Origin of the sequence: Leifsonia sp. AG29 (assembly GCF_009765225.1) — a bacterium.
Lineage (GTDB): Bacteria > Actinomycetota > Actinomycetes > Actinomycetales > Microbacteriaceae > Leifsonia.
Window position 1 is genome coordinate 1,644,665 of the sequence record NZ_VMSF01000001.1, and the last position, 55,954, is coordinate 1,700,618.

A 55,954-nucleotide genomic window follows, 5' to 3' on the forward strand; every position below is an offset into this window, starting at 1 on the left:
TCGTGCTGGTGCTCCCGGCGTCGTCCGCCCTCTTCCTTCTGATCTTCGCGGCGATCATGCTGATCATCCTCGGGATCATCGCCATCGTCCGGGCGTTCACCTTCGGACGCGCAGCACTGGCGGCCTCCGCCCCGCAGACGGCCTGACGGCGCAGCGCCGCCTCAGGCGCGCCTCCCGACGGGGAGGTGCCTCCCCCACCACTCGAGGATGATCTCGAACCGCTCACGACGATGCCGCGGCCGGCCGCTCCGGCTCAGTTCGTGGTCCTCCCCGGGGAAGATCACGAGTTCCGAAGTCACGCCGTTCCGTTTAAGCGCCGCGTAATACCGCTCCGCCTGGCCCAGCGGGCACCGGAGATCGCTCGCGGAATGCAGCACGAGCGTGGGTGTACGCACCTGGCCCACCACGGCCTGCGGGCTCTGCGAACGCACCTGCTCCGGGTCGGTGCCGGTGTACTCGTCGCTGAAGAAGCTGCCGATGTCGCTCGTGCCGACGAACGCCTCGGGGTCCAGATAACCCCGCTCCACGATCGCTCCGGCGAAGCGGTGGTCATGCGCGATCGTCCACGCGGTCAAGTAGCCGCCGTACGAGCCTCCCATGATGCCGACGCGGGAGGCGTCGAGCCTCGCCTCCTGCGCGATGACCCCGTCGAGGAAGTCCAGGACGTCGTTCAGGTCGACCGTGCCCATGCGCTGTCTGATCACGCGCCCGTGCTCCTGGCCGTATCCCGCGGACCCCCGGGGATTCGGCAGCAGCACGGCGTAGCCCGCGCCCGCGTAGACCTGCGCCTCGTCGAACAGACCGTGCGTGTACGCGGCGAACGGACCCCCGTGGATGTCGAGCAGGACCGGATGCGGCCCCTCCCCCTCCGGAACGACCACCCAGCCGTGAACGGGGTAGCCGTCGCGGCCCGCCACAGTGACCTCGCGCGGCTCGATCACGCCCGCGCGTCGCAGCGGCGCCGAGAAGTCGGTGAGCCGCCGGAGGCCGCTCGAGGTCACCTCGCCCACATCTCCAGCGGTCCGGCTGTCTGCGAACGAGACGACGACGGTGGTCGCACCCCCGTCGCGAGCGACGACTGCCGCTCCGGTGACGACGGTCCTCTCGTCCGTCAGGGCGCGGTAGCCGCTCGAACGATCGACCTCGGCGAGCACGAGTGCGCCGCGGCGCCGGTCGCGCACGAGCACCGCGCCGTCGCGGAGCGAGACGATGTCCGACTCGGTGAGGTCGACGGACTCGGGATCGGTCAGGAGGCGCGGAACGCTTCCCGGGCTCTCCACGACGTAGAGGGAGGTGTTCCGCGCCACGAAGTCGCGGCCGCTCTCCCCCACGTCCTGGGCGAGGAAGTAGAGGGCTCCGTCACCACCGAATTCGACCGAGAGCACGCTGAACGATCCGTGCGGGCCCGTGATGTCGACTGCTTCTCCGGACCCGTCCACCGGAAGGAGGTGAACGCCGGAGCGCAGGTCAGCGTCGCGCGTGTCGTGCCGGGCGGACACGAACGCCAGGGTCGCTCCGTCCGGCGACACCGCGATCGAACCGTCGTCCCACTCCCCCCACGTGAGCTGCACCGGATCGGCCGCACGCGGCTTCTCGCCGGTGCTGCCGTCCGGGTTCGGAACCGGCGCCGGCTGGGGTTCGGCCCACACGTCGGGCACGGCGACGCGGTAGACGTGCGCCCGGCGATCGATCGTGTATCCGAGACCGTTCGACTGATATTTCAGTCCGTGGATGCGCCGAGCGGGCTCTGCAGCGGGATCGATACCCTCGACGGTGCCGTATCGGCCCTGCTCGGGCTCCCGGCTGACGAAGAGCAGGGAACGACCGTCCGGCGTCCACACGAACTCCGACACGCCGAGCTTGCGATCGGTCACCGCCACCGGTTCGCCGCCGACCGCGTCCATCACGTACAGCTGCGGCGGCGATTTCGGTGCCGCGCGCAGGAAAGCGAGCAGATGCCCGTCCGGAGAGAACGCCGGCGACGTGTCACGGAAACCCCGCGTCAGGCGGCGCGGCGCTGCGTGCCCGGTCAACGGGATCGTCCAGAGCTGGCCGACCGCGGCATCGGCGGCCAGGGAGGGATGCGTCACCGAGACGACCGCGCGGGACGCGCCCGGGTGCACGGTCGGTGCGGAGACGCTCGTCAGCAGGTCGAGATCGGTCGCCCTCACGATGCGGCCGTCACTCCGCGACCGGCGCGAAGCTGGAGACGTCGCCCACCAGCCGGGTGTGATCGGCCGGAACGGGGTCGACCACGGCGGCGGCGACCTCGGCGGCGAACTCGCTGACGTTGTAGAGCTTGCCGGCGGCCTCCTTGCGGGCGTCGATCGCTCCCGGGTTCAGCCGGTTGAGCAGCGTCGCCGTGATGGTGCCCTCGATCATGTCGCCCGACACGACCACGAACTCGATGCCCTTCTCGGTGAGGCTCGGGAGGAGCTCGCGCAGAGCGTCCTCGCCCGCGCGCTTGCTGAGGGCGACGGCCTCGTACTCCGGCATGGTCGGCGTGGTGCGGATGAAGTGCGCCTGGTGGCTCGTGACGAAGACGACCCGCGACCCGGATGCGAGGAGCGGCAGCGCTGCCGTGAGGACACCGACCTGGGCGTCGCGGTTGAGCTTCATCGCGTAGTCCTCGGCCATGCCGGACTCCATGCCGCCCGACGCGTTGAGCACGAGGACGTCGAGGCCGCCCCACTCCTGCTCGACCGTGCGGAACATGGCCTCCACGGACTCCTGGTCGGTGAGGTCGGCACCGACGACGAGCGCCTCGCCCCCGCGCTCGCGGATGGCGTCGGCGAGCTTGACGGCCCGCGCCTCCTTGTTGCGGTAATTGATCGCGACACGCGCCCCGGCCTCAGCAAGGTACTGGACGGTGTCGGCCCCGATTCCGCGCGACGAGCCCGTGACGAGGGCGCGCCTTCCGGCCAGGGACTGCGGGGCGAGAGGGTTGGACACGGGTTCTCCTCGGACTGTGGACAGCTGCTTTCTGAGACTACCAAGTGGGTTCCCGGCGCTGTCCCAAGCACCTGCTAGCGTCAGAGAAAGCAGTGAAAGAGGCACACCATGGACATCACATCCTTCGCATGGATCGTGTGGCTCGTCCTCATCCTCGTGTTCATCATCATCGAGATGCTCTCGCTCGATCTCGTCTTCCTGATGATGGCCATCGGCAGCCTGGGCGGCCTCGTCTCCGGCCTCGTCGGCGTTCCCTGGTGGGGCCAGCTGATCATCGCCGCCGCGCTGTCGGTGGTCCTGATCTTCTTCATCCGGCCTCCGCTTCTCCACGCCCTCAAGCGCGGCTCAGACCCGTACAAGAGCAACGTCGAACGCCTCATCGGCATGAGCGGAACGGTCGTCGAGACGGTCTCGCGCAGTTCGGGCCTCGTGAAGCTCCAGATCGGCGAGACCTGGACCGCCCGCCTGGTGCACGCCCACGACGCACCGCCCCAGCTCGTCCCCGGCGACCACGTCGTCGTCGTCTCGATCGAGGGTGCGACCGCCGTCGTCGCCCCGGCACCGGTCTCGGCCGGCACCGACGGCATCACCGAGAGGAGCGTTCCGTGAACAACGTCAGCCAGCTCATCGTGACGATCGTGGTGACCGCGATCGTCCTGGTGATCGCGATCTTCGTCCTGGTCACGCTCTTCCGGTCGGTCCGGATCATCCCCCAGGCCCGAGCCGGGGTGGTCGAACGACTCGGGAGGTACCACAAGACCCTCAACCCCGGGCTGAACGTCGTCGTGCCCTTCATCGACAAGGTCCGCCCGCTGCTCGACATGCGCGAGCAGGTCGTCTCGTTCCCGCCGCAGCCGGTGATCACCGAGGACAACCTCGTCGTCTCCATCGACACCGTCGTCTACTTCCAGGTGACGGACGCGCGGGCCGCGACGTACGAGATCGCCAATTACCTCGGCGCCGTCGAGCAGCTCACCACCACGACCCTCCGCAATGTGGTCGGCGGCCTCAACCTGGAGCAGGCCCTCACCAGCCGCGACAACATCAACGGCCAGCTGCGCATCGTCCTCGACGAGGCGACCGGCAAGTGGGGCATCCGCGTCTCGCGCGTCGAACTGAAGGCGATCGAGCCGCCCGCGTCCATCCAGGACTCCATGGAGAAGCAGATGCGCGCGGAGCGCGACCGGCGTGCCGTGATCCTCACCGCGGAGGGCAACAAGCAGTCCGAGATCCTCAACGCCGAGGGCCTGAGGCAAGCGGCGATCCTGAGGGCCGAGGGCGAGGCGAAGGCCGCCGTGCTCCGGGCCGAGGGCGAGGCGAAGGCGATCACGACGGTGTTCGGCGCGATCCACGAGGGCAACCCCGACAGCCTGCTGCTCGCCTACCAGTACCTGCAGACCCTGCCCAAGCTGGCGGACGGCGCATCGAACAAGCTCTGGATCATCCCGAGCGAACTCACGGAGGCCCTCAAAGGCATCGGCCAGGCGTTCGGAACCCGCGCCGGCGACGCCGGCCCCGTCACGCCGGGCGCGACCGACACCGTCGCCGTCCCCGCCGGCGACGGGCCCGCTCCGGCGTGACCTTCCTCTCGGGGCCGAAGCCGCGGATCATCGCGCATCGAGGCCTCGCTCTCGAGGCACCGGAGAACACGCTCCTCGCCTTCCTGAAGGCGCTGAGCGCGGGCGCTACGCACCTCGAGACGGATGTGCACGCCTCGGCGGATGGGGTCGCCGTGATCAGTCACGACCCCGACCTGTCCAGGACCGCAGGCCGCGAGGTCCGCGTGGGGCAGCTGACGATGACGGAGCTCCGCCGCGTCCAGCTGGGCCAGGGACAGGGGTTCGCGTCTCTCGCCGAGGCTCTGGAGGCCTTCCCTGAGGCCCGGTTCAACGTCGATGTGAAAGGCGACGACGCCGTCGAGCCGACCGTCCGCGCGATCCGCGAGGCGCGCGCCCCCGATCGGGTGCTCATCACCAGCTTCTCCTCGGCCCGAAGGCGGCGCGTCGTCCAAGCACTGCCCGGAGTCGCGACCTCGCCGGGCGTCTCCGAGTTCACGACCGCGCTGGCCGGCGCCAAGCTCGGTCTGGGCGCCGTCACGCGGCGGTCGCTCGCCGGATTCACGGCTGTCCAGGCGCCTCGGCGTCGAGGACCCGTGTCGATCGTCACCCGGCGCACGGTCCGGCGCTTCCAGGAGGCCGGCGTCGAGGTCCACGTCTGGACGATCAACGACCCGGCGGAGATGACCCAGCTGCTCGACCTGGGCGTGGACGGCATCGTCACCGACCGTTGCGACGTCCTCCACGCGCTCCTCGCGGAGCGACGAGCCTGATCCTTTCCGCCGCCGCCGTTCACTGTGAGCCCGCTGACAGTAGGGCGGCCCCGGAAAGAGAATCCCCAGCTTGACGGTTTATAACTGTGAGGATTCGCGCACAGAGGAGACCACACAATGGCAGATCGCAGTTTGCGCGGAATGAGGCTTGGCGCCCAGAGCCTACAAAGCGAAGAAGGCGTCGTCTACTCTCCGCGTTCCCATTACACCTACGCCTGCACCGTCTGCGGCAAGGAGACCGATATGGTCTTCTCCGCCGACGCCGAGGCCCCCGACACCTGGGAGTGCAAGCACTGCGGCCACGAGGCCCGGCTGCTCGTCGGCGACATCCCCGTCGAGGTCGACCACTCCGACGTCAAGACGCCGCGGTCGCACTGGGACATGCTGCTCGAGCGCCGCACCCGCGCCGAGCTCGAGGAACTCCTGGAGGAGCGCCTCCAGTACCTCCGGGCCCGCCGCGGCGCCGGAGAGCACAAGCACAGCGCCTGACGCTCCCGGGTTCTCCCGGACCCCGAAAGCCGCCCCGCCGATGGCGAGGGCGGCTTTCGCCTGTCCGGGCTCGATCCCGGACCGGTTCAGCGCAGTGCTCGGCGTGGTGCCGGAGACGGCTCACGCCGGGAGGCGGACGCGACCATCAGACCGAAGAGACCGAGTCCCATGACGAGGATCTCGATTCCGCGGCTGAGAAGAGTCGCAGGTGTCGTCGTGGTCCCGAGGGGCACCTCCGCGATCATGTGGCCCGGCCGGAACGGCGGTGTGCTCGCGATGGTCCGGCCGTCGGGCCCGATGATCTGGCTGCTTCCGACGGTGGAGATGTTGACGAGCGATCTCCCCGACTCGATGGCGCGCAGGCGGGCGATCGCGAGCTGCTGCTGGTTCTCGTCGGTCTCCCCGAAGTCCGCGTTGTTCGTCTGCGCGAGGATGATCTGGGCGCCGCCGTGCATCATGTCGGTCAGCAGTTGGTCGTCGACGATGTCGAAGCAGATCGAGATGCCCGCGCGCACACCGTCGACGGCGAAGACGTTGTCCCTCGTCCCCGGCGTGTAGTCGCGTCCGATGAGATCGATGAGGCTCGGTGCGAACGGACGCCAGAAGGCGCGATCCGGAACGTACTCCCCGAAAGGAACGGGATGCTTCTTGTCGTAGAAGTCGACGGCACCGCGCCCGGCCTTCCACAGCAATGACGTGTTGTAGTAGTCGCCACCGCGGTACGTGATCGTGCCGACCACGAAGGGCGCGCCCATCTTGCGGCTCAGCGCGTCGAGGATGGAGGCGTAGCTCGGCTCGCGGGTGGGGTCCGGAAGCGCCGACCCCTCCGGCCACACGACCATGTCCACCTTCTGATCGGTGATCTTCAGGGTCTCTGCGACCTGCGCGTTGAACACCGCGCCGACCGGCGCATTGTCGAAGTAGCCTGCCGGGCCGTTGCCCTGCACGGCCGCGATACGGGTGGAGCCGTGCGTCGTCGCCGGCCAGGCGGGAATCGCGAGGACGAGCGATACGGCGACGCCCGCGAGGAGCCACCGCTGCACGCCGGGAAGGTCAGCCGCGATGGCGAGCTCCACCGCGAACGCGACCAACCAGACCATCGCGAAGCCGACGCCCGAGATCCCCAGCCACGCGACCAGCGGGGCGAACGGGCTCGTCGACTGCGACTCCGCGACGCGGCCCCACGAGAAGCCGCCGTAGGGCCAGGTCCCCGTGACATACTCCCGGAGGATCCAGAGGCCGGCGACCACGACCGGGACCAGGCCCAGCCTCCCGAGGAGCGTGGGGAAGGCTCGCGGCACCCACCGGTAGGCGAGCGAGATCAGTACGCCTCCCGCTCCCCAGAACAGCGCTTCGAAGGTCGACAGGGCCACCCACGGCACCGGGCCGAGATAGAGCGCCGTCCAGGACACGTGAACGAGGTAGAAGGCCTCACCCGCGACGAAGCCGATGAGGAAGGCGGTGCCCGCGCGGCGTCCCCGCTGGGCCAGCAGCACCATGGCGATACCCAGGAAGGTGAGCGGCCACCAATCCTTGTCGGGGAAGCCCGCATCAAGGACCGGCCCGGCGGCGGCCGCCATCAGCAGCGCGAGCCACAGCGGGAGCGGGGCGAGGCGCGGTGGGGTCACGAAGGGAGAGCTTAAGGCATGCGGCTCAGCGGCCCGCTCAGGCAACGGACGAGTACGCCACGATCCCGCGCCGGATCGCGTCGAGAGCCTGGCGCGCGACCCGGCCGACGTTGCCCTGGGCGACCAGGGAGAGCTGATCGAGCAGGTCGATCGTCTGCTTGGCCCAGCGCACGAAGTCGCCCGCGGCCATGTCCGCCTCCGTGAGGACCGCGTTCAGCCCCGAGCCGCGCGCCCACAGGTGCATCGCCAGGGCGAGCGCCGTCGAGGGCGGCTCACTGCCCGGGAGGCGATGCTCGCGTTCGAGGTCGTCGAGACGCGCCCACAGGTCGGTGGTGCGGTCGAGGGCCGGGCGGAAGGCGCCGCGGGGCAGCGACCGCTCGTGCGCGAGCCCTTCGTCGCGGCGCGGCTCGAAGACGAGCGCGCACGCCATCGCCGCCAGGCTGGGGGCATCGAGGTCTTTCCAGACGTTCCGGCGCAGGCACTCGGCGACGAGCAGGTCCCGCTCGCCGTAGATCCGCTTGAGCGTGCGTCCGTGCACCGTCAGAGCGGTTTCACCGTCTTCCGAGGTCAGGTAGCCGAGTTCGAGAAGGACATCCGAGACGCGGTCGAAGACCTTGGCGACGGCCCCCGTGCGCGACTGGATCTGCGCGCTGAGGCGGTCCGTGTCGCGCTTGAGCTTGAAGAACCGCTCCGCCCACCGCGCGTGCTGCTCGCGATCCGGGCAGCGGTGGCAGGGGTGCTCCTTCATCCGCTTGCGGAGAGCGTTGAGCTGCCGCTGGCGGCGCTCCTTCTCGGCATTGGAGGCGTTGTCGACGCGTTTCCGCTCGAGATCGGTGAGTTCCCTGCGGATGCCCGCGTACTCGCGGAAGTCGCCCAGATGGCACGTCATGGCGTCGACGTAACCCGCGAGGGACTCCTCCTGCTGCTTCACCTTGCGCGCCAGATCGACGACCGCCCGGTCGGCCTGGAACTGGGCGAAGGACGATTCCAGGATCTCGCGAGTGCGCGCACGCCCGAACTGGTCGATGAGGTTGACCGCCATGTTGTACGTCGGCCGGAAGCTCGAGTTGAGCGGGTAGCTCCGCCGGGAGGCGAGGGCCGCGACCGACTGCGGATCGAGTCCGTCCTCCCACTGGATCACCGAATGGCCCTCGACGTCGATGCCGCGCCGGCCCGCCCGCCCGGTCAGCTGCGTGTACTCCCCCGGCGTGATCGGGACGCGCGCTTCGCCGTTGAACTTCTCGAGCTTCTCGAGCACGACCGTCCGGGCCGGCATGTTGATCCCCAGGGCGAGGGTCTCCGTCGCGAAGACCACCTTCACGAGCTTGCGCCGGAACAGCTCCTCCACCACCTCCTTGAAGGCCGGAAGCAGTCCGGCGTGGTGGGCCGCGACGCCTCGCTCGAGGCCTTCCAGCCACTCCCAGTAGCCGAGGACGGCGAGATCTTCGTCGAGAAGGGTGCGACAGCGCTCCTCGACGAGCGCGCGGATCTCCTCGCGCTCCCGGGCGTCGGTGAGCCGGACGCCGGACCGCAGGGTCTGCAGCACCGCCTGATCGCAACCGTTGCGGCTGAAGATGAAGAAGATGGCGGGCAGCAGGTTCCGCTCGCCGAGCAGGTGCACGATGTCGGCCCGGCTCATCCGGAACGAGTCGGGGCGCCCGCCCCGCGAGTGATACCTCCCGACGTCTTTCATCTGGCGACTGCTCAGCGTGCGCCCGCCGTAGCGAGCCATCTGGACGAGCTCCGGATTGACCCGGTTCGTCGCCGCGAGGCCCGAGGAGTCGAAGAGATCGATCAGCTTGGAGCGCATGAGGATGTGCTGCTCGAGCGGAACGGGGCGCTCCTCCGACACGATGACGTCGGTGTCGCCGCGGACGGCCTGGAGCCAGTCGCCGAACTCCTCCGCGTTCGAGACGGTGGCGCTCAGGGAGACCATCCGCACCTCCGATGGGAGGTGGATGATGACCTCCTCCCAGACGGCGCCGCGGAACCGGTCCGCGAGGTAGTGCACCTCGTCCATGACGACATACGCCAGATCGCTCAGGAGGTCGGAGTCGGCGTACAGCATGTTGCGCAGGACCTCGGTCGTCATCACGACGATCCGCGCGTGCGAGTTGATGTTGGTGTCGCCGGTGAGGAGGCCGACCGACTCCGGTCCGTACGCCTCCGCGAACTCCTGGAACTTCTGGTTGCTCAGCGCCTTCATCGGCGTCGTGTAGAACACCTTGGCGTTCGCCTCGCGCATCGCGAGGAAGACGGCGAATTCGGCCACGACGGTCTTCCCCGCTCCGGTCGGAGCGGCGACGAGCACGCTCCGACCGTTCTCGAGGCTGGCGCACGCCTCACGCTGGAACGGGTCGAGGTCGAACCGCTGCGCGGCCCGGAAGGTCGCGAGGAGGGGCTGTCGGGCGCTCTGCCGGGAGGCCGCGTAGCGCTCCGCCGGAGACAGCGTCTGGTCGGTCACCATCCCACCCTATGCCGCGACGGCCACGGCACCGACGGGCCCGCCTATGCCGCGAGTTCCGCTTCGAGGCGCGAGGCCGCCCGGGCCGCCCGCCGGTCGTGCAGCCACGCGACGCCGTAGGCCGCGAAGTACAGCGCGACCATAGGGATCGCCAGGAGGAACATCGAGAGCACGTCAGCCGCCGGCGTCGCGATGGCGGTGAACAGCGCGATGAGGATCAGGGCCCAGCGCCACGACGCGATGATCGACTTGGCGCTCAGCACGCCCACGAAGTTGAGCAGCACCAGGAACACCGGGAGGACGAAGGCGATCCCCACGGCGATCACGAGCTTCATGATGAAGTCGAAGTACGTCTTCGCCTGGATGATCGCGGAGTCCTGCTCGGGCGCGAAGCTCGTGAGGAGGCTGACGATGTGCGGCACGAGGAGCCAGCCGCAAACGCCCCCCGCGATGAACAGCGGGACCGCCGTGAAGAAGAAGCCGAACCCGTACTTCAGCTCCTTGCGCGTGAGCGCGGGGACGAAGAACGCCCAGATCTGGTAGAGCCAGACCGGACTGGAGATGATGGCGCCGATGGTGATCGCCATCTGCATCTTGAGGTCGAAGGCGCCCGTGATGCTGTCGTAATTGAGCATCGCCTCGCGGTTCTGCTGCTTCGCGATCTCGGTGATCGGGCCGCGCAGGGCGTCCATCACCGGGCCGGCGAGAAACCACCCGATGATCGAGCCGCCGAACAGAGCCAGCGCGGAACGGAAGAGGCGTTTGCGAAGCTCGATGAAGTGCTCTGTGAGCGACATCCGCCCTTCGCGGTTCTTGCCTCGCTTCGTCGAGGCCACCGGGTTACGGCTTCGGCTTGGATTCGGTCGCGGGGTCGGTCACGGCGGGGGCCGGTGCCGGGGTGACCGCGGTGTCGGCCGGGGTCGCGGGAGCCGTCGCGGACGTCTCGGGCGTCTCCTTGCCGTCCTTCTTCATCTCCTCGACCTCGCCCTTGAAGATCCGCATGGACTGGCCGATGCTCTTGGCGAGAGCGGGAAGCTTGGGCGCACCGAAGAGGAGCAGGATCACAGCGAGGATGATGAGCAGGTGCCATCCGGTCAGGCCTGCGAACATGAGATCAAGTCCTTCGAATCAGGTGGGCGTAGCGGTTCGGGTCCGCCTGGACCAGTAGTTTACCGCGTCTGACCCGGGCATCCCTGCGAGCTTGCCTTGCGACCGCGCGTTCCGCCAAGCGTTCCGAGCGCTGCTCGTGCAGCTCCGCGAGGTCGGCGAAGACCGCGGGATGGAACGGCTCCTCGCTGAGTTCGTCAGCGTGGCGGCCGAGCACCTCCGTCTTCGCGAGCAGGTCGGCCGCGTCGCGTCCGGCGGCGACAACTTTCCGGAACAGCCACCAGGCGAAGAAGGCGAGCATGCCCAGAAGGCCGAGCACGAGCACCGACCAGATCAGGAGCCAGGACCACCAGGGCATGCAGCGAGCCTACCCGGGAAGGACGTGATCAGCGGTAGCGGTCGGCGCCCGCGCGTGCCCAGTCCGCCACAACGCGCCGGGCCTCAGGCGGATCCAGGACGGTAAGGACTCCGGCCAGTCCCGCCACGAGTCGCTTCAGTCCGTGGAAGTGCGCCACCCGGACGCTCGTGCGCACCATTCCATCGTGCTCCGACCGAGCCGCACCCTCCGGGATGTAGTCCTCGATGAGCGGCACCGCCGAAGCGGCAACCTCCACCGACACGAGCTGGTCGTCGGGCGTGCCGGTGAAGAGCGTCTCGGGGAGCTTCACGTCGCCCGGGCGGTACGTGATCGCCTCCTGCGTGGCGACCAGCCCGTCGATGCGGTCCAGCCGGAAGGTCCGGATCGCGGTGCGGAGGTGATCCCAGCCGCGGAGGTACCAGTCCTGGTCGACCGACTCGATGCGGAGCGGGTCCACCCGGCGGCGCTCCTTCTCTCCGCGCGAGTTCCGGTAGTCGAATTCGACCTGGGTCCCGGCCACCACCGCGTCCCGGATCGTCGCAAGAGTCTCGTCGGTGTGCGACCGGGCCACCGCGAGCTGACTGGGCGCCGCGGACGCCCCGCGTGCCAGCTTGGCCATCAGCGACCCGATCACATCGCGATCGGCGTTCTCCGGCAGGGCGGTGAGGTACTGGAGGCCGGCGATGAGCGCGGCAGCCTCCCGCGCGGAGAAACGCGGGGAGTCGTCGATCGCGACCTGGTGCGTGAGCACGATCTGGTCGTTGTCCTCGAAGTCGTCCCAGGAGATGTCGAACAGGTCGCCCGGTTGGTACGCGTTGGTCTCCCCCGGCACGCCTGAGACGGCGATGAGCCGGACGGCGTCGCGCAACTGCTCCTGGTCGACGCCGAAGTGATCCGCCGCCTCGGCGACGCTCACCCGGTCGCGGTCCATGAGGTACGGCACGAGCGCGAGGAGGAAGGCGAGCTTGTCCTGAGCCTGCATCGGTTTGCGGCGCTCAGCCATCGGCACGCTCCTCCCGGGTGGCACGCGCGCCGGCGGCCGAGTCGTCGTGAGCCGACGCCACGCTGTCCAGCCGCTCTACGACCTTCCTGCGCACCTCGTCCGGCGAGAGGACGAGCACTTCGGGCCCGTAGGACGCGAGCTCGTCGGCCAGGATGTTCACGTCCGAGTAGTTGACCGTCAGCCGCGACGGCTCACCGTCCGCCCCCGCGGAGACCGCGTCGCCGTACCGCTTGCTGAGGCGGGTGGCCGCGTCCGTCCCAGCCGTGACCTCGATCTCGGCGACGTTGGCCCGCCAGATCCGCTCGAGCTCGTCGAGCGCGCGCTCGGCGAAGCCCTCTCCGTCGGCCTCGTAGTCGGCCGGATCGAACGGGCGCGAGGTCAGCTTGACCGGTCCGACGATGCGGGAGAGCAGGAAGGTCCGCGATTCCTCGACGCCCCGGTCGATGCCCTGGAGGTGCCACCGGCCCTCGTGCTGAACGAGCGCCAAGGGTGCCACAGTGCGCACCCGGGACGCGCTCTCACCGGGTTTCAGGTACGGGAACTGCACCAGCACGTGACGCTCCAGCGCCTGGCTCAGCGGCTCGAAAGCGCTCTCGCGGACGCGCAACCGCGGGGCGTACCCGACGACCGGGTCGTCCGCCTCCACGCCGAGCGACCGCAGCTTCATCAGCGCGCGCCGGGACTCGCCCGAGAGCGATCCCTCCCGCCACACGGTCGCCGCCAGGGCCAGCAGCGTGATCTCCGCGGGCGAGAACGAGATGTCCTCGGGAAGGTCGTATGCCCCTTTGGGAATGCGATAGCGCAGCAGCTGATTGTTGCCGGCCGCGTCCGGCGCCTCCACCGTCTCGAGCGGGACACCCAGGTCGCGGATGTCGTCCTTGTCGCGCTCGAACTGGCGCTCGAGGCTCGAGTTGTCGCCATGAGGCGCGTACCGCTGCCGATAGCCCTGAACGGTCGACAGGATCTCGTTCTTGGTCAGGCCGTTCTCCGTCGCCAGCAGCGCGAGGACGAGGCTGAACAGGCGCTCCTCGACCGGGACGCGCGACGGCGATGACGAGGATCGGGACACCCGTCCATCCTAGTGCGGGCTAGCGCACCCCGAGGATGTCGACGACCCACGCGGCGGCGGGGACCGACCCGCTCGCGGGCGTCTCGACGACCACCTGCGAGCCGACCTTCTTCCCGACGAGCTGCCCCAGCATCGCCTGCGGCAGCACCGAGCTGTTCTGGTTCTGGATGTTGCTCTGGCCGGTGCTCATGCTGGCGAGGTCAGGGCCGCCCGCACCCCAGCTGGTGGTGAGGACGTTCTTGTTGTCCCAGCCGACGGCGGTGTACTGGAGGACGACGATGCTGTCCTTCTTCACCGTCGCGCCATCCCCCTCCTTGAGGAGCTCGCTGCGCACCTTCTTCGGGGCCCCGCCCGAGGACGGGAGCGTGATCCCCGGCTGACCGCTGGGCGCCAGGACGACGGTCGGGAAGCCCGACACGGAGGGGCGGACGGCGCCGTTCGCGGCGGCGAGCGACGTGTTCACGACGTCGACGACGTAGATCTGGGCGGCTCCGGCCGCGCTCGACTGCGCACCCGCATCCTTCGGGGAGATCGCGATCGCGACCCGCGACCCGACCTTCGTGCATTGCACGCCGCGGCTGAGGACGCCGGCGACGCCCGACGCCTTGGTGTCGAGTGGAAGGACGCCGGACTGGTTGCCGTAGCCGCTGCCCGCGACGGCACCGGTGCTGCCGTCGATGAGGGTGTAGCCGAGTTCGACGAGCTGGCCGCCGGTGACGGTCGCGCCGCTCCCCTCGGTGAGGACAGTGCGGTTCGAGGACGACGTGGCGATCGGGCTCGGAGCGGTGACCTTCGGCTCCTTGCCGATCGGTCCGCTGGCCCTGACGAGGGAGGACGCCGATCCCGACGGGAGCGCGCTGTCACAGTTCGCCTCGGGGCTCGACGAACAGCCGGTGAGCGCGAGGGCCACGAGGCCCGCTCCAATGACGAGTGCGGTAGCTCTGCGCACGGGTCCTCTTTCGGTGCGATCGGTCGGGGGATGCAGGCACTGCGGCCCACGGTCTCTCATGCTAGCCGACGCCGGGAGCGCCCTCGTCCGGGGCCACCGCCGGTTCCGACCACTCGGTGTCGGCGAAGTCGCCCTCCCCCGGGCCGTCGCCGCGGGTGCGCGCGAGTTCGGCACTCGCCGATGCCTCGCGCATCCGCTTGCGCAGACTCTTCGGGCTCGACTGACGCTCCCCGAGCGCGCCGGGGGTCCACGCCTCGACATCCTCGTCGCTGTAGTCGGACTTGGAGGGGCGGCGCTTCAGCTCCGGGAGGAGCGTCCCGGGAGCCAGCCGCCGGGCGGTGATCAGGAAACCGGTGTGCGCGATCATGCGGTGATCGGGACGGACGGCGAGTCCCTCGACGTGCCAGCCGCGCACCATCGTCTCGCTCGACTGCGGGTGGGTGTAGTCGCCGGAGGCGCGGATGGCCTCGGCCACGCGGGACAACTGGGTCACCGTCGCCACATAGCAGATGACGACGCCTCCCGGCTTGAGCGCCGCCGTCACCGCATCGAGCGTCTCCCACGGGGCGAGCATGTCGAGCACCACGCGATCGACGCTTGCCGGCTCGACCGCCGCGGGGAGGCTGTCCTGCAGGTCACCCACGGTCAGCGTCCAGTTCTTCGGATCCGAGCCGAGGAAGGTGACGGCATTGGCGCGCGCGACCTCCGCGAACTCCTCCCGGCGCTCGAAGGAGTGGAGGCGGCCCTCCGGCCCGATGGCGCGGAGCAGCCACAGGGACAGCGCACCGGAGCCGACGCCGGCCTCCACCACCGTGGCACCCGGGAAGATGTCGGCGAGCGCGAGGATCTGCGCAGCATCCTTCGGATAGACGATCGCGGCGCCGCGCGGCATCGACATGACGAAGTCGGTGAGGAGCGGCCGGAGCGCGAGATGCTCGACGCCCGCGTTGTTCGTGACCACGGACCCGTCGGGGAGGCCGATGATGTCGTCGTGGGCGAGCACGCCCCGGTGGCTGTGGAACAGCTTTCCCGGCTCGAGCGTGATCGTGTTCATCCGGCCCTTCGGACCGGTCAGCTGGACGCGGTCACCCGCCCGGAAGGGACCCGAACTGCGCGGGGCGCTCATCGGACGGCCGCCCGCGCGGCGGCGACGGCGAAGACGTCTTCGGCGGTGCGTCCCTCCAGGGTCGGCCAGAGCGTGTGCTCGTCGGACTCGGGGAGGGGCACGATGTGAGGGACGCCGATCGTGACGGCGCCCGAGTCCACCGCGGAGGCGAGCCCGACCAGCGAGTCCTCGATGGCGACGGCCTCGTGCGGTTCGATCTCGAGCAGGGCCGCGGCCCGCCGGTACGGCTCGGGATCGGGCTTGGGGCGCTCGACCTCGTCGCCGCTCACGATCACGTCGAAGGCGTCGAACGGGATGTGCGAGACGATCTGCTCGGCCATGCGGCGCACCGACATGGTGACGAGCGCCGTCCGGACGCCCCGCTCCCGGAGATCTTGGAGGAGCTCGCGTGCCCCCGGCCGCCACGGCACCCCGCGCTCGTCGAGGAGGGTCTGCACCCGGTCCGTCAGCCAGTGCACGATCCCGTCAGGGTCCATGTCGACTCCGCGCGACTGGAGGATCGCAGCCGAGTTCCACAACCCGAGACCGACGAGGAGGAGCCCGTCGTCGTGCGTCCACGTGCCGCCGAACGATCCGACGAGCTCGTGCTCGGCGACCATCCAGTACGGCTCGGTGTCGACCAGGGTGCCGTCCATGTCCCAGAGGACGGCGGCGGGCGGGCGCGGTGCGAGGGGTGCGGTCACAACGGGCAAGTCTATCGGGCGGAACCGGGCCTATCCTGGTGGGATGGCGCCCGACCGGACGCCAGGGAGGGCCAGGGACAGCTTCGTGACGGACGGACAGAACATCCTCGGCGGCCGCATCCTCGTGGTCGCGTTCGAGGGCTGGAACGACGCCGGGGAGGCCGCCAGCGGGGCCGTGAAGACCCTCAAGGACCAGCTCGACGTGGTGCCCATCGCCGAGGTCGACCCCGAGCTCTACTTCGACTTCCAGTTCAACCGCCCCGTGGTCGCCGAGGACGACGGCCGGCGCCGTCTCATCTGGCCCTCGGCCGTCGTGCTGGGTCCCGCGCGCCCGGGCCGGCCCGGCGAGGACCTGGCCGGCGACGCCGACCTGAGCGTCACCGGCGACAACGCCGGCAACATCTTCCTCCTCCTCGGGACGGAGCCCTCCCGCAGCTGGAAGAGCTTCACCGCCGAGATCATGGACGTCGCGCTGGCCGCAGACATCGGCGCCGTCGTCTTCCTCGGCGCCATGCTCGCGGACGTGCCGCACACCCGGCCGATCTCGGTCTTCGCCTCCAGCGAGAACGCGGCCGTGCGCGCCGAGCTCGGCGTCGAGCGGTCGACCTACGAGGGCCCGGTCGGCATCCTGAGCGCCCTCGCCGAGGGCGCTGAGGACGTGGGCATCCCGACCCTGATGATCTGGGCGTCGGTCCCCCACTATGTGCACAACGCCCCGAGCCCGAAGGCGGTGCTCGCCCTCATCGACAAGCTGGAGGAGCTCGTCGACGTCACCATCCCCCGCGGCACGCTGGTCGAGGAGGCCGCCGCGTGGGAGGCCGGCATCGACGCGCTCGCCGCCGACGACGAGGAGATGGCCGCTTACATCCAGCAGCTCGAGCAGGCGCGCGACACGGTCGACTCGCCCGAGGCGAGCGGCGAGGCGATCGCGCAGGAGTTCGAGCGCTATCTGCGCCGCCGAGGCGACGGCCGCGACGGCGGACCCGGGCGGGCGCCCGACGATCCTCGCCGCGGCTGATCGCAGCACGCCCCCGGGCGCTCAGAGCGCGCTCAGGCGGCGATCGCGCCGGTCGCCAGGAGGATCATGAGCAGCACGCCGAGCACGATGCGGTAGATCACGAACGGCAGGAAGCTCCTCCGCGAGATGTACCCCATGAAGAACGCGATGACGAGCAGTCCGACGACGAACGACACGACGGTGGCCGCGGCGGTCTCGACCGGGCCGAACACCTCCACCGTGCATGTCCCGGCGGCGGCGAGCGCGTCGGTGCACGGCTCCTTCACCGCCTTGTACAGCTGGTAGAGGCCGCTGCCGAAGACGGCGGGCAGAGCCAGGAGGAAGGAGTACCGGGCGGCCGCGCGACGCTGGTAGCCCATGAAGAGCCCGGCCGTGATCGTGCCGCCCGACCGGGAGACGCCGGGGATGAGTGCGAGCGCCTGCGCGAAGCCGTAGATGATCCCGTCGCCCCAGGTCAACTCGCGCAGCCGCTTCGTCTTGCGGCCGACCGCGTCGGCCACGCCGAGCAGGATGCCGAAGACGATCAACGTCGTCGCCACGATCCACAGCGACCGGAAGGTGGTCTCGATCTGGTTCTGGAAGAGCAGTCCCAGCACGACGATCGGGATGCTGCCGACGATCACGAGCCAGCCCATCCGCGCGTCGGGGTCGTTCCGCGGGATCCGCCCGAAGAGCGCCTGGAACCAGCGCGACACGATGCGGACGATGTCGCGCCAGAAGTAGAGGAGGACCGCCGCCTCGGTCCCGAGCTGAATGATCGCGGTGAACCGGGCACCCGGGTCGCCACCGGTTCCGAGCAGCTCGCCGACGATGCGGATGTGCGCGCTGGAGGAGATGGGGAGGAACTCGGTGAGGCCCTGCACGAGGCCGAGGATGAGCGCGTTGATGAGGTTCATACGTGTCTTTCCGGGGTCCGGGCCGGCCGGGGGCGGCGGGTCGGGCTCAGTAGCCGCGCAGGAGGTCTCGCAGCACGGTCCTTCCGAACACTAGCGAATCGAGCGGCACGCGCTCGTCGACACCGTGGAACATGCCCGGGAAATCCAGATCGCTCGGGAGGCGGAGCGGCGCGAACCCGTAGCCGGTGATCCCGAGCTTGCTGAGCGCCTTGTTGTCGGTGCCGCCCGACAGGAGGTACGGGAGGACCGGCGCCCCGGGGTCATGCCGTTCCAGCGTCTCGGTGATGGCGTCGATGAGGCTCCCGTCGAACGCTGCCTCGAGCCCGATGTCGCGGTGCATGATCCGGATCTCGATGTCGTCTCCGACCAGCTCGCGGACGCGCTCGAGAACGGCGTCCTCCTCGCCCGGGAGGGTCCTGATATCGATCAGCGCCTCCGCGGTGTCGGGGATGACGTTGTGCTTGTATCCGGCCTCGAGCAGCGTGGGGTTCGTCGTCGTGCGCAGCGTCGCCAGGATGAAGCCGGCCGCGGTCCCCGTACGGATCACGAGGTCGTCGGGACCGACCTGCTCGGGATCGACGCCGAGCAGGCGGCCGAGCTCTCCGATCAAGCGGGTGGTCGTGCCGGTCAGCCGGACCGGCCACTCCTCGCGCCCGATGGCGACGACGGCTTCGGCCAGCCGGGTGATGGCATTGTCGCGGATGAGCCGCGATCCGTGCGCCGCGAGCCCGCGGGCGACGAGCTTGATCCAGACGAGCGACTTCTCGCCGGTCTGGAGGAGGTAGGCACGCCGTCCCTCCAGGTCGATCGAGTAGCCGCCGACCTCGCTGATCGCCTCGGTGGCGCCGGCGAAGAGTTCGGGCCGGGTGTCGACGAGGTGATGGGAGCCGCGTCGTCCGCCGTCCTCCTCGTCGGCGAAGAACGCGACGACGAGGTCGCGCTCGGGCTGCTCCCCCGCGCCCAGGATGTCCCCGACCGCTGTCAGGATCATGGCGTCCATGTTCTTCATGTCGACCGCGCCGCGGCCCCAGAGGAGGCCGTCCTTGATGACGCCGCCGAACGGGTCGACGGACCAGGCGCGCGCGTCGGCGGGGACCACGTCGAGATGACCGTGCACCACCAGCGCCGGCTTGCCAGCATTCCGTCCTTCGACGCGCGCGACGACGCTCGTCCGGCCGGGATCGGAGTCGAACAGCTGCGGCTTCAGGCCGAGGGCCTGGAGCCGCGCCTCCACGTACTCCGCGGCGTCGGTCTCGCCGTTCGAGCGGCCCTCGCCGTAGTTCGTCGTGTCGAACCGGATGAGGTCGCGGGCGATGACCGCCGTCTCGTCGAGTGGGCCGTCGCCGTCGTTCGCGGACGTGGTCTCCGAGGTCTCCGTCATGCCGTCAACGCTACCCGGAGCGGGGTCGCGCTCGCGCCACGCCCGGGATGCCGGACGATGTGATTCCGGCCTGGTAATCCGTGCTAATGTCTTTCTTCGGCAGCCGGAACACGGCATGCCGAAGCGCTCACCCTCCGGGTGGCGGCACCCTGTCCGGGTGGCGGAAATGGCAGACGCGCTAGCTTGAGGTGCTAGTGCCCGTATAGGGCGTGGGGGTTCAAGTCCCCCCTCGGACACAGCAGGGCCCCGGTCACAGACCGGGGCCTTTCTCGTTGTCGCGGACCGGCCGCTCGCCTCCCCCGCCTGGGGTCTATGGTGGCGCCATGGCCTCCCGGAAGCGACCGACAGCGAGTCTGTTCACCGTGCTGCTCGCCTTCGGCGCGAACATCTTCGTCGCGCTCGCCAAGACGATCGCCGCCGTCCTCACCGGGTCCGCCTCGATGGTGGCCGAGGCCGCCCACTCGTGGGCGGACGCGGGGAACGAGATCTTCCTCATCAAAGCCGAGCGTGCGGCCTCCCGCCCTCGCGACGAGTCGCACCCCGGAGGCTACGGGCGCGACGCCTACGTCTGGTCGCTGTTCGCGGCGGTGGGCCTGTTCACCGCGGGGGCGGTCGTCTCCATCATGCACGGCGTCAACCAGCTGTTCTCGCACGAGCACGAGACCGATTACACCGTCAACTACGTCGTCCTCGCCGTGGCCTTCGTCTTCGAAGGCATCTCGTTCCTCCAGTCGTTCCGGCAGGCCCGGCAGGGGGCCTCGCGCCGGGGCACCAGCACCGTCGACCACGTCCTCACCACCTCGAACCCGACCTTGCGCGCGGTGTTCGCCGAGGACTCGGCCGCTCTCATCGGCCTCCTGCTCGCCTTCCTCGGGGTCCTGCTCCACCAGCTGACCGGGAACGCGGTGTGGGACGCGCTCGGCTCCATCCTCATCGGCCTGCTGCTCGGGCTCGTCGCGTTCGTCCTGATCGAGCGGAATCGACGGTTCCTCGTCGGAGTGGAGGGCTCCCCGCGGGTGCAGCAAGTCGCACTCTCGGCCATCCTCGACCGCGCCGAGGTCGACAAGGTGACGTATCTGCACCTGGAGTACGTGGGACCCGAGAGCCTCTACCTCGTCGCCGCCGTCGACCTCGTCGGCGACGACAGCGAGTCCGACGTCGCCGCCCGGCTGCAGTCGATCGAGCGGTCGATCGAGGAGAGCCCGCACATCGCCGAGGCCGTGCTCACGCTGTCCCGCCCCGGTGCTCCGGCCCTCACGACGGCCAGCCTATGAATTCCTCAGAGACCTCTCAGCGAATCGACACCGGTTCATAGACCGGGCATAGGCGCCGCCTAGCCCCCGAGGCTGAAGCGGGAGCAGGGTGGACCGCGTGACCCTGCTCGTGCACCGCCCTCGCGCTGTGCGCGGCCCAGCGCTCGCCGTTCCCTTCTCGGCAGGCGAGTGGACGACACCGCGGCTGACGCTGCGCCCGTACCGCATGACGGACGCGGACGACTGGCTGGCGATCGAGGCCGACCCCGCCGTGCGGGAGGGACTGGGCTGGCCCGAACGGACTGGGGCACAGGCACTCCGGCACCTGCGCCATCGGACGCACCACACCGCCCTGGCGCAGGCCGGCGACCTCCTCGTGCTCGCCGTGGTGCGCGACGGGCACGTCATCGGCGACGTGTCCCTCCACCTGCGCACGGTCGCTGCGGAGACGCGTTCGCTCGAGATCGGCTGGCTGCAGCGGTCGTCGCAGTGCGGGCAAGGCTTCGCCACCGAGGCCGCCGACGCCATGCTCGACATCGCGTTCGGCGAAGTCGGCGCGTGCCTCGTCGCCGCGGTCGTGCGCGCCGACAACGCGCCGTCGGCGCGGCTGGCCCAGCGCCTGGGCCTTCACCTGGCGGCGAGGACCGCGGCGTACACGACGTTCGTCGTCACGCGCTCCGAGCGGAGACTCCCCTCGCGCCGTGCCCGGACCGGACAGCAGCACGTCGCCTGACGTTTTGTCCGAGGCCGTCTCCGACCCCTTCTGAGCGGCTCACGTAGAATCAAGTCGATGACGACTCACGCCACCAGCCCCACCCCGGCCGACATCAAGCGCTGGAGGCGGTACCTCGCCGACGAGCGCGCAGAGGCCGCCGTGTACCGCGATCTGGCCGGCCGCCGCGAGGGCGAGGAGCGCGAAATCCTGCTCGAACTCGCGGAAGCCGAGCGACGCCACGAGCAGCACTGGCTGGAGCTCCTCGGCGACGACGTGGGGCGACCGCTCCGCGGCGATCTGCGCACGCGCCTCCTCGGCTGGCTCGCGCGCCGGTTCGGCTCCGTCTTCGTGCTGGCTCTCGCCCAGCGCGCCGAGGCCCGCTCCCCCTACGCCGGCGACGCCGACGCGACGCCCCGGATGGCAGCGGACGAGCAGGTGCACGAGGAGGTGGTGCGCGCTCTCGCCGCCCGCGGCCGGCAACGGCTCTCCGGCACCTTCCGCGCCGCCGTCTTCGGCGCGAACGACGGTCTCGTGAGCAACCTGGCCCTCGTGCTCGGCGTGAGCGCGAGCGGCGTGCCCACCCACGTCGTGCTCCTGACCGGCATCTCCGGCCTGCTCGCGGGCGCTCTGTCGATGGGCGCGGGCGAGTACGTCTCGGTGCGGTCGCAGCGCGAGCTCCTGGAGGCCTCCAGCCCCAACCCGGCCACCAACTCCGCCCTGCCCGATCTCGACGTCGACGCCAACGAACTGACCCTCGTCTACCGCGCGCGAGGGATGGCGCCGGAGGAGGCCGCGGATCACGCCCGGGAGGTCCTGAGCAGCCTCGAGGCCTACACGTCGGACTTCCCGGCGGTCCGCCCGGCGCCCGACGGCGAGGACGAGCACGAGGCCATCGGCAACGGCTGGAGCGCTGCGGTGTCGAGCTTCTGCTTCTTCGCCTCCGGCGCGCTCATCCCGATCCTCCCCTTCCTCTTCGGATTGACGGGCACCGCCGCCGTGGTCGTCTCGGCCCTGCTCGTCGGCATCGTGCTGCTCGGCACGGGCGCGGTCGTCGGACTGCTCTCGGGCGCATCGCCCCTGAAGCGCGCCGTCCGCCAGCTTCTGATCGGATACGGAGCGGCCGCGGCCACCTACCTGCTCGGACTCCTCTTCGGCGCGACCGTCGGCTAGCGCCTGCGGCCGCCGTCGACGCCGTACGAGATCGCTCCGACGAGCGGGATCAGCAGGAACCACAGCCAGCTGTACTGGAATCCCCAGACGTAACCGGTGATGAAGAAGAGGATCAGCGACACGAAGGGCATGATCGACACCAGGATGAGGCTGGTGCGGTTCGAGCTCCGGGCGGGCTCTCCCCAGCCCGTGCCCGGCCGCGAGTAGCCCGGCTGCGAGTAGCCCGGCTGCGGAGGGTAGGGCGCTCCGGTCCCGGATCCTGGCGCGGCGTCGTGCCGGTCGAAATCGGGACGGACGGGGAGGTCGGCGAAGAGCGGCGTCAGGTCACCGCGCGTCGTGGCCGAGCGCGCCGACGCCGAGCGCGCGTCCAGCTCGGCCGGGGAGAGCCTCCCCTGGTCCGCCTGCGCCCGGAGCGCCGCGACCGCGCGCTCGCGCTCGTCGTTGCTGAGGCGCAGCGCGCCGGAGGGGTCGTTCACGTCCGTCATGACGCCCAGTATGGCAGCGGAGCGTCGCGACCAGGAGGGGTGCGCTGCGGGATCCGCGGTCGTACACTCGGTATCGAACATATGTTCGATGGATGAGGTGGAGCAATGACCGAGATCGACGAGGCGGTCGCCGTGTGGACGACCGACGACGGCATCCCGACCCGGCTCGTCTGGCGATCCACGCGCTACCGGGTCACCGACACGCCGACGGTGTGGGCCGATGTCTGCGCCTGGTGGCGCCCGTTCGGCGAGCACCGGTACGCGATCGGGAGCCTTCCGCGCGAGATCGGCGGCTGGCGGTTCCAGGGCACGAGCGAGCAGGGGGAGGCGCACGTGTTCGATGTCCGGCACGATCCGGCGGACCGCTCCTGGCGGCTCGTCCGCGTCTTCGACTGAGACGGGCCTCCCGTTGCTGGCGAGCCTCGGCCGCGCCCGGCAGGGGAGCGTCTATCCTCGCCGGGTGAGGGACGATCGCTACGGGACCGATGTGCTGGCCGGCGACTGGAGGAGCGCGGGGCGCAAGCCCGTGCCGGAGGTCGAGGCGGTGCGCGACCTGGTCGTCGAGGAGGCCGCGAGCGGCTTCTGCGGGGCGATCACCCGCCTGGAGGCGCAGACCGTCGAACTCGAGGACTACTTCGGCAAGAAGCGGGTGTTCCCGGTGAGCTCCGGCTTCCTCATCGACGGGGAGCCGGTCCGGCTCGTGCCGCCGAAACGCGCCGCGTCCGGCCCCTCCCGGACCGCCTCCGGGTCCTTCGCGGTCGCCGAGCAGAAGGCCCGGACCGCCCGCGCCAGCCGCATCTTCGTCGAGGGCCGGCACGACGCGGAGCTGGTGGAGCGGGTGTGGGGCGACGACCTGCGGGTCGAGGGCGTCGTCGTCGAGTACCTGGAGGGCGTCGACGACCTCGACGCGATCGTGCGCGAGTTCGCGCCGGGCCCCGGGCGGCGCATCGGCGTACTGGTCGACCACCTGGTCGCCGGCTCGAAGGAGAGCCGGATCGCGGACGCCGTGGCGCGCGGGCCGTTCGGCGAGCATGTGCTCGTGGTGGGCCACCCGTACGTCGACATCTGGCAGGCGGTGAAGCCCGGCCGGGTCGGCCTCGACGCGTGGCCGCAGATCCCCCGCTCCGTCCCCTGGAAGCACGGGATCTGCGCGGCACTCGGCCTCCCCCACGAGACGCAGGCCGACATCGCCCGGGCCTGGAAGCTCATCCTCGGGCGCGTGAGCACCTACGCAGACCTCGAGCCCGAGCTGCTGGGTCGCGTCGAGCGCCTGATCGACTTCGTGACGGAGCCCGCCCCCTAGGCGTCCCGCTCGTCGGGTCGTCGCCGACAGGCCTCCTGTCAGAGGCCGGACGTAGAGTGTCCCGGGGCACCCATACTCCGCCGCAGGCGTTCGAAAAAGCATTTGCGGTACTCGAACATATGTTCGAAAATGGAGGCATGTCCCTGGCAGCCGTCTCCGCTCCCGCACCGGTCGTCGACCGGGCGCAGGTGCACGAGCTGCAGACCCGGATCCGGCAGATGCAGGCCACGCGCCTCGAGAGCCGGTCGCTCGAGACGCATCCGGCCCTCCGTCCGCTGCTGCCGGGAGGGGCCCTCAAGGCAGGCGCGGCGTACACGGTGCTCGGGTCCACCACCCTCCTGATGGCGCTGCTGGCCGGCCCCAGCGCGGCAGGAGCCTGGTGCGGCGTGGTCGGGATGCCCGACTTCGGCGCCGAGGCGGCCGGTCGGTTCGGCGTCGACCTGGAGCGGCTGGTCCTGGTGCCGCATCCGGGCGAGCAGTGGCTCACGGTCACCGCGGCCGTGGTCGACGTCCTCAGCGTCGTGATCGTGGCGCCCCCCTCCCGCGCGACCGACGGCGACGTGGCGCGGCTGAGCGCCCGGCTGCGGCAGCGCGAGTCCGTCCTCATCGCCACGGCGCCGTGGCCGCAGGCGGAGGCGACCCTGAGCGTCGCCCGCAGCGGGTGGGAGGGGCTCGGCGCCGGCCACGGTCATCTCGCCTCCCGCCGGGTGACCGTCGAGTCGGTGCCCCGCGGCGGGGCCGGGCCCCGGCGCCGTGCCGAGCTGTGGCTGCCGGGTCCCGACGAGAGCTTCCGCACCTCCGGCCCCACCCGCCTGGAGACCCGGCTCGAGGCGGCGGGCTGATGCGCGAGGTCGTCCGCGCAATCGTCCTCTGGTGCCCGGATTGGCCGGTCATCGCCGAGCGGCTCCGGCTCGGTCTCGCCGAGGACGTCCCCGTCGCGCTCGTCGAGAAGGGCGTGGTGTTCGCCTGCTCGGCTGCGGCCCGGGCCGACGGGGTCAAGCGCGGCCTGCGGATGCGAGAGGCGCAGGCGCGCTGTCCGCAGCTGGAAGTGCTCCCCTACGATCCCGGGCTGGACGCCCGCGCGTTCGACCCGGTGATCACCGCGGTCGAGGAGATCATGCCGGGGGTCCAGCCCGTCCGTCCCGGCACCTGCGTGCTCCGGGCGCGCGGACCGGCCCGGTACTACGGCGGCGAGGAGGGGGCGGCGGCCGAGCTGCTGCGCCGGCTCGGCGAGCTCGAGCGCGAGACGGGGCTGCGCCTGCCCGACGCACGGGTCGGCATCGCCGACGGCCCGTTCGCCGCCGAGCAGGCCGCCCGCGCCACGTCGGTGCCGGGGCACCCCGGCCGCGTGCGCATCATCCCCCCGGGCGGCTCCCCCGCGTTCCTGGCGCCGCTCCCCGTCGCCCAGCTGGGGCTGCACGCGCTCACCCCGCTGCTGCGCCGGCTCGGGCTCCACACGCTCGGCGATCTCGCGTCCCTCCCCCGGACGGACGTGCGCGAGCGTTTCGGCGAGCAGGGCGAGCACGCGCACGACCTGGCCAGCGGGATGGACGGGGCGGCCGTGGTGCCCCGCACCCCTCCGCGGCAGCTCGACCGCTCGATCGAGTTCGAGCCTCCCCTCGACCGCGTCGACCAGGTGACGTTCGCGTTCCGCGGCGTCGCCGAGCAGTTCACGGCCGGGCTCACCAAGGCGGGGCTGGTCTGCACCTCGCTGCGCGTCGAGGTCACGGACGAGTCGGGCCGGGTGAGCGAGCGCACCTGGCTGCACCCGCGGCTGTTCTCCGCGCCCGACGTCGTCGACCGGGTGCGGTGGCAGCTCCAGGGCTCCGGACCGGCCGACTCGGGGCTCGCCTCCCCCATCGTGCGCGTGGCCGTCGCTCCCGAGGCGGTCGACGACATCGGCCACCACGAGGACGGCCTGTGGGGCGGCGGCGCCGACGAGCGCATCCACCACGGGCTCACCCGGGTGCAGAGCATGCTCGGTCACGACGCGGTGATGATGGCGACGATCGGCGGCGGCCGCGGGCCCGCCGACCGTCAGGTGCTGGTGCCGTGGGGCGACCGGCCCGTCGGGGTGGCGAAGGCCGACCGGCCGTGGCCGGGCTCGCTCCCGGCCCCGGCTCCGTCGACGGTGTTCGAGGTGCCGCGCCCGGTGGCCGTGCTGAACGCCGACGGCGAGCCGGTCGAGGTCACCGACCGCGGCGACGTCACCGCCCCGATCGCGAGCTTCTCGGCCACCGGCGCCGCGCGCGACGCCCGGCCCGTCGACTCGTGGGCGGGGCCGTGGCCGGTCCGCGAGCGCTGGTGGGACGCCTCCCTCGCCCGGGCGATGCACCGCTTCCAGCTGGTCGACGCCGACGGCACCGCGTGGCTCCTCGCGCTCACCGGTTCCGCCTGGTTCGCCGAGGCGAGGTACGACTGATGGGCGGGAGGCGCTGATGGGCTGGAACAACCCGCCGATTCCGTGGGCCGAGTTCGAGCGCCGACTGTCCGGGCGCCGCACGGGCGAGCAGCCGGTCGAGCGGCCCTCGTCGCGCAAACGGCAGAAGTACGTGCCGCAGCCGATCCCCGACGGCGTCGAGAAGGGGCACGTCCCCTACGCCGAGCTCCACGCACACAGCACCTTCAGCTTCCTCGACGGCGCCTCCTCGCCGGAGGAGCTGATGGAGGAGGCCACCCGGCTGCGCCTGCACGGGCTGGCGATCACCGACCACGACGGCCTGTACGGCGCGGTGCGCCTGGCCGAGGCGGCCGAGGCCTACGACCGGGTCCGCACCGTGTTCGGCGCCGAGCTGTCGCTCTCGCTGAGCAAGCCGCAGAACGGGGAGGCCGACCCGGAGGGCGAGCATCTCGTGCTGCTCGCCCGGCGCCAGGAGGGCTATCACCGCCTGGCGTCCGCGCTCACCGCCGGGCAGCTCGCCGGCTCCGAGAAGGGCCGGCCGCTGTACCGCCTCGACGAGCTGTCGGAGCAGGCGGGCGGCGAGTGGATGGTGCTCACCGGGTGCCGCAAGGGCGACGTCCGCCGTGCCCTGCAGCGCGCCGGCGAACAGGCGGCCGAGCGGGAGGTGGGGCGCCTCGCCGAGCTGTTCGGCCGCGACAACGTGCTCGTCGAGCTGATCGATCAGGGCGGCCCCCGCGACAGCGCCGACAACGACGCCCTCGCCCGCATCGCCGAGCGGCTCCGCCTCCCGACCGTGGCGACGAACAACGTGCACTACGCGAGCCCCGCGCAGTACCCGCTCGCGACCGCGGTCGCCGCCGTGCGCGCGCGCCGCAGCCTCGACGAGCTCGACGGCTGGCTGCCCGCCTCCGCGGCCGCCCACCTGCGCAGCGGCAAAGAGATGGCGGCGAGGTTCGCCCGCTACCCCGGCGCCGTGGAGCGCACGGTCGAGATCGCCGACGACCTGTCGTTCCGGCTGCGGAGCGCCCGCCCCCGGCTGCCGCGCCAGGAGGTCCCCGAGGGGCACACCCCGATGAGCTGGCTGCGCGAGCTCACCTGGCGCGGGGCGGCCGAGCGCTACCCCGACCTCGACCGCGAACCCGCCAAGCGCGAGCGGATCGAGCGCGAGCTCGACGTCATCGAGGCGAAGGACTTCCCCGGCTACTTCCTCATCGTCCACGACATCGTCCGCTACGCCCGCAGTCAGGGCATCCTGTGCCAGGGGCGCGGGTCGGCCGCGAACTCCGCCGTCTGCTACCTGCTCGGCATCACGGCCGTCGACTCGATCAAGTACGGCCTCCCGTTCGAGCGGTTCCTGTCGAGCATGCGCGAGGAGGAGCCCGACATCGACGTCGACTTCGACTCCGACCGGCGCGAGGAGGTCATCCAGTACGTCTACCGAAAGTACGGCCGGCACAACGCTGCCCAGGTGGCGAACGTGATCACCTACCGCCCCAAGAACGCCGTGCGCGACATGGCGAAGGCGCTCGGCTACTCCACCGGCCAGCAGGACGCCTGGAGCAAGCAGATCGACTCCTGGGGCACCGTCCAGACCACCGACGACCACGACATCCCGGACGAGGTCGTCGGGCTCGCGCAGCAGGTGCTGAAGTTCCCCCGCCACCTCGGCATCCACTCGGGAGGCATGGTGCTCACCGACCGGCCGGTCGGCGAGGTGTGCCCCATCGAGCACGCCCGCATGGAGGGGCGGACCGTGCTCCAGTGGGACAAGGACGACTGCGCCTGGATGGGACTCGTCAAGTTCGACCTGCTCGGCCTCGGCATGCTCTCCGCGCTCGACTACTCGATGCGGACCATCGAGGCGTCGCTCGGCGAGTCGTGGACGCTCGACAGCATCCCGAAAGAAGAGCAGGGCGTCTACGACATGCTCTGCCGGGCCGACTCGATCGGCGTCTTCCAGGTCGAGAGCCGCGCGCAGATCGGCACCCTCCCCCGGCTGCAGCCGCGCCGGTTCTACGACCTGGTCATCGAGATCGCGCTCATCCGGCCGGGCCCGATCCAGGGCGGCGCCGTGCACCCCTTCATCCGCCGCAAGCTCGGCAAGGAGCCCGTCACCTACCTCCACCCGGCCCTGGTCCCCGTTCTGGAGCGGACGATGGGCGTGCCCCTGTTCCAGGAACAACTCATGCAGATGGCGGTCGCCGTCGGCGACTGCACCGCGGAGGACGCCGACCTCCTGCGCCGGGCCATGGGCTCCAAGCGCGGCGTCGAGAAGATCGGCGCGCTGCGGGCGAAGCTCTACGAGGGCATGGCCCGCAACGGGATCACGGGCGACGACGCCGACGCGATCTACGAGAAGATCGAGGCGTTCGCCAGTTTCGGATTCGCCGAGAGCCACGCGATCAGCTTCGCCCTGCTGGTGTACGTGAGCTCGTGGATGAAGCTGCACTACCCGGGGGCCTTCCTGGCCGCGCTCCTCCGGGCCCAGCCGATGGGCTTCTACTCGCCGCGTACGCTGACCGCCGACGCGCGGCGGCACGGCGTGGTCGTCCGGCGCCCCGACATCCAGCGCTCCGGGGTGTTCCCGCTGCTCGAGCCCATCGACGAGACCGCCGGCACCGCCGGCCCGACCGGCTCCGACCCGTGCCTCGCCGCCGACCAGCCGGAGATCGCGCCGTTCGACCGCACGGTCCCGCTCGACTACGCCGCCCACCGCCGCGACGCCGGTCACGCCGTGCGGCTGGGACTCGCGGGGGTCACCTCCATCGGAGAGAGCCTCGCCGAGCGCATCGTCGCCGAACGGGAGGCGTACGGCCCCTACCGCGACCTGGCCGACCTCTCCCGGCGCGTCGGCCTGAACACCGCCCAGCTGGAGGCGCTCGCCGCGGCGGGCGCGTTCGACGGCTTCGATCTGAGTCGCCGTCAGGCGATCTGGGAGGCGGGCAACGCCGCGCAGGAACGTCCCGAGTTCCTCGCGGGCACGGCGATCACCGTGCAGCCGCCCCTCCTGCCGTTGCTCTCCCCCGCCGAGCAGCTGGCGAGCGATCTGTGGGCGACCGGGATCTCTCCGGACGACCATCCGGTGCGCTTCCTGCGCCCGGCGCTCGCCGCTCGGGGCGTTCGGACGGCCGAGTCGCTCAGCACCGCCGAGTCCGGGCGCCGCATCGAGGTCGGCGGCGTGGTCACGCATCGGCAGCGCCCCGCGACCGCCGCGGGCGTCACCTTCCTCAACATCGAGGACGAGACCGGCCTCGTCAACGTCATCTGCCCGGTCGGGGTCTGGAACAGGTTCCGGCGGGTGGCGCGCCAGTCACCGGCGATGATCGTGCGCGGCATCCTCGAGCGCAGCGAGGAGGGCGTGGTCAACGTGGTGGCCGACCGCATGGAACCTCTCGAGACGGGCATGCGGACCGTGTCGCGCGACTTCCACTGACCCCGAGCGGCCACACGCGAGCCGGCGCCTCAGCCGTCTTCGAAGCGCAGGTGCCGGACGCTGCGACCGTTCCGGCGCACCAGGCGGAGCGACTCCACCCCGATCCTGATATGCGTCTCGACGAACTCGCGCGTCACGCCCAGGTCGCTCGCGGCGGTCTTCACGCCCTCGGGCACCATCGGCTGATCGCTCACGAGCAGCAACGCGCCGCTGGGGATATGGTTGGCGAACCCGGCCGCGAACAGCGTCGCGGTCTCCATGTCCACCGCCATGCACCGCGTCTGCCGCAGGTAGGTCTTGAACGCGTCGTCGTGCTCCCAGACCCGGCGGTTCGTCGTGTACACCGTCCCGGTCCAGTAGTCCTGCTTGAAATCGCGGATCGTCGTCGACACGGCGCGCTGGAGCTGGAACGCCGGAAGCGCCGGGACTTCTGGCGGCATGTAGTCGTTGGAGGTGCCCTCGCCTCGGATCGCCGCGATCGGCAGCACGAGGTCGCCCAGCTGGTTCTTCTTCTTCACGCCCCCGCACTTGCCGAGGAACAGCACCGCCTCGGGCGAGACGGCGCTCAGGAGGTCCATGATGGTCGCGGCGTTGGGGCTGCCCATCCCGAAGTTGATCATGGTGATGCCGTCGGCCGTCGCGTTCGGCATCGACCGGTCGCGGCCGCGCACCTCGACGTCGTTCCAGGCGGCGAACCGCTCGACGTAGTCGACGAAGTTCGTGAGGAGGACGTACGACCCGAACTCGTCGAGGGGGGTCCCCGTGTACCGGGGCAGCCAGTCCCGGACGATCTCCGACTTCTCTTTCACCGCGCTCCCTTCCCGATCCGAGAACCGGCAGAGCCCCCGGCGCGCTGCGCCGGACGGCCGGTCAGCCGATCCTGGTGCCGAGGAGCGCGCCGATCGCGAACGTCGCCGCCAGCGCGAGCGCGCCTCCGATCACCACTCGAAGCATCGCACGACCGCGCGAGCTTCCGCCGATCCACGCCGCCACGTAGCCGGTGATGGCGAGCGCGACGAGGACGACGACGAAGGTGACGGGGATGCGGACCGCCGCGGGCAGGAGAATCGTGACGAGCGGCAGGATCCCACCGATCGTGAACGCGACGGCAGAGGCCAGCGCCGCGTGCCACGGGCTCACCACGTCGTCCTGGTCGATGCCGAGCTCAGCCGACAGGTGGGCTCCGAGCGCGTCGTGCTCGGTCAGTTCGAGGGCGACCTGCCGCGCGGTCTCCGGGCGCAGGCCCTTCGCCTCGTAGAGGCCGGCCAGCTCGGCCAGCTCCTCTTCGGGCATCTCCGCGAGCTCGCGGCGCTCCTTCTCGATGAGCGCGTGCTCGCTGTCGCGCTGGCTGCTCACCGAGACGTACTCGCCGAGGGCCATCGAGATCGCGCCTCCGACGAGCGCAGCCAGCCCGGCCGTGAGGATCGCCGCCACCGAGCCGGTGGCGCCCGCCACACCGACGACGACTGCGGCGACGGAGACGATGCCGTCGTTCGCGCCGAGCACGCCCGCCCGGAGCCAGTTCAGTCGCTGAGAGAGGCCGCCCCGGTGGGGCTCGGAGGCGTGGGCGTTGGGGGTCTCCGTCGCGTCGTCGGTCATATGCACAGCCTAGGAAGCCGGCGCGCTCCTCCGCCAGGAAGGTACGGCACGCCTAACTCGCGGGTGTCACCGCCGCGCCTCCCTCGGCCCGGTCGGCCCGCTTGCGGAGCTGCACGCGGTACTCCCGAACGGTGAGCGCGACGATGAGGACATCGAACACGGTCAAGGCGAACAGGCCCCACGAGAAGTGCCGAGCCAGTTCGTAGCCCTGCCAGCCGATGAACACGACGAGGAAGCCGAGCATCCACGGGTACGCCCACAGTCTGTCGCGCAGCACCGCCCAGACGAGCACGACCTTCACGAGCCCGTGGACGATCAGGTAGAAGGCACCGAACAGCGTCGCGGACCCGGTCACCTGGTGAGACCAGTGCAGCAGCCAGCCGGCCACCGGATCGGTCGGGTCCTCCGAGAGCTCGTGCTGGGTCAGCAGGCGCACGATCGCGTGGATCCGCTCGGGCGTCAGAAACAGGAGGAGCGCCCCGCCGACGAGCTCGAGCACACCGTCCAGCCCCTTCAGGAAGACGGTCACCCGGAAGGCGAGGTCGAGGAACCGTGCGCGGGTCATACGCACATCCAACCCCTCGCGGCCGGGAGCGGGGTCAGTGCGCGCCGAGTCGTTTGCGGAGGTAGTCGATCCGGGCCTGGAGCTGGGTGACGCTCGCCTGCGCGACCGCGGGGCCGCCGCACGCCCGACGGAGCTCGGCGTGGATCAGACCGTGCGGCTCGCCGGAGTTCTTCGCGTAGAGCCCGACGAGGCTGTTGAGCAGTTGGCGCTGCTCCTTGAGCGTGCGGTGGAGGGGCGCCGGAGGGTGGCCCTGCGCCTCCTGGGGACGCGCGGTGTGCCTCCTCGCCTGCCGCTGCTGCCGCTGCATGAGGAGCTCGTGCACCTGGTCGGGCTCGAGGATTCCCGGCAGCCCGATGAAGTCGAACTCCTCGTCCGTCCCGGGCACGGCGAACCCGCCGAATTCCCGTCCGTCGTAAAGCACCCGGTCGAAGTTCGCCTCGGAGCCGAGCGCCTCGAACGCGAACTCCTCGGTCAGCGCCTCGGAGGCGCGATCGTCGCGGTTTGCCTCGGCGACCATGGCGTCTTCGGGGTTCCACAGATCACCCTCGGCGCCCTCCTCCGAGACCCGGTCGAGCGCGTGGTCGCGCTCCAGCTCGAGCGCGTTCGCAAGCGCCATCAGCGTGGGAACGTTCGGCAGGAACACCGAGGCGGTCTCACCGCGCCGGCGTGCTCGCACGAAGCGCCCGATCGCCTGGGCGAAGAACAGCGGCGTGGAGGCGCTCGTCGCGTACACGCCGACGGCGAGCCGCGGCACGTCGACGCCCTCCGACACCATGCGGACGGCGACCATCCACCGCGAGTCGCCGCGGGAGAACTCGTCGATCCGGTCGCTCGCCTCCTTCTCGTCGGACAGCACGACCGTGACCGGCTCGCCGCTGATCTGGTGCAGCAGGTCGGCGTAGGCCCGTGCGGCGTAGTGGTCGGTCGCGATGACGAGCCCGCCCGCATCCGGGATGGAGGCGCGGACCTCGCTGAGGCGCCGGTCGGCGGCCGCGAGCACGGCCGGGATCCATTCGCCGCGCGGGTCGAGCGCGGTGCGCCACGCCTGGGACGTGATGTCCTTGGTGTTGCCCTCGCCGAGGCGCGCCTCCATCTCGTCGCCGGTCTTCGTGCGCCAGCGCATGTGGCCCGCGTAGACCATGAAGATGACGGGACGGACGACCCCGTCGGCGAGGGCGCGGCCGTAGCCGTAGTTGTAGTCGGTGAGCGACGTCCGGATCCCCTGCCGGTCCGGCAGGTAGGTCACGAACGGGATGGGGGCCGTGTCGGAACGGAACGGCGTCCCCGTCAGCGACAGCCTCCTGGTGGCCCGCTCGAACGCGTCGCGGATGCCGTCGCCCCAGCTGAGGGCGTCGCCGCCGTGGTGGACCTCGTCGAGGATCACGAGCGTCTTGTGCGACTCGGTGATGTCCTTGTGGAGACTCGGCCGCATCGCGACCTGGGCGTACGTCACCGCGACGCCCTTGTAGTGGCGCGCGTACCGCCCGTCGGAGTTCTTGAAGTCGGGGTCGAGCGCGAGGCCGACGCGCGCGGCCGCCTCCGCCCACTGGCGTTTCAGGTGCTCGGTCGGTGCGACCACCGTGACTCGCTCGACCGTCCGGCGCGAGAGCAGTTCTGTGGCGAGCCGGAGCGCGAACGTGGTCTTACCGGCACCCGGTGTCGCGGAGGCGAGGAAGTCACGGGGCTCGTTGACGAAGTACGCGTCGAGGGCCTCCGCCTGCCACGCGCGCAGCTTTCCCGCGGTTCCCCACGCGGCCCGCTCGGGGAAGGACGGGGACAGATGCTCGGCCGCGAAGCTTCCGGCGTGTGCGCCCGGACGGTCCTCCGCATCGGCGGGCTCGGGGGCTGAAGCTGTCGTGTCCACTTGGATCCAATCTACCCGAGAGCACTGACGCCCTCCCTCGGGGCGCCCCGCCCGGGCCTCGGGGGCGTTGCAGAATGGGAGCATGGTCGAACCCCAGCACCCCTGGTCCCGCTACGTCGCTCTCGGAGACTCGTTCACCGAGGGCATCGGCGACCCCGAGCCGCGAAGCCCGGGAGGTCATCGCGGCTGGGCCGACCGCGTCGCGGAGGTGCTCAGCCAGAAGACCGAGGACTTCGCGTACGCGAATCTCGCCGTTCGCGGCAAGCTCATCAAGCAGATCCTCGACGAGCAGGTCGAGCCCGCGGTGGCCCTGCGGCCCGACCTCATCACGCTCTCCGCGGGCGGCAACGACGTCATCCGGCCCGGCACCGACCCGGACCAGATCGCGGCGCTCTTCGACGAGGCGGTGAGGAGGCTCAGCGCCGATGGAGCGACGGTCGTCGTCTTCACCGGGGTCGACGTGGGCTTCTCCCCCGTGTTCCGCGGCATCCGCGGCAAGGTCGCCATCTACAACGAGAACATCCGCGCCATCGCCGCGCGCTACGACTGCATCGTCGCCGACCAGTGGGCGCTCACCGAGATCCAGGACGTGCGCATGTGGGCGCCCGACCGCCTCCACCTGGCTCCGCTCGGGCACCACACCGTCGCGCGCATGGTGCTGGCGGCGCTCAACGTGGAGAACGAGCTGCAGCCGCTCCAGCCCGAGCCGCTCCCTCCCCGGACGTGGCGTCAGGCGCGCTCCGAAGACCTCTCCTGGGCGCGCGAGTACCTCGTCCCGTGGGTTCTCCGGCGGATCCGGCACCAGTCCTCGGGCGATCACATCACCCCGAAGCGCCCCGATGCGGGTCCGTTCCACCTCGCCCGGGACGAGAGCAGAACGGACTGACCCCGGGTCGGGGTTCAGCCGCCCGACGATGACCCGATCTCAGGCGCCGAGGCCTCCGGGGTGCGCAAGGCGCCACAGGAACCCGGGGTCGGGGACGTCCTTCGTGAGCGCGAGATCGACCGTCTCGGTCTTGCCGTTGAGCGTGAACCGGGCCGTGCCGACCGTGTCGCCCTTGAAGCCCGAGTGCAGCGGCTTCGACTCGAGCGAGACCTCGATGGGCGTGTCCGACCACACGACGAAGGTCTTCGTCGTGGTCGCGACGAGCTTGGAGGTGGCTCCCCACGCGGTTGTGTAGGTCCCGAACTCCTGGCCCTTCGTCACGGCCGTCACCTCGTGGAACCCCGCCTTCATGCTGTCGAGGAGGCCCTTCACGCCGGCCCACAGGTCGTCGTGGGTCGGGGCGCCGAGCACGACCCCGAGGACCCGCACCGTGTTCGACCCGCCGACGGGGAGCTGCGCCGAGAACAGGAGGCAGTTCCCGGCCTGGTCCGTGTTGCCGGTCTTGATGCCGTCGACGCCCGAGTAGCCGAGGAGCGTGTTCGTATTGTCCTGGGCGCCCGCCCCCGGCAGCGTGGCCGTCTTCTGCGAGACGATCGACGACAGCACGGGCGACGCGAGGACGAGCTTGCCGATGCCGATGAGGTCGGTCGTGTTACTCACGTTCCCGGGGTCGAGGCCGTCGGCGCTCACGATGCGCGTCGCCGTGAAGCCGTGCGCCTTCAACCAGCCGTTCGCCGCAGAGACATAAGCGCTCTCGGAGCCGTAAGCCCAGTTCGCGAGGGAGATCGCGTAGTTGTTGGCCGACGGCAGGAGCATCGCGGTGAGCGCCTCCTTCTCGGTCATCTTCGTTCCCGCCTGGACGGGAGCCCACGAACCGCCGGCCGCGACCACCTCGTGCCAGATGTCGACGTCGGCCTGCGTGAACGCGATGCTCGGCCCCTGGTCGTCGCCGTTCAGCGGCTTCTTGTCGAGGACGACGAGAGCCGTGACGGTCTTGGTGATGCTCGCGATCGGCACGCTGGCCGTACCGCCGTGCGCCTGCGTGGCGTTCGGGACGTCCGGCGCGGTGATCGCGGCCGAACCATAGCCGGGCCAGGCCAGCTGTGCGGCCGGCTGGACGATGGCCTTCTCCTGATCGGTGGCCGCCGCGGTCGCCGGCAGCGGAGCGACGAGCGATCCCACCACGTAGAGGAAGAACACGAGCACGGCCCCCACTCCCCCGAAGACGAGGATGCGCCGGCGCCGGTAGACCTGACGGCGGGACAGACGGCGCGAGGGATCGACGGAGACTTGCTGGGGCACGTCAGGAGTGTAGCGAGACCGCCCGCCGGGCACCCTGAGAACGCGCCCGCAGCGCCCAGAGCGCCACCGCGCTCGCCGAGGCGACGTTGAGCGAATCGACCCCGTGCAGCATCGGGATGGTCACCACGGCGTCTGCGGCCGTCAGCGCGCGCCGGCTCAGGCCGTCCCCCTCCGAACCGAGGACGAGGGCCACGCGCTCAGGCGCGGACGCGGCGAAGGCGTCGAGGCTCACGGCATCCTCGGCGAGGGCGAGGGCTGCGATCGAGAAGCCCGCGTCGTGCAGCACGGGCGCTGCGGCATCCCACTCCGGGAGGCGCGTCCACGGCACCTGCAGCACGGTACCCATGCTCACCCGGACACTTCGGCGGTACAGGGGGTCCGCACACCGGGGCGAGACGAGCACGGCGTCCGCGCCGAGGCCGGCCACCGAACGGAAGATCGCGCCGACGTTCGTGTGATCGACGATGTCCTCGAGGACGACGACGAGCCGGGCATCGCGCAGAAGCTCTGCCGGGTCGGGGAGCTGCGGTCGATGCATGGCCGCGAGTGCCCCGCGGTGCAGGTGGTATCCGGTGAGCTGTTCGAGCACGGCGGCGTCGCCGACGAAGACCGGAACCTCTGGGTAATCCGCGAGGAGCGCCTCCACGTCCGGCAGCCACTGCTCCTGCAGAAGCACCGATCGCGGAACGTGGCCCGCACTGAGGGCGCGCGTGATCACCTTGGTCGACTCCGCGATGTAGAGGCCGCCCTCCGGCTCGGTGACACGCCGGAGCGCCACGTCGGTGAGCCGCGAATAGTCGGCGAGGCCGTCATCGTCGAGATCGGTGATCCGGTGGAGGCGCATGGGTCCAGATTGCCAGCAGCCGGAAACAATTCCGAAAACTGGGGTGTTTAGGCTGGGTGGAGGGGTCGTCGGGAGGTGCACGTGAACACGCTGGCCAGCGAGCTGTCCCCGGAGGTGCTCCGGGGCATCGACCAGGCCGCTGAGCTCCTCGTGGGGCGCCGCTTCACCGTGCTCACCGGCGCGGGCGTCTCGACCGACTCGGGCATCCCGGATTATCGCGGCGAAGGCGCTCCGAAGCGGACGCCGATGACCTTCCAGCAGTTCCTCGCCGACGATCGCTACCGCAAGCGCTACTGGGCCGGAAGCCACCTGGGCTACCGCCGTTTCGCCGCCGCTCGGCCCAATGACGGGCACCGGGCGATCGCCCGGCTGGAGGCGTCCGGAGCGTCCAACGGCGTCATCACGCAAAACGTCGACGGACTCCACAAGCAGGCCGGCTCGCAGCGAGTCGTCGACCTGCACGGCGCCATGGACCGCGTCCTCTGCCTGGTGTGCGGGCAGATCTTCGCCCGTGAGGCGATCACCGCGCGCATCGACGCCGCCAACCCGTGGCTCGACACCGAGGGCGCGGTCGAGATCGCACCGGACGGCGACGCCGTGGTGACGGACATCGACGCCTTCGACGTGCCGGACTGCACCGTGTGCGGCGGTCACCTGAAGCCCGACGTCGTGTTCTTCGGCGAGTTCATCCCGGCCGAGAAGTACCGCGAGGCCAGCGCGCTCGTTCGTTCGGCCGAGGCGCTCGTGATCGCGGGCTCCTCCCTGGTCGTCAACTCGGGCATTCGGCTCCTCGAGCAGGCCCGGCGCCGCCGCCTCCCGATCGTGATCGTCAACCGGGGCGAGACGAAGGGCGACTCGCGCGCGACCGTTAAGCTGGATGCCGGGACGACCGAGACGATGGTCGAGCTGGCCCGCCGGCTCGCCTGACCGGCTCCGGCCGACCGCGGAGGCGTCCCGCGACGAAAGGACGTGCGTGACGCTCATCTCGCTGGTCCGGCACGGCCAGACCGACTGGAATCTCGCCAGACGCATCCAGGGGTCGAGTGACATCCCGCTCAACGCGACCGGCCGCGCCCAGGCGGAGGCCACCGGGCGCGCCCTCGCCGGAGGCCGGTTCGACGCGATCTACGCGAGCCCGTTGAGCCGGGCGCTCGACACGGCACGGATCATCGCGACGCATGTCGGGCTCCCGGAGCCGACGCGGCTGCCTGCGCTCGCCGAACGCCAGTACGGCGAGGCCGAGGGGCTCACCGGAGCCGAGATCCTCGAGCGCTGGCCGGAGGGCATCCCGGTTCCGGGCCGCGAGTCCCGGGAGGAGGTCGTGGCGCGGGCGCTTCCCGCCCTCAAGCAGCTCGGCGAGCGCCACCCCGACGAGCAGGTCATCGTCGTGAGTCACGGCGGCGTCATCTCGTCGCTCGTGCGGCACGTGACCGATCACGCGCTGCCGGGTCCGGGCGAGGTGATCCCCAACGGGTCCGTGCATCGTTTCCGCTATGCCGGCGGCCGCCTGACGCTCGACCGATTCAACCTCGGGCCCGAAGACCACGACCTGCTCACCGCTTCGGTGATGTGACCTCCGCGGTCGCCATGAGCACGGAGAGAAGGTGGGCGGCGGAGCGCTCCCAGGTGTAGCGCTCCACCTCCCGCTTAGCGGCGGCGGACCGCGCCGCCCAGATGCCCGGCTCCTCGAGGTGCTTGACCCGCGCAGCCAGCTGCTCCGCTGAATCCGGGGCGAAGAACAGCGCCGCCTGGCCCCCGATCTCGCGGAAGATGGGGATGTCGCTCACGACGACCGGGGTCCCGAGGATCATGGACTCGACGAGCGGGATCCCGAAGCCCTCATCGTGGGATGCGCTGACGAGCGCCGTCGCCGCTGCCACCGTCTCGGCGTACTCCTCGTCGCTCGCGCCGTCGTGGAAGACGAGCCGCGCTCCGGGAGCCAGCCCGCTCAGCCGGTGCTGTTCCGCCTCGGAGACCCGGCTCATCAGATGGAGGGTGTACTCCGGGAGGAGCGTCATGGCGCGGACCAGCGTGTCGACGTTCTTGTAGGGCATGAAGGAGCCCATGTAGACGAGGCTCTTCGTCTCGGGTGCTGTCCGCGAGGCCCGTTCCGGCGAGATCGGCGGCATGTCGGCCGCGTTGGGTACGACGTACACGGGCTTGCGGGTCAAATGGTGCTCGGCGATGAGCGCCTTCGTCGTCTCGGAGACCGTGACGACGGCGTCCGACCGGTTGAGCAGCATCCGCTGCGGCCACCAGGCGAGGTGATAGAGGCGCCACAGCCCCCGGACGAACGCGGGCAGGTCGCGAGGAGGCTTGGGGTGGCGGTAGTAGATGAGGTCGTGGACCGTGAGCACCAGTCGGTAGCGCCGACCAAAGCCGCCCATCGTCTGCATCGGCGTGAACACGATGTCGGGGCGCAGCTTGTTAACCCGGCGGGCCACCCACGGCTCGCGCGGCGACGTCGGCGATGGGGCCAGCTCCCACGGGAGGTCGGGCAGCATCTCCAGCTGGCGGTGGTCACTGATCAGCATGGTGACGGGATGACGCCGGCCGAGGGCGGCCACGAGGCCCGCGGTGTACCGGCTGATGCCGTCGTGCCGGCCGATGCGCGTGTAGCGGCAGTCGAAGACGATCCTCATGTCGGCCGCCGTCACTTGAGGAAGGCCTGAACGGCCTGTGCGGCCGCGGCGGGGGTCTCGTAGTGGATCAGGTGGCCGACCTCCGGGATCGCCACGATCTCCGCATCCGGGAACAGACGCTGAAGGCGGTACTCCGCCGCGATCGGCGTGATGTCGTCCTTCTCCGCCGCGACGAGGAGGGTGTGCTCCGGGATCCGGGCGGCGTATTCGCTCACGTCGTGGGCGACGGAGGCGCGGAACGCCTCGAGCACGACCCTCCGGTCGCTGAACGCCGAGAAGTAGCGGTCGTGCTGGTCGTGGATCCAGCGGCGCAGGCGCTTGTCGCGCGTCTTCGCCATGGCCTCGCTCATGACACGGACGATGAGACGGTTGCGCAACAGCGCGAAGCCGAGCCGCTCCGGGAGGGCGGCGGCGAGCCAGTAGTAGAAGATGGCCAGCCGAGTGAGGACGCCGCGCGGTCCGCGGAGCGCCGGCTGTCCGATGGGATTGACAAGGATGACCGAGTCCGGATGGAGGCCGTCCGCCCGCTCCGCATCCGTGCCTTCGCCCGGGCCTCCGGCGAGCGCCGCGGCGACGACGATGGAGCCGAACGAGTGCCCGAGGAGCACGAGCCGACCGCCCGGGTCGACGGCGGCGACGAACGCGCGGAGCCACCGGCTGTACCCGTCGATGTCGTGCGCGGCCACGGTCAGCGGTGTGGACTCGCCGAACCCCGGGAGGTCGGGCGAGATCAGCCGCAGACCGGGCAGTTGCGCGACCACCGGCTCGAGCCCGTGGTGGTCGCCGCGGAAGCCGTGCACGAGAACGAGGACCGTGTCGGATGCGGGGTCGCCGTAGTCCCAGAACCGGGTCGTCCCGCCGAGCAGGCGGACCTCACCCGTGCGCACCGGTACCCGGTCGAGAGCCGCGGCGTATGGTGAGGAAACAGTCATCCGACTCAGTCTAGGCAGACTGGACAGGGCACCGTTCCGACGCCCTAGACTTTCCTGGTTGCAATCGCTTGCATCGGCATCGATCGGCTCCCCCGCCGAAAGGAGAACCGTGAGTTTCACCGCGCCTATCACGCTGCCCGGACTCACCCTCGACCCTCAGTGGTACCGCCGGTCGGTGTTCTACGAGGTCATGGTGCGCTCCTTCGTCGACAGCAACGGCGACGGCTCCGGGGACATCGCGGGGCTCATCTCCAAGCTCGACTACCTGCAGTGGCTGGGCATCGACGCGCTGTGGCTGCCTCCCTTCTTCATGTCCCCGCTCCGCGACGGCGGTTACGACGTGGCCGACTTCAAGGCGATCCTCCCCGAGTTCGGGACCATCGACGAGTTCCGCGAGCTCGTGACGAAGGCGCACGAGCGCAACATGCGCATCATCATCGACCTCCCCATCAACCACACCTCCGACCAGCACGAGTGGTTCCAGCAGTCGCGATCGGACCCCGAGGGCCCGTACGGCGACTTCTACGTGTGGAACGAGACGAACGACAAGTGGCCGGACATCCGCATCATCTTCGTCGACACCGAGGACTCCAACTGGGCCTTCGACGAGGCGCGCCGCCAGTTCTACTTCCACCGTTTCTTCTCGCACCAGCCCGACCTCAACTACGAGAACCCGGCCGTGCACGAGGCGATGTACGACGTCATCCGCTTCTGGCTCGACCTGGGCGTCGACGGCTTCCGTCTCGACGCGATCCCCTACCTCTACGAATCCGACGAGGGCAACGGCGAGGGCGAGCCGAAGACCCACGAGTTCATCAAGCGCCTTCGCGAATGGGTGGACCGCGAGTACCCCGGCCGCATCATGGTGGCGGAGGCGAACCAGTGGCCGCGCGAGGTCGCGGCGTTCTTCGGCACGGAGGACGAGCCGGAGTGCCACATGGCCTTCGACTTCCCGGTCATGCCGCGTATCTTCTACGCGCTCCGCTCACAGCAGGCGAACGAGCTCATCCGGGTGCTGTCGGAGACCACCGACGTGCCGGAGGGCTCTGCGTGGGGCGTGTTCCTGCGCAACCACGATGAGCTCACGCTCGAGATGGTCAGCGAGGAGTACCGCCAGGCGATGTACGGCTGGTACGCCTACGACCCGCGCATGCGGTCCAACATCGGCATCCGGCGCCGCCTCGCCCCGCTGCTCGACAACTCGCGGGCCGAGCTCGAGCTCGCCCACGCCCTCCTGTTCTCCCTCCCCGGGAGCCCGTTCCTCTACTACGGCGACGAGATCGGGATGGGCGACAACATCTGGCTCCCCGACCGCGACAGCTCCCGCACGCCGATGCAGTGGACGCCCGACCGCAACGGCGGCTTCTCGACCGCCGACCCGGGCAAGCTGTACCTCCCGGTCGTGCAGTCCCTCGTGTTCCACTACAACCAGGTCAACGTGGAGGCGCAGCTCGCCCAGTCGCGCTCGCTCCTCCACTGGATCCGCAACGTCATCCACGTCCGGAAGGCGCACCCGGTCTTCGGGCTCGGCGACATCCGCGTGCTGCCCACCGATCACGAGTCGGTGCTGGCGTTCGTGCGGTCGTACGCCGGAAGCGGTTCGCACTTCGGCGACCAGCCGGAAGACGTGCTCTGCGTGTTCTCGTTCGCGCACAACCCGGTCTCCGTCACGTTGGAGGCGCCCGAGTACGCGGGGAGCGCCCTCTACGATCTGTTCGGCGGCGCGGAGTTCCCGACCATCGCCGACGACGGCCGGTTCACGCTCACGCTCGGCACCCAGAACTTCTACTGGCTCCACATCGAGCCGCGTCGCGACTGAGCAGCGCGGCGACCCATCGAGCCTGTGGAGGGGCGCGTCCCTCCACAGGCTCGGCGAGTCGCCGCGATGTGCGCTGCGGTGCTCCCTAGCCTGAATACATGACGTGGCACCGCGAACTCGGCGTTTTCGACCTCGAGACGACGGGCATCGACGTCGAATCGGCTCGCATCGTCACCGCGCACGTCGGTCTCCTCGACGAGCGCGGCGACGTCGTCCGGCGCCGCGACTGGCTCCTCGACCCGGGCACCGATATCCCCGCCGAGGCGACGGCCGTCCATGGCATCACGACGGCGCGCGCCCGCCGGGACGGAATGCAGGCCGCGGCCGGGGTCGCGGCGATCGTGGCCCAGCTGCGGAGTCTGTTCGAGCGTGGAATCCCCGTCGTCGCCTACAACGCGCCCTACGACTTCACGCTGCTCGACCGGGAGGCACGGCGCCACGACATCGCCCCGCTCGAGTCGCCGTTGCCGGTCGTCGACCCGCTGGTGATCGACCGCGCGGTCGACCGCTACCGCCGCGGCAAGCGGACGCTGTCGGTCACAGCGGTGCACTACGGCGTGAGCCTCCTCGACGCGCATGACGCCGGAGCCGACGCGATCGCCGCGGGACGGGTGGCGCAGGCGCTCGCCCGCGTGCACGCCGAGGCGCTCGCCATGGAGGCTGCCGAGCTCCACCTGCGCCAGGTCGACTGGTGCCGAGAGCAGGCCGCCGACTTCCAGGAGTACATGCGACGCGTGCGCGACCCGCAGTTCACCGCGTCCGGGCACTGGCCGGTCCGGCCGCCGGCGCACGACGAAACCCGGTCTTCTGCCGCCGTCGCCTGACCGCTAGGGTCGGGGCCATGAGCGACCCCGATCTGAACCCTCAGCCCCTCCCGCCGGAGCACGGCGCGGGCGCCCCGCCAGAGCCGGGGAACACCGGTGCGACTCCCCCGCCGGCCGATGCCGCGCCGCAGCAGCCTGGGTATCCGGCACCGCAGCCCGGCTACGGCTCGCCCCAGCAGCCCGGCTACGGCTCGCCCCAGCAGCCCGGCTACGGCGCGCCCGCGTACGGTGCCCCCGGGTACGGCGCTCCTGCGCAGCCCGGGTACAACGCGCTCGCGATCGTCGGCTTCATCCTCGCGTTCTTCGTCAACATCGTCGGAATCATCCTTGGGTTCGTGGCGCTCGGTCAGATCAAGCGAACCGGCGAACAGGGGCGCGGGCTCGCGATCGCGGCGGTCGTCATCGGCTTCGCGGAGATCGCGCTCGGCATCCTCCTGGCGATCGTCTTCTCGGTCATCTTCGGTGCGGCGGTCAGCCACTACCGCACCTACTAGGCACGTGCCCGATAGCGGCACCCCCTTCTCGTGGGGCTATTGAGGCCCTGCCCCGGCCGATAGTGTCTGGCGCATGACGGACTCCTCTCTGAATCCCCAGCCCCTCCCGCCGCAGGCGGCCCCCTACGGCGCTGCCGCCGAACCCCGATGGAACACGATGTCGATCGTGGCGTTCATCGTCACCTTCTTCGTCAGCATCGTCGGGATCATCCTCGGCTTCATCGCGCTCTCCCAGATCAAGCGCACCGGGGAGCGCGGCCGCGGGCTGGCGCTGGCAGCCGTCATCCTCGGCTTCGCCTCGATCGTCCTGACCGTCATCTCGATCATCGCGATCGTCGGCTTGGCGGCCGCCGGTCACTACTCGGGTTCCTGACCGGGCTCCCTGGCCGGGGCCCTCACCGACCTCACTGATCCGGTTCTGGCCGGACGCGCAACGATCCACAGCCTCCCGGCCTGCGCCGGGCGCGAATGGTCACTAATGGCCCCCTCAGCTGCCGATGTCGGCAATGAGGGGGCCATTAGTGCCAACTCAGTTCCGCTGTCGGCAATGAGGGGGCCGTTGGTGCCGACTCAGCGGCCGATCCCGGCCGCGGGGCCATTGGTGCCGACCCAGCCGGCGAGCCCACGCCCCCCACGCACGACGAAGGCCCCCACCAAGCGGCGGGGGCCTTCATCTCTGCGGCGCGAACGCCGCCGGCGGCTTACTTGCCGAAGTTCTTGTACCGCACCTAACTGGTACGGTCGATCACATGAGCAGAACCCAGCCACGACGTGCCGTACTTTACGTGCGCCTTTCGAAGGACTCCGAGCGCTCAACATCCATCGCGGGCCAGCACTCCGACCTCCACGCGATCGCGCACCGGGAGGGCTGGAAGTCGTGGCGACATTCGTGGACAACGGCCGCTCGGGCGGCAAGGAGCGCGCCAACGCTCAAGCTGCCTACGACATGGTATACAGCGGCGCCGCCGACGTCCTCGCTGTTTACGCATACGACCGATGGAGTCGTCAGGGCATCGAGAAAGCAGCCGACGTGATCCGGCTTGTCCGCGAGCGCCAGGAGTCTGGCCACCCGGCGCTATTCTTCGCAGAGCGGGAGGGCATCCGCTCTGACCGTGACGACTGGGAAATGCAACTGGCGTTCGCCGCCGACATCGCGAAGAAGGAACGCGACCGCACTCGTGCGCGCCAGATCGCAGCTCGCGACAGGATGCGCCGGGAGGGTCGCAACCCCGGCTATGGCACACCGCCGCTCGGCTACCGAACCGGCCCTCATCCGACGCTCTCGACTGGACGTGGCTTGCTCGTGATTCCCGAGGAAGCGGAGATTATCCGAGAGATTGCGGATCGCCTCGTCCGCGGCGAGTCTACGGTCAAAATCGGCTACGACTTGACGGAGCGAGGGTTCCCTCGAGCGCGGTCGAAATACCGCAAGGCACTACTAGCGGGTGACGATCCCACTGGCCTGGACAGGGGCGCTTGGGAGCCGCCCCGCATCCGAGACACATGGATTAGTGACCATCTCCTCGGGCGCGTCAGCTTCAAGGGCGCACCCGTTCTCGACGTATCAACTGGCCTCCCGCTCACTCCGTTCGAGCCCATCCTCGACCTCGAAACGATACTCAAGATACGAGAGCGCTTTTCAGCGAAGCGCGGCGAGCAACGCCTACGGCGCGCAGCTCGGCTACTTTCCGGGGTCGCCTACTGCGGTATCTGCGACGAAAAGTCCTACCCTAAGGTGTCACGTGGTGTTCCCTACTATCAGTGCTCTGGCGTCGCCCGCGGTAAGAAGTGCCCTCAACCACGGATCGACGCCGCGCTCGTCGAATCCATGGTGTCAGACCTGTACCTGGCGGTCCGCGGGGACGCACCGGAGGTTCGAGTGGTGGAACATCTGAGCGATCCTGAAACGGTCGCCCTGCTCGCGACGGTGTCCGAACAAATCTCAGTGGAGACGGCACGGTGGGCCGCGCTCGATGGCGATGAGGCAGATGCAGTCCTTGCGACCATCGGAGACCTCAAACGGCGCCGGAGCGAACTGCAAGCCATCAAGCCACGGCGGACCATTGAAGTCGTTGAGACCGGTCGGACCTTCGCGGCCGCGTGGGCAGACGCCGACACGGACGGACGACGAGCGATGTTGCTGGACGCTTTGGACCATGTGAGCGTCTACCCACGCTCGAACACCGACCGAGTAGTCGCCCACTGGTACGAGGGCATCGACCAGCCAGAAGGGCACTCCAGCGGCCCCGACAACCCCGCCAATCGTCGCGCGCCGCGTTCCGTTCGCGTCTCAGAGCTTTAGCCGAGGATCCGGATGCTGACCTATGCCGAGGCAATGGCGCGAGTCCGCGAAGACTACGCCGCCACGTGGCTCGAGTCGCACCCTGGCGGCACGTTCCACACGGACCCCGACGGCTACGAGGACGGCAGCGCCTACCTCGTCCCCGTCTCCGACCCGTGCGGGCCGCCGATGGTCGACGACGCGCCAGCCGTGCTTGTGGACAAGGTCACCGGCGGGGTGAGCCACCACTCGCCTCTCGACATTCTCGACCGCATGGGGGCCATGACGCCGATATCGGTCTAGCCTCCCGGAACCCGGACTGGCTCTTATCGGCAGGCGCTCATAGCGTCCAGATCACCTAGCGCGCGCTTTCGCCTGGGGGCATTTGGGCGGCGCGCCCCGCGCTCAGCGCCGAGCCCGAGGCACCGTACACGTCGCGGCCGCCAGTGTCAGCGCGGGTCACCGAGCGTCCATGCAGCGGCGCACGGAGCGCCCTACGACGCTTGGTCCGTACGTCCAGAGGCGCCTCTGGAGTTGGCATTTGCGGGCGACGCATGGTCCATCGCTCGCTCATAGGCGATCGGATCGAACGCCTCTATCCAGCCATGATGAATGGCTGCGAATTCCTCAGCAAGCCCGTTGAGATAGGAGGCTTCCAGCGGCGTATTTTGCGGCAATCCGCCTGAGTTGGGAATGTGAACCAGTACCGGCCGCCCGCTCTCGACCAAGTTGCCCGGGATGCTGTGTAGTACGGCGTTGCGCTGTCTCGCGGCTGATTTTGCCCGCTCTAACCAGTCGACGCAGTGAAGCGCCTGTGGCCGCCCGTCGTGTTTGAGTAACGCGACCGCGTCGTCAATCAGCCGTCCTAGGTTCTTCTTGGAACCGATACTCTTAAGAATTTGTTCGGCGACGGCCCGCGCCCTGTCCTCAACATTGATAGCGGCCCAGGCAAGCCTCCCAAGCGCCATGATGACGTCGTTGTCGAGGTCGTCCCACGTGCCGTCAGTCACAAGGTAATGGTAGCGGCGCCGGTTAGGCCCAGCCGTGCAGTCCGTTGGCGCCGCAGTCCGCCACGTTGCACGCCGAGCGAGGTGAGGCGGAGCGCTCCGGTGTCGGGAGTGTGACGAAAGTGACGAAAATGACGTCACCTTCTATTACTTGTACGAGTCTCTCTCTCTTATGGCCGGAATAGAGGGTGACGTCATTTTCGTCACTTGCGTCACACAACCTCATCCGGCGCCTGGAAATGGGCGCTTAGCACTCTCGGCGCGGCCAGCGGTGGGCACACTGGCGCACTACTCAGGTGTACCAAGATGTGCACGTTCGGTTCCCGAGGAGGCCCCCATGTCCAGCAGTTCGCGATGCTCCCAGTGTGGCGTTGCAATAACGAGCAAGCGGCGAGACGCTCGCTATTGCGGTGCTCCCTGTCGGGCTGCCGCGAGCCGCGGGCGTGCCGCCTCCACCATCGCCACGCTCACCGTCCTCGCCGCCATCCGTGAGGTCGCCCCTGGCTGACGCCATGGCTGGCGTCGAACGAGCACTCGACGGCCGGTAAAGCCGCTGACGTCCCCAACCGCTACTCGGTAGTGCCGGGCGGGCGGAGACCCACTCGCGCCCTCGGGCGCTCCTCGACGACCGGGCAGAGTCCGGCGCGTCCAACTACGCAAGCGCGTCCCATCCCTCCCGTCAGGCGCCCACAGGCGCCGCTAACTCCCTAGGAGTGCCTCCATGGCTACCAACACCCTCCTCGTCCCCTCCGAGGTCGCCTCGCTCGCCGCCGAACTCCTGGCCGGTGACCTCGGCGTCGCTGCCACCGTCTCGACCGACGTGCGGGCAGATTTCGCCGACCGCGTGGGTTCTAGCATCCGCGTCCGCGTCCCGGGCGCCGTCAAGGCCATCGACCGCGGCGTCGGCGAGGTCTCGCCGCTCACCCGCCAGAACATCGCCGAGCAGTACATTACGGTCACCCTTGAGCACGACCGCGGCTCGGTCGTCCCGATCAGCGACGCCGACTACACGCTCAACCTCAAGGAGTACGGCGTCCAGGTGCTTTCGCCCCAGGTCTCGGCCATCGCCAACTCCATCGAGCGTGACGTCGTCGCCAAGCTCAAGGCAGCGCCCGTCGACGCGGGCATCGCCTACGACCCGGCCAAGCCGACCGACGCCCTCGCTGCGATCCGCACCCGCCTCCGCTCCAACGGCGTCCCCGCGTCCACCAAGCTTCACCTCGCGGTCGCGCCGGACGTGTATGGCGACCTCCTGGCCGCTGGCGCGTTCAACGACAACGCGACCGACGGCGGCCTCAGCGTCGCCAAGTCGTTCACCGTCATCGAGTCCAACCGTCTCGAGGCCGGCGAGCTGATCGGCTACATCCGCAACAGCATCGCTCTCGCCGTGGTCGCCCCCGAGGCACCGCAGGGCGCCCCGTTCTCGGCCTCGCAGGCCGTTGAGGGCGGGGCCGTCCGCATCGTCAACGCCTGGGACCCGAGCGTCGGCGTCGACACCTCGTACGTGAACACGTTCGTCGGCGTCGCGGCCATGCCGCTTCCGGTTGTCGACGAGGACGCCGGGAGCGTGACCCTCGTGACCAACGGGGGCATCGTGCACGTCGCCTCGGCGTAACCGCCCCCTCCAGACCGGGGCTCGCCCGCAGGTATTAGGCCAGCGGGCGGGCGAGCCCCTCACCTCTCCGAAAGGTCACGTATGACTAACCTCGACCGCGCACGGTACCTCAGCATCGTCGAGGCGGCCGTCCGCGACTACCCTGTCAACCTCTCGGCGCTCTCGTCTGCGCAGCGCGCTGCGCTCGAGGCTCAAGCCGAGCGCCAGCACACGACGCCCCAAGCCGTCCTCGACGCCGCCCGCGACGAGGTCCTCGCCAGCATCGAGGCAGAGCGCGCAGGGCGCGCCATCGCCCTCGAGGTAGTCGCCGAGAGCGGAGGCGGGTGATGGCCGGACCGTCCAAGCGGTTCCTCAAGGGCAAGTACACGCCGCCGCCCGCACCTCGGATGCCTCGCGCGCCCTACCCCACGCCGAGCATCCCGCCTCGCCCGGCGCCCTCGAGACGTTCCGAGTGACCGCGCTCCCGCCGCCCGTCGCGGACCTCGAGGCACGCCTCGGCCTGGCCTCTGGAACGCTTGACGGCGATGACCTCGCCCGCGCCTGGGCCGCCCTCAACGACGCCGCCGTCCTCGCCGTAGCCGAGGCCGGCGTCGTGGCCGGCGAACGCTGGCACGTCGACGCTCCCGCCGTCGTCACCCTCGTCGTGCTCAAGGCCGCCCGCCGCGAGTACGAGAACCCGCGAGGTGTCCAGCAGGAGACCCAAGGCGACCACTCGATCGGCCTTACCGAGACCTCCGGCGTGTACCTCACGCCCCGCGAGCTCATGCAACTCCAACGGGCCGCGTTCGGTGGCTCGGGCCGGTTCCTCGGCTCGATCCGCACCCCTAGCGCCTACCCGCAACGCCCCTAACTGTCCGGCACGCGCGACGACGCGCGCATCGGCTAGCGCCGCGTCGAGGCCCTTGCCCTTTCCGCTTGACGCGGCGCCGTCGCTGCCTCTCCGCCGTGACGCGGATGACGACGGGCCGGGCCCGTCCTCCCTCTCTCGAAGGACGACGGGCCCGGCACATTCTCGTACTAGGCGTTCTTACGGATCCAATCCCAGACCTCCTTGTCCAGCCATCCTTGGCGGTCTTGCCCGGACACGTTGACCACGAAGATGTTGTCGTTCGCGTCGAGGACCGGGCCGAGGTTGTCATAGATGCCCTGCGCTGTGAGCGAGTATCCGCTCACCATCCACGTCGACTCCATCAGCTTGGCCCACGCTCCATATGCCTTGATCTTTTGCGAGAGCTTCTCGTACTTCTGCCCAGGTGTGTTGAGGTCGTAGGTGATCAAATAGGCGGTCATTGGCCGCTTCCTTTCGGGAACAAGCCACCTACCGTGGCGGCGCGCCGCCTAGTCCGGGTGATCCGCATCCCGACGTACTTGGGATACCCTCGAGTGAGAATCCGGCCAGATTCGACCCAAGAGGCCCGAGAACGGTAGAGCCCGTGTCTCGGGCGTTCTTGTTCTTGTCTCAAGTCTGCGCGACACCTACGACGCGAAAACGACGACACGCCGAGTAATCTCCCGGGGCCTCATTCGTTAATGACTATGGTTTCGCAGCCATCGAGCCTCCTGGCTCCGGGCATCAAGACGCGCCGCGCTCGCTCCAAGGGCCTTGGGTGGCGCGAACACCAGTCGGGACCGCCCGGTATTGTCTCTTTAGACGCGGCGGGGCTGTCGACCGCGGTACGCGCAAAACGGCAGATTGCACCGCATGAACCGACCTGTCACAGGCATGACCATCATTGCGCCTTGCGCCGAGCCACACCCCGCAATGCGACGACGCCGGGACCCCTGGGGGCCCCCTCCCCCCTCCCCCCTCCCTCCCGGCCCGGTTAGGCATAGGGCCTCGGGGCGCGCGCGAGTCTGGGGGTTCGAGCAGCTCGAGTGAGACGCCTCGCGCCCGCGGTCCGAGGGCTGAGCCGCCGCTTTGACTCCGCCCACCCACCACAACAACTGCTCGCCTACGCACACACTTCGCTGTGCCTTGTTCGGCGTCAACTGAGTCTGCCGTCGACCGCGAGTCGCGGCACGTGTGCATCCGGTCGATGGTGAACCTAGGGAGCGTGGACCTTCAACGCACGCTCCTTCTCGCATTGATCCTCCTGGGCGCGGGGTTGCCGGTCCTTGGGGCCGGCCTGGCCTACCGGAACGGAAGAGAGACGCTCAGAAGGCATGAGGCGGACATGGCCGAGTCTGAGGCCCTCCGTCTTGAATGGGGAAAGGCTCAAGCGGCGGCCATGCAGTCAGCCGCTACCTGGAACGCCGAATCTCGGAAGATCACGGCGCACTATCACCAGCAGTTCAAGGAGCGTGGGCTCCTAGTCCCGTCCTTCGATACGGCGGGTCAAAACGCTACGGGTGATCTAGCCATACTCCCCGTTCTCCGGTTACTCGGCAGGGGCCAAGGGTGGAACGTCGCGCTGGTCGCTGCCGGAGTGTTGTGCTCCACGGTGGCCGCCGTATGGTCCCTCTGGCTCCCACCTGTCTAAGGCGCTGCCTGCCGCTCGCCGAGTTCACGCCCCGGGCTAGACTCCGATCATGATTCACCTGGTGGCGCACTTTTGGGCGCACCCCGCGCCCGCACCAGATGGACTAGCGATCGCGGCGTTCGCTCTCTCCCTTATTGCGTTGCTTTGGAATATCGCTCTGACGTTCGTCCGTTGGCCGCGCGTGGCCACGGACATTCGTCAAAGCGCCTTCGCCACCGTCAACGGACCCGGCGACGGACGCGAGGTCCTTTACCTGGTGTCGGCAACCAATATGGGCGCCGAGCCGACAACAGTGTGGAACGTCGCACTTGCAGAGAAGGGCAGCAGACGGGGTCAGTACTATGCGTCGGTCGAGAACGAGCGGGCAAACGGCAGAGCAGTCGACGGACCCGAACTTCCCGCGACTCTCCCCGCTCGGTCAACCCTGACGTGGACGTTCGGCCACGAGGTAACCCGACACGTCCAACCCGGTACCGTCACTCAAGGGGTCGTCCAGCGCTTCCGGCCCCTCCGATGGTGGCATTCGCCTGAGCGTCTCCAATGGAAGGAATACAGATCGGCGCGCTCTCGGGTGCGCGATTAGGCCCCCGGCTTCGAGAACTCTCGAGCCCGGGGGCTTTTCGTCGTTTCTGCCCCAGCAGCCCTGCCGCCCGAGGTGCCGATCTACGCTCGTGCTCGCGAAAGTCGAGTCTGGATCTTCTCGAGCAATTTCGACGGGAACTGATCCTCCATCCACAGCTCGTAGTAGCCCCCGGTCCCGTGCCTTGCAAGAACTGCTGCGGCTCCCTCGGCAATCGCCTGCGCCAGTTCTCGAAGCGGCATTGTCGCATCGAACTTGACCACCCCTGTGGCGTCTGGCTCGTCGACCCAAGTTCCGAACCAGATGATTTGAAGCCGCACGCGACCTTGTTGCTTTTCGAACTGCCACCAAAATGCGCCGGGCTCTTCGGACCAGAAACATCGCGCAGCGGCAGCGCCGTCGAGCAAGCCTTCAACCGCTCGGAGGAGATCTCCTAACGCGTCGCTCAGGTAAGACGCAGTCACGTGGGCGGACTGAACCCCGTAGCGTACGTCCGCGTAGGCCCAGCCAGCCCGCCTAAGCCGGAAATCGAACTCCATGCCAGCACCGTAGTCCCAGCCCCCTCAGCTTCGTCGGACCGATCGCAGCCTATGGTGTCGGAACTTGCGATCCTTCATTTGGCCGCCTTCGAGGGACCGCACGAGTCAAGTGAAACGAAAGCACCGCCTCGCCGACCGACAACTTCTTGAACGTGCAAACGCATGGCATCGCTCGCTACGAAGTGATCCGAGCCACGATGTTCACGACCCCCACGACCGCGATGAGCGGCCCTATGATCACGAAAGGTACTAATGCCCATCGCTGGTTGCTCGTTGTGTAAATGCGATCGGCGACCCTCTTTCCGAAGCGGTCCGTCCCTCGGCGCCGGAAGAACTCCACGAGACGATCAGGATGCCTGAGGCCGTAGATGCCGAGGACAGTGAATCCCGTGCTCGCTACCGTCGAGATGATCAGCCCGGCCAGTGGGACGTTGCTCAACGGTCTCAGTTTCCCCTGCGTACGACGAAAGCCCCGCTCTGAGGCGAGGCTTTCGAGGTGGTGATGAGCCAGTTAGTTCTTGCCGAAGTTCTTGTAGCGCGAGTTGAACTTCTCGACGCGACCGGCCGAGTCGAGGATGCGCTGCTTGCCCGTGTAGAACGGGTGCGACTCGGACGAGATCTCGACGTCGATCACCGGGTAGGTGTTGCCGTCCTCCCACTCGATGGTCTTGTCGCTGGAGCGGGTGGAACGGGTGAGGAACGTCGCACCCGAGGCCAGGTCGCGGAAAACCACGGGGGCGTAGTCGGGGTGGATGCCAGTCTTCATCAGGACTTCCTTGTTGCGTATCGTGTTCGGTCGGTCTTGTCCGCGCTGGACCGCGAGGACGGGAAGCTTACGGTCCGCCACGGTTCCGGCCCGCACTACGGCAGGAAGATGTCGAGGACCAGCTATCGATTCTAGCAGATCGGTCAGTCGGTCGCGGACTGCCGCGCGCGCGCGGCGTACCGGCCGTCGACCTCGCTGATCTCGACGTCGACCCCGAAGGCCTCGCTCAGGTTCTCGCCGGTGAGGACCTCGGCGAGCGGTCCTTGCGCCGCGACGCGCCCCTCCTTGAGGAGCAGCGCACGGTTGAAGCCCTGCGGGATCTCCTCGACGTGGTGGGTCACCATCACGATCGCGGGCGACTTCGGGTCGCGCGCGTAGCCGCCGAGCAGCTGGAGGAGCTCCTCCCGGCCGCCGAGGTCGAGGCTCGCGGCCGGCTCGTCGAGCAGCAGGATCTCGGGGTCGGTCATCACCGACCGGGCGATCTGCACGCGCTTCTGCTCGCCGTCGGACAGGCTGCCGAAGGTGCGGTCGGCGAGGTGGTCGAGGTGCCACTCGGCGAGCACGCGACGGGCGCGGCGCTCGTCGATCTCCTCGTAGACCTCGTTCCAGCGGCCGGTGACCGCGTACGCCGCGGTCATCACGACGTCGAGCACCTTCTCACCGCGCGGGATGCGCCGTGCCAGCGCACTGGAGGCGAAGCCCAGCATCGGTCGCAGCTCGGCCAGGTCGCTGCGGCCCACCGCCTCGCCGAGGAGCGTCGCCTCGCCGGAGGTGGGGTGGAGGGACGCGGCCGCGATCTGCAGCAGCGTCGTCTTTCCGGCGCCGTTCCGCCCGAGGATGACCCACCGCTCGTCCGGCTGGACCGCCCAGTCGATTCCCTGGAGGACGGTGTTGCCGTCCCGCACAACGGACACGTCGGAGAGTCTGAGAACGCTGTCGGCCATGCTCTCTAGCCTAGTCGGCCGCGCCCGCGGCTTCCGACGGCGCGAGCGAGCGATAGACGTCGCGCGTCTGCTCCGCGATGGCCGTCCAGCTGAACGACGTCTCGGCGCGTTCACGTCCGGCGCGGCCCATCTCGGCGGCGCGCACGGGGTCCGAGACCACCTCCGTCAGCGCCGCCGCCAGGTCGGCCACGAAGCGCTCCGGGTCGGTGGGGGTGCCGGTGCCGTCCTGCAGCTGCTGGATGGGGACGAGGCGACCCGTGACGCCGTCGACGATGACCTCCGGGATGCCTCCCGTGGCGGTGCCGACGACCGGGAGCCCGCAGGCCATCGCCTCCAGGTTGACGATCCCGAGCGGTTCGTAGATCGACGGGCAGACGAAGACCGTGGAGGCGGTGAGCGCGATCCGCAGCTCGTCGTTCGGCAGCAGCCGGTCGATCCAGACGACGCCGTCGCGCTCGCGCTGGAGCTGTTCGACGAGTCCGGTGACCTCGGCCATGATCTCGTCGGTGTCGGGGGCGCCGGCGCACAGGATCAGCTGCACCTCCGGAGGGAGGCTGCGCGCAGCGCGCAGCAGGTACGGCAAGCCCTTCTGGCGGGTGATCCGGCCGACGAAGACGACGGCCGGGCGCTCCGGGTCGATGCCCAGCGCTCGAGCCCGCTCGTCGTCGTGGAGCGGCGTCCAGCGCTCGAGGTCGATCCCGTTGTAGATCACCGTCACCCGGGCCGGGTCGAGGAACGGGTAGGCCGCGAGGATGTCGCGCCGCATGCCCTCGCTCACCGCGATGATCATGTCCGCCGAGGCGTACGCCGTCTGCTCGATCCAGCTGGACACCCGGTAGCCGCCGCCCAGCTGCTCGGCCTTCCACGGACGCAGCGGCTCGAGGCTGTGCGCGGTGATGACGTGGGGAACACCGTGGAGGAGCTTCGCGAGGTGGCCCGCATGATTCGCATACCAGGTGTGCGAGTGGACGACGTCCGCTCCCCCGGCGTCCTGCGCCATCTGGAGGTCGACGCCGAGCGTCGCGATGGCTCCGTTCGCCTTCCGGAGCTCCTCGGGAACGCGGTATGCGAAGGTGCCGGCCTCCTCACGCTCCTCGCCGAAACAGCGGACCAGCACCTCCGTGTCGGCGCGGAGGGCCCGGACGAGCTCGGTGACGTGGACCCCTGCACCCCCGTAGATGTCCGGTGGATACTCCCGGGTCAGAAGGTCGACGCGCATGACGAGAACGCTAGTACAGCGAACAGTTGACCTCTACTGTTAGGGGCATGGCAGCAGGGAAGAAGATCTTCGGCATCGTCCTCGCGGGCGGAGAGGGCAAGCGGCTCATGCCGTTGACAGCGGACCGGGCCAAGCCCGCCGTCCCGTTCGGCGGGCAGTACCGGCTCATCGACTTCGCTCTGTCGAACCTCATCAACTCGCAGCTGCGCCAGATCGTCGTCCTGACCCAGTACAAGTCCCACTCGCTCGACCGTCACGTCTCGCAGACCTGGCGGCTCGACGGCATGCTGAACTCGTACATCGCCTCCGTGCCGGCGCAACAGCGCCTCGGGAAGCGCTGGTTCAGCGGGTCGGCCGATGCGATCCTCCAGAGCCTCAACCTCCTCCGAGACGAGCGCCCCGACATCGTCGTCGTCGTCGGCGCAGACCACGTCTACCGGATGGACTTCGGGCAGATGATCCAGGCACACGTCGACTCCGGAGCCGCGGCCACCGTCGCCGCGATCCGCCAGCCGATCTCACTCGCCGACCAGTTCGGCG

The 55,954-nt window shown here is 69.7% G+C and carries 56 protein-coding genes and 1 tRNA gene (2 of these 57 cut by a window edge); 28 read left to right on the forward strand and 29 right to left on the reverse strand.

Annotation, left to right across the window (positions count from 1 at the left end):
* A protein-coding gene (locus tag FPT20_RS07935) for an HdeD family acid-resistance protein (RefSeq protein ID WP_158864182.1) crosses the window boundary here: on the forward strand, positions 1–146 show its final stretch. It extends 481 nt beyond the left edge of the window; only the last 146 of its 627 coding nucleotides appear in the window; its start codon lies beyond the left edge, outside the window; it ends in the stop codon at positions 144–146.
* A gap of 15 nt (positions 147–161) precedes the next feature.
* Here the strand turns inward: FPT20_RS07935 and FPT20_RS07940 are convergent, their stop codons facing one another.
* Together FPT20_RS07940 and FPT20_RS07945 are read right to left on the reverse strand one after the other, a co-directional pair.
* Positions 162–2,171, reverse strand: coding sequence for a S9 family peptidase (locus FPT20_RS07940; RefSeq protein ID WP_158864184.1), 2,010 nt, complete (start codon positions 2,169–2,171; stop codon positions 162–164).
* Positions 2,172–2,181: 10 nt separating this feature from the next.
* Positions 2,182–2,952, reverse strand: a complete 771-nt coding sequence (locus FPT20_RS07945) for an SDR family oxidoreductase (RefSeq protein ID WP_158864186.1) — start codon at positions 2,950–2,952, stop codon at positions 2,182–2,184.
* 108 nt (positions 2,953–3,060) lie between these two features.
* Here FPT20_RS07945 and FPT20_RS07950 point away from each other — a divergent pair, with 108 nt between their 5' ends.
* The 4 genes from FPT20_RS07950 to FPT20_RS07965 all read left to right on the forward strand — a co-directional run bounded on the left by FPT20_RS07950 (position 3,061) and on the right by FPT20_RS07965 (position 5,770).
* Complete coding sequence (locus FPT20_RS07950; RefSeq protein ID WP_158864188.1) at positions 3,061–3,561, forward strand: NfeD family protein; 501 nt, start codon at positions 3,061–3,063, stop codon at positions 3,559–3,561.
* Positions 3,558–4,532: an SPFH domain-containing protein gene (locus tag FPT20_RS07955; RefSeq protein ID WP_233265440.1), complete on the forward strand. Its 975-nt coding sequence runs from the start codon at positions 3,558–3,560 to the stop codon at positions 4,530–4,532. Before FPT20_RS07950 ends, FPT20_RS07955 begins: the two co-directional genes overlap by 4 nt.
* Positions 4,529–5,281, forward strand: a complete 753-nt coding sequence (locus tag FPT20_RS07960) for a glycerophosphodiester phosphodiesterase (RefSeq protein WP_158864190.1) — start codon at positions 4,529–4,531, stop codon at positions 5,279–5,281. The genes FPT20_RS07955 and FPT20_RS07960 overlap by 4 nt, the downstream gene beginning before the upstream one ends.
* Before the next feature lie 117 nt (positions 5,282–5,398).
* Positions 5,399–5,770: an RNA polymerase-binding protein RbpA gene (locus tag FPT20_RS07965; RefSeq protein WP_158864192.1), complete on the forward strand. Its 372-nt coding sequence runs from the start codon at positions 5,399–5,401 to the stop codon at positions 5,768–5,770.
* Between the two features lie 86 nt (positions 5,771–5,856).
* Here the strand turns inward: FPT20_RS07965 and lnt are convergent, their stop codons facing one another.
* The 10 genes from lnt to FPT20_RS08015 form a co-directional block, all read right to left on the reverse strand.
* On the reverse strand, positions 5,857–7,350 hold the full coding sequence (lnt, locus tag FPT20_RS07970; RefSeq protein WP_158867941.1) for an apolipoprotein N-acyltransferase: 1,494 nt from the start codon (positions 7,348–7,350) through the stop codon (positions 5,857–5,859).
* Positions 7,351–7,435: 85 nt separating this feature from the next.
* A complete protein-coding gene (locus tag FPT20_RS07975; protein ID WP_158864194.1) occupies positions 7,436–9,862 on the reverse strand; it encodes a DEAD/DEAH box helicase in 2,427 nt (808 codons plus the stop codon).
* Positions 9,863–9,906: 44 nt separating this feature from the next.
* Positions 9,907–10,659, reverse strand: coding sequence for a twin-arginine translocase subunit TatC (gene tatC / locus FPT20_RS07980; protein WP_158864196.1), 753 nt, complete (start codon positions 10,657–10,659; stop codon positions 9,907–9,909).
* Between the two features lie 43 nt (positions 10,660–10,702).
* A complete protein-coding gene (gene tatA, locus FPT20_RS07985; RefSeq protein ID WP_158864198.1) occupies positions 10,703–10,972 on the reverse strand; it encodes a Sec-independent protein translocase subunit TatA in 270 nt (89 codons plus the stop codon).
* 4 nt (positions 10,973–10,976) lie between these two features.
* Positions 10,977–11,327, reverse strand: coding sequence for a hypothetical protein (locus FPT20_RS07990; RefSeq protein WP_158864200.1), 351 nt, complete (start codon positions 11,325–11,327; stop codon positions 10,977–10,979).
* 28 nt (positions 11,328–11,355) lie between these two features.
* Positions 11,356–12,330 (reverse strand): helix-turn-helix transcriptional regulator, encoded by a 975-nt coding sequence (locus FPT20_RS07995; protein ID WP_158864202.1) that lies wholly within the window; start codon positions 12,328–12,330, stop codon positions 11,356–11,358.
* A complete protein-coding gene (locus tag FPT20_RS08000) occupies positions 12,323–13,399 on the reverse strand; it encodes a helix-turn-helix transcriptional regulator (RefSeq protein WP_158864204.1) in 1,077 nt (358 codons plus the stop codon). Before FPT20_RS08000 ends, FPT20_RS07995 begins: the two co-directional genes overlap by 8 nt.
* Before the next feature lie 19 nt (positions 13,400–13,418).
* Positions 13,419–14,348 carry a peptidylprolyl isomerase gene (locus FPT20_RS08005; RefSeq protein ID WP_158864206.1) on the reverse strand — a complete coding sequence of 310 codons (930 nt, stop codon included), beginning with the start codon at positions 14,346–14,348 and terminating at the stop codon, positions 13,419–13,421.
* Positions 14,349–14,409: 61 nt separating this feature from the next.
* Positions 14,410–15,474 carry a tRNA (adenine-N1)-methyltransferase gene (locus FPT20_RS08010; protein WP_233265441.1) on the reverse strand — a complete coding sequence of 355 codons (1,065 nt, stop codon included), beginning with the start codon at positions 15,472–15,474 and terminating at the stop codon, positions 14,410–14,412.
* Positions 15,471–16,157 (reverse strand): HAD family hydrolase, encoded by a 687-nt coding sequence (locus FPT20_RS08015; protein WP_267902716.1) that lies wholly within the window; start codon positions 16,155–16,157, stop codon positions 15,471–15,473. The genes FPT20_RS08010 and FPT20_RS08015 overlap by 4 nt, the downstream gene beginning before the upstream one ends.
* A gap of 85 nt (positions 16,158–16,242) precedes the next feature.
* Here FPT20_RS08015 and FPT20_RS08020 point away from each other — a divergent pair, with 85 nt between their 5' ends.
* The gene (locus FPT20_RS08020; RefSeq protein WP_158864208.1) at positions 16,243–17,175 is read left to right on the forward strand and encodes a proteasome assembly chaperone family protein; all 933 of its coding nucleotides are present in this window, start codon (positions 16,243–16,245) and stop codon (positions 17,173–17,175) included.
* A gap of 32 nt (positions 17,176–17,207) precedes the next feature.
* Here FPT20_RS08020 and FPT20_RS08025 read toward each other — a convergent pair whose 3' ends face one another.
* Both FPT20_RS08025 and FPT20_RS08030 read right to left on the reverse strand, forming a co-directional pair.
* The gene (locus FPT20_RS08025; RefSeq protein ID WP_158864210.1) at positions 17,208–18,071 is read right to left on the reverse strand and encodes an undecaprenyl-diphosphate phosphatase; all 864 of its coding nucleotides are present in this window, start codon (positions 18,069–18,071) and stop codon (positions 17,208–17,210) included.
* A gap of 46 nt (positions 18,072–18,117) precedes the next feature.
* Positions 18,118–19,452 (reverse strand): M20/M25/M40 family metallo-hydrolase, encoded by a 1,335-nt coding sequence (locus tag FPT20_RS08030; RefSeq protein WP_158864212.1) that lies wholly within the window; start codon positions 19,450–19,452, stop codon positions 18,118–18,120.
* 151 nt (positions 19,453–19,603) lie between these two features.
* On the opposite strand from FPT20_RS08030, the gene FPT20_RS08035 reads away from it, so the two are divergent.
* The 4 genes from FPT20_RS08035 to FPT20_RS08050 all read left to right on the forward strand — a co-directional run bounded on the left by FPT20_RS08035 (position 19,604) and on the right by FPT20_RS08050 (position 22,590).
* Positions 19,604–19,688: transfer RNA gene (locus tag FPT20_RS08035), tRNA-Leu, on the forward strand.
* 87 nt (positions 19,689–19,775) lie between these two features.
* On the forward strand, positions 19,776–20,726 hold the full coding sequence (locus FPT20_RS08040; RefSeq protein ID WP_158864214.1) for a cation diffusion facilitator family transporter: 951 nt from the start codon (positions 19,776–19,778) through the stop codon (positions 20,724–20,726).
* A gap of 97 nt (positions 20,727–20,823) precedes the next feature.
* Complete coding sequence (locus tag FPT20_RS08045; RefSeq protein WP_158864216.1) at positions 20,824–21,438, forward strand: GNAT family N-acetyltransferase; 615 nt, start codon at positions 20,824–20,826, stop codon at positions 21,436–21,438.
* A gap of 57 nt (positions 21,439–21,495) precedes the next feature.
* Positions 21,496–22,590, forward strand: a complete 1,095-nt coding sequence (locus FPT20_RS08050) for a VIT1/CCC1 transporter family protein (protein WP_199245719.1) — start codon at positions 21,496–21,498, stop codon at positions 22,588–22,590.
* Here FPT20_RS08050 and FPT20_RS08055 read toward each other — a convergent pair.
* Entirely contained in the window at positions 22,587–23,075 is a 489-nt protein-coding gene (locus FPT20_RS08055; RefSeq protein WP_158864218.1) for a DUF1707 SHOCT-like domain-containing protein, read from the reverse strand. The two genes, FPT20_RS08050 and FPT20_RS08055, sit on opposite strands and share 4 nt — an antisense overlap.
* A gap of 105 nt (positions 23,076–23,180) precedes the next feature.
* On the opposite strand from FPT20_RS08055, the gene FPT20_RS08060 reads away from it, so the two are divergent.
* From FPT20_RS08060 to FPT20_RS08080, 5 genes are all read left to right on the forward strand, one after another.
* The gene (locus tag FPT20_RS08060; protein WP_158864220.1) at positions 23,181–23,471 is read left to right on the forward strand and encodes a DUF6504 family protein; all 291 of its coding nucleotides are present in this window, start codon (positions 23,181–23,183) and stop codon (positions 23,469–23,471) included.
* 64 nt (positions 23,472–23,535) lie between these two features.
* Entirely contained in the window at positions 23,536–24,378 is an 843-nt protein-coding gene (locus tag FPT20_RS08065; RefSeq protein WP_233265442.1) for a DUF3097 domain-containing protein, read from the forward strand.
* 137 nt (positions 24,379–24,515) lie between these two features.
* Positions 24,516–25,220: a hypothetical protein gene (locus FPT20_RS08070; protein WP_158864224.1), complete on the forward strand. Its 705-nt coding sequence runs from the start codon at positions 24,516–24,518 to the stop codon at positions 25,218–25,220.
* Complete coding sequence (locus FPT20_RS08075; RefSeq protein WP_158864226.1) at positions 25,220–26,800, forward strand: DNA polymerase Y family protein; 1,581 nt, start codon at positions 25,220–25,222, stop codon at positions 26,798–26,800. Before FPT20_RS08070 ends, FPT20_RS08075 begins: the two co-directional genes overlap by 1 nt.
* Before the next feature lie 16 nt (positions 26,801–26,816).
* Positions 26,817–30,212: an error-prone DNA polymerase gene (locus FPT20_RS08080; protein WP_158864228.1), complete on the forward strand. Its 3,396-nt coding sequence runs from the start codon at positions 26,817–26,819 to the stop codon at positions 30,210–30,212.
* Positions 30,213–30,241: 29 nt separating this feature from the next.
* On the opposite strand, the gene FPT20_RS08085 is transcribed toward FPT20_RS08080, so the two are convergent.
* The 4 genes from FPT20_RS08085 to FPT20_RS08100 all read right to left on the reverse strand — a co-directional run bounded on the left by FPT20_RS08085 (position 30,242) and on the right by FPT20_RS08100 (position 34,240).
* Positions 30,242–31,021: an AMP nucleosidase gene (locus FPT20_RS08085; RefSeq protein WP_158864230.1), complete on the reverse strand. Its 780-nt coding sequence runs from the start codon at positions 31,019–31,021 to the stop codon at positions 30,242–30,244.
* Positions 31,022–31,082: 61 nt separating this feature from the next.
* The gene (locus FPT20_RS08090) at positions 31,083–31,811 is read right to left on the reverse strand and encodes a VIT1/CCC1 transporter family protein (RefSeq protein ID WP_158864232.1); all 729 of its coding nucleotides are present in this window, start codon (positions 31,809–31,811) and stop codon (positions 31,083–31,085) included.
* Between the two features lie 52 nt (positions 31,812–31,863).
* The gene (locus FPT20_RS08095) at positions 31,864–32,376 is read right to left on the reverse strand and encodes a DUF2127 domain-containing protein (RefSeq protein ID WP_158864234.1); all 513 of its coding nucleotides are present in this window, start codon (positions 32,374–32,376) and stop codon (positions 31,864–31,866) included.
* A gap of 34 nt (positions 32,377–32,410) precedes the next feature.
* The gene (locus FPT20_RS08100; RefSeq protein WP_158864236.1) at positions 32,411–34,240 is read right to left on the reverse strand and encodes a DEAD/DEAH box helicase; all 1,830 of its coding nucleotides are present in this window, start codon (positions 34,238–34,240) and stop codon (positions 32,411–32,413) included.
* Positions 34,241–34,322: 82 nt separating this feature from the next.
* Here FPT20_RS08100 and FPT20_RS08105 point away from each other — a divergent pair, with 82 nt between their 5' ends.
* The gene (locus tag FPT20_RS08105; protein WP_158864238.1) at positions 34,323–35,126 is read left to right on the forward strand and encodes an SGNH/GDSL hydrolase family protein; all 804 of its coding nucleotides are present in this window, start codon (positions 34,323–34,325) and stop codon (positions 35,124–35,126) included.
* A 39-nt stretch (positions 35,127–35,165) separates the two neighbouring features.
* Here FPT20_RS08105 and FPT20_RS08110 read toward each other — a convergent pair whose 3' ends face one another.
* Together FPT20_RS08110 and FPT20_RS08115 are read right to left on the reverse strand one after the other, a co-directional pair.
* The gene (locus FPT20_RS08110; RefSeq protein WP_233265443.1) at positions 35,166–36,428 is read right to left on the reverse strand and encodes a D-alanyl-D-alanine carboxypeptidase family protein; all 1,263 of its coding nucleotides are present in this window, start codon (positions 36,426–36,428) and stop codon (positions 35,166–35,168) included.
* A 1-nt stretch (position 36,429) separates the two neighbouring features.
* Positions 36,430–37,272 (reverse strand): TrmH family RNA methyltransferase, encoded by an 843-nt coding sequence (locus FPT20_RS08115; RefSeq protein ID WP_158864240.1) that lies wholly within the window; start codon positions 37,270–37,272, stop codon positions 36,430–36,432.
* A gap of 81 nt (positions 37,273–37,353) precedes the next feature.
* On the opposite strand from FPT20_RS08115, the gene FPT20_RS08120 reads away from it, so the two are divergent.
* Positions 37,354–38,199: a Sir2 family NAD-dependent protein deacetylase gene (locus tag FPT20_RS08120; protein ID WP_158864242.1), complete on the forward strand. Its 846-nt coding sequence runs from the start codon at positions 37,354–37,356 to the stop codon at positions 38,197–38,199.
* 46 nt (positions 38,200–38,245) lie between these two features.
* A complete protein-coding gene (locus FPT20_RS08125) occupies positions 38,246–38,845 on the forward strand; it encodes a histidine phosphatase family protein (protein WP_158864244.1) in 600 nt (199 codons plus the stop codon).
* On the opposite strand, the gene FPT20_RS08130 is transcribed toward FPT20_RS08125, so the two are convergent.
* Both FPT20_RS08130 and FPT20_RS08135 read right to left on the reverse strand, forming a co-directional pair.
* A complete protein-coding gene (locus FPT20_RS08130) occupies positions 38,826–39,914 on the reverse strand; it encodes a glycosyltransferase family 4 protein (RefSeq protein WP_158864246.1) in 1,089 nt (362 codons plus the stop codon). The genes FPT20_RS08125 and FPT20_RS08130 overlap by 20 nt on opposite strands.
* A gap of 11 nt (positions 39,915–39,925) precedes the next feature.
* A complete protein-coding gene (locus FPT20_RS08135) occupies positions 39,926–40,846 on the reverse strand; it encodes an alpha/beta fold hydrolase (protein WP_158864248.1) in 921 nt (306 codons plus the stop codon).
* A 109-nt stretch (positions 40,847–40,955) separates the two neighbouring features.
* Between FPT20_RS08135 and treS the strand changes: the two genes are divergently transcribed.
* From treS to FPT20_RS08165, 6 genes are all read left to right on the forward strand, one after another.
* A complete protein-coding gene (gene treS / locus FPT20_RS08140) occupies positions 40,956–42,665 on the forward strand; it encodes a maltose alpha-D-glucosyltransferase (RefSeq protein WP_158864250.1) in 1,710 nt (569 codons plus the stop codon).
* Positions 42,666–42,763: 98 nt separating this feature from the next.
* Positions 42,764–43,489 carry an exonuclease domain-containing protein gene (locus FPT20_RS08145; RefSeq protein ID WP_158864252.1) on the forward strand — a complete coding sequence of 242 codons (726 nt, stop codon included), beginning with the start codon at positions 42,764–42,766 and terminating at the stop codon, positions 43,487–43,489.
* Positions 43,490–43,506: 17 nt separating this feature from the next.
* Entirely contained in the window at positions 43,507–43,983 is a 477-nt protein-coding gene (locus FPT20_RS18150) for a DUF4190 domain-containing protein (protein WP_158864254.1), read from the forward strand.
* Positions 43,984–44,056: 73 nt separating this feature from the next.
* Complete coding sequence (locus tag FPT20_RS08155) at positions 44,057–44,356, forward strand: DUF4190 domain-containing protein (RefSeq protein ID WP_158864256.1); 300 nt, start codon at positions 44,057–44,059, stop codon at positions 44,354–44,356.
* Between the two features lie 504 nt (positions 44,357–44,860).
* The gene (locus FPT20_RS08160; RefSeq protein ID WP_158864258.1) at positions 44,861–46,285 is read left to right on the forward strand and encodes a recombinase family protein; all 1,425 of its coding nucleotides are present in this window, start codon (positions 44,861–44,863) and stop codon (positions 46,283–46,285) included.
* Positions 46,286–46,297: 12 nt separating this feature from the next.
* Positions 46,298–46,567: a hypothetical protein gene (locus FPT20_RS08165; RefSeq protein ID WP_158864260.1), complete on the forward strand. Its 270-nt coding sequence runs from the start codon at positions 46,298–46,300 to the stop codon at positions 46,565–46,567.
* 191 nt (positions 46,568–46,758) lie between these two features.
* Here FPT20_RS08165 and FPT20_RS08170 read toward each other — a convergent pair whose 3' ends face one another.
* Positions 46,759–47,274 (reverse strand): hypothetical protein, encoded by a 516-nt coding sequence (locus FPT20_RS08170; RefSeq protein ID WP_158864262.1) that lies wholly within the window; start codon positions 47,272–47,274, stop codon positions 46,759–46,761.
* A gap of 718 nt (positions 47,275–47,992) precedes the next feature.
* Here FPT20_RS08170 and FPT20_RS08175 point away from each other — a divergent pair.
* The 3 genes from FPT20_RS08175 (at position 47,993) to FPT20_RS08185 (ending at position 49,736) form a co-directional block, all read left to right on the forward strand.
* Positions 47,993–48,886 carry a P22 phage major capsid protein family protein gene (locus FPT20_RS08175; protein WP_158864264.1) on the forward strand — a complete coding sequence of 298 codons (894 nt, stop codon included), beginning with the start codon at positions 47,993–47,995 and terminating at the stop codon, positions 48,884–48,886.
* An 81-nt stretch (positions 48,887–48,967) separates the two neighbouring features.
* Positions 48,968–49,213 (forward strand): hypothetical protein, encoded by a 246-nt coding sequence (locus FPT20_RS08180; protein WP_158864266.1) that lies wholly within the window; start codon positions 48,968–48,970, stop codon positions 49,211–49,213.
* Between the two features lie 124 nt (positions 49,214–49,337).
* Positions 49,338–49,736 carry a hypothetical protein gene (locus tag FPT20_RS08185; RefSeq protein WP_158864268.1) on the forward strand — a complete coding sequence of 133 codons (399 nt, stop codon included), beginning with the start codon at positions 49,338–49,340 and terminating at the stop codon, positions 49,734–49,736.
* A 167-nt stretch (positions 49,737–49,903) separates the two neighbouring features.
* Here FPT20_RS08185 and FPT20_RS08190 read toward each other — a convergent pair whose 3' ends face one another.
* From FPT20_RS08190 to glgA, 5 genes are all read right to left on the reverse strand, one after another.
* On the reverse strand, positions 49,904–50,176 hold the full coding sequence (locus FPT20_RS08190) for a hypothetical protein (protein WP_158864270.1): 273 nt from the start codon (positions 50,174–50,176) through the stop codon (positions 49,904–49,906).
* 1,853 nt (positions 50,177–52,029) lie between these two features.
* Entirely contained in the window at positions 52,030–52,485 is a 456-nt protein-coding gene (locus FPT20_RS08195; protein WP_158864272.1) for a hypothetical protein, read from the reverse strand.
* Between the two features lie 511 nt (positions 52,486–52,996).
* The gene (locus tag FPT20_RS08200) at positions 52,997–53,251 is read right to left on the reverse strand and encodes a type B 50S ribosomal protein L31 (protein ID WP_158864274.1); all 255 of its coding nucleotides are present in this window, start codon (positions 53,249–53,251) and stop codon (positions 52,997–52,999) included.
* A 143-nt stretch (positions 53,252–53,394) separates the two neighbouring features.
* On the reverse strand, positions 53,395–54,195 hold the full coding sequence (locus FPT20_RS08205; RefSeq protein ID WP_158864276.1) for an ABC transporter ATP-binding protein: 801 nt from the start codon (positions 54,193–54,195) through the stop codon (positions 53,395–53,397).
* A 10-nt stretch (positions 54,196–54,205) separates the two neighbouring features.
* Positions 54,206–55,414, reverse strand: a complete 1,209-nt coding sequence (glgA, locus tag FPT20_RS08210) for a glycogen synthase (protein ID WP_158864278.1) — start codon at positions 55,412–55,414, stop codon at positions 54,206–54,208.
* 47 nt (positions 55,415–55,461) lie between these two features.
* Between glgA and glgC the strand changes: the two genes are divergently transcribed.
* Positions 55,462–55,954, forward strand: partial view of a glucose-1-phosphate adenylyltransferase gene (gene glgC, locus FPT20_RS08215; protein WP_158864280.1) — the 5' portion only. It continues 752 nt past the right edge of the window; 493 of the gene's 1,245 nt are visible here — the first part of the coding sequence; it begins with the start codon at positions 55,462–55,464; the stop codon falls past the right edge of the window.

What these genes read in the sequence shown, in the direction of transcription:
- FPT20_RS07950 (WP_158864188.1), top strand. Translation starts at nt 3,061, where the DNA reads ATGGACATCACATCCTTCGCATGGATCGTGTGGCTCGTCCTCATCCTC.
- FPT20_RS07965 (WP_158864192.1), top strand. Translation starts at nt 5,399, where the DNA reads ATGGCAGATCGCAGTTTGCGCGGAATGAGGCTTGGCGCCCAGAGCCTA.
- lnt (WP_158867941.1), bottom strand. Translation starts at nt 7,350, where the DNA reads ATGGCGGCCGCCGCCGGGCCGGTCCTTGATGCGGGCTTCCCCGACAAG.
- tatC (WP_158864196.1), bottom strand. Translation starts at nt 10,659, where the DNA reads ATGTCGCTCACAGAGCACTTCATCGAGCTTCGCAAACGCCTCTTCCGT.
- tatA (WP_158864198.1), bottom strand. Translation starts at nt 10,972, where the DNA reads ATGTTCGCAGGCCTGACCGGATGGCACCTGCTCATCATCCTCGCTGTG.
- FPT20_RS07990 (WP_158864200.1), bottom strand. Translation starts at nt 11,327, where the DNA reads ATGCCCTGGTGGTCCTGGCTCCTGATCTGGTCGGTGCTCGTGCTCGGC.
- FPT20_RS07995 (WP_158864202.1), bottom strand. Translation starts at nt 12,330, where the DNA reads ATGGCTGAGCGCCGCAAACCGATGCAGGCTCAGGACAAGCTCGCCTTC.
- FPT20_RS08010 (WP_233265441.1), bottom strand. Translation starts at nt 15,474, where the DNA reads ATGAGCGCCCCGCGCAGTTCGGGTCCCTTCCGGGCGGGTGACCGCGTC.
- FPT20_RS08025 (WP_158864210.1), bottom strand. Translation starts at nt 18,071, where the DNA reads ATGAACCTCATCAACGCGCTCATCCTCGGCCTCGTGCAGGGCCTCACC.
- FPT20_RS08030 (WP_158864212.1), bottom strand. Translation starts at nt 19,452, where the DNA reads ATGACGGAGACCTCGGAGACCACGTCCGCGAACGACGGCGACGGCCCA.
- FPT20_RS08040 (WP_158864214.1), top strand. Translation starts at nt 19,776, where the DNA reads ATGGCCTCCCGGAAGCGACCGACAGCGAGTCTGTTCACCGTGCTGCTC.
- FPT20_RS08050 (WP_199245719.1), top strand. Translation starts at nt 21,496, where the DNA reads ATGACGACTCACGCCACCAGCCCCACCCCGGCCGACATCAAGCGCTGG.
- FPT20_RS08055 (WP_158864218.1), bottom strand. Translation starts at nt 23,075, where the DNA reads ATGACGGACGTGAACGACCCCTCCGGCGCGCTGCGCCTCAGCAACGAC.
- FPT20_RS08060 (WP_158864220.1), top strand. Translation starts at nt 23,181, where the DNA reads ATGACCGAGATCGACGAGGCGGTCGCCGTGTGGACGACCGACGACGGC.
- FPT20_RS08070 (WP_158864224.1), top strand. Translation starts at nt 24,516, where the DNA reads ATGTCCCTGGCAGCCGTCTCCGCTCCCGCACCGGTCGTCGACCGGGCG.
- FPT20_RS08075 (WP_158864226.1), top strand. Translation starts at nt 25,220, where the DNA reads ATGCGCGAGGTCGTCCGCGCAATCGTCCTCTGGTGCCCGGATTGGCCG.
- FPT20_RS08080 (WP_158864228.1), top strand. Translation starts at nt 26,817, where the DNA reads ATGGGCTGGAACAACCCGCCGATTCCGTGGGCCGAGTTCGAGCGCCGA.
- FPT20_RS08090 (WP_158864232.1), bottom strand. Translation starts at nt 31,811, where the DNA reads ATGACCGACGACGCGACGGAGACCCCCAACGCCCACGCCTCCGAGCCC.
- FPT20_RS08095 (WP_158864234.1), bottom strand. Translation starts at nt 32,376, where the DNA reads ATGACCCGCGCACGGTTCCTCGACCTCGCCTTCCGGGTGACCGTCTTC.
- FPT20_RS08105 (WP_158864238.1), top strand. Translation starts at nt 34,323, where the DNA reads ATGGTCGAACCCCAGCACCCCTGGTCCCGCTACGTCGCTCTCGGAGAC.
- FPT20_RS08115 (WP_158864240.1), bottom strand. Translation starts at nt 37,272, where the DNA reads ATGCGCCTCCACCGGATCACCGATCTCGACGATGACGGCCTCGCCGAC.
- FPT20_RS08130 (WP_158864246.1), bottom strand. Translation starts at nt 39,914, where the DNA reads ATGAGGATCGTCTTCGACTGCCGCTACACGCGCATCGGCCGGCACGAC.
- FPT20_RS08135 (WP_158864248.1), bottom strand. Translation starts at nt 40,846, where the DNA reads ATGACTGTTTCCTCACCATACGCCGCGGCTCTCGACCGGGTACCGGTG.
- FPT20_RS08145 (WP_158864252.1), top strand. Translation starts at nt 42,764, where the DNA reads ATGACGTGGCACCGCGAACTCGGCGTTTTCGACCTCGAGACGACGGGC.
- FPT20_RS18150 (WP_158864254.1), top strand. Translation starts at nt 43,507, where the DNA reads ATGAGCGACCCCGATCTGAACCCTCAGCCCCTCCCGCCGGAGCACGGC.
- FPT20_RS08155 (WP_158864256.1), top strand. Translation starts at nt 44,057, where the DNA reads ATGACGGACTCCTCTCTGAATCCCCAGCCCCTCCCGCCGCAGGCGGCC.
- FPT20_RS08165 (WP_158864260.1), top strand. Translation starts at nt 46,298, where the DNA reads ATGCTGACCTATGCCGAGGCAATGGCGCGAGTCCGCGAAGACTACGCC.
- FPT20_RS08175 (WP_158864264.1), top strand. Translation starts at nt 47,993, where the DNA reads ATGGCTACCAACACCCTCCTCGTCCCCTCCGAGGTCGCCTCGCTCGCC.
- FPT20_RS08180 (WP_158864266.1), top strand. Translation starts at nt 48,968, where the DNA reads ATGACTAACCTCGACCGCGCACGGTACCTCAGCATCGTCGAGGCGGCC.
- FPT20_RS08190 (WP_158864270.1), bottom strand. Translation starts at nt 50,176, where the DNA reads ATGACCGCCTATTTGATCACCTACGACCTCAACACACCTGGGCAGAAG.
- FPT20_RS08195 (WP_158864272.1), bottom strand. Translation starts at nt 52,485, where the DNA reads ATGGAGTTCGATTTCCGGCTTAGGCGGGCTGGCTGGGCCTACGCGGAC.
- FPT20_RS08200 (WP_158864274.1), bottom strand. Translation starts at nt 53,251, where the DNA reads ATGAAGACTGGCATCCACCCCGACTACGCCCCCGTGGTTTTCCGCGAC.
- FPT20_RS08205 (WP_158864276.1), bottom strand. Translation starts at nt 54,195, where the DNA reads ATGGCCGACAGCGTTCTCAGACTCTCCGACGTGTCCGTTGTGCGGGAC.
- glgA (WP_158864278.1), bottom strand. Translation starts at nt 55,414, where the DNA reads ATGCGCGTCGACCTTCTGACCCGGGAGTATCCACCGGACATCTACGGG.